We start from the raw sequence: 41,503 nt of genomic DNA on the forward strand, positions 1-41,503 counted from the left end.
AACGGGACGCGATTACTGTTCATAAAACCCAACGGAAATTAAATATCGTTTAGCTCCGTAAGCTTTTATCTTTTTCTCTAAAATTATAGCATCACTCCTATTTGGCAAACTAAATGAAGTAATTAACTCCCAAGGAATTCCATTTTTAGTTGACAAAGAATAACCAGAATTATGACGACGCAACCTATCTTCCATATTATTTGTCTGACCAATATAATATTTTCCTTTCGATAAACTGTAGAGAATATAAACGCAAAACATAAAATTAAAGAAATAAAAAAAGGAGAATTCATAAATGAATTCTCCTTTGTCGGGGTGGCAGGATTCGAACCTGCGGCCTCCTGCTCCCAAAGCAGGCGCGATAACCGGGCTACGCTACACCCCGTGAATGCGAGTGCAAATATAAATCTTTTTTCATACAATCAAAACATAATGTGAAGTTTTTTACAATTAATAATTCTATCATATTTAAACAGAAGTCTATAAATAAAAAGCAATATTATTTCTATATTTGCCAATCAGTAAACCAACACATTAATATATGTTAATTATAGGCATTGCAGGCGGAACAGGAAGTGGGAAAACTACTGTTGTACATCAAATTATGAACGAACTTCCTTCAACCGAAGTGGGTATTATTTCTCAAGATTCTTATTATAAAGAAACTACTAATTTGTCTTACGACGAACGTTCTAAAATTAATTTTGATCATCCACGTGCGATTGATTTCGAATTACTAATCCAACATTTAAAAGATTTAAAAGCTGGAAAAGTAATCAATCAACCTATTTATTCTTTCATTACACATAACCGAACTGACGACACCATTACGACTCATCCAAGAAAAGTAATGATTGTAGAAGGAATCCTAATATTTACCAATCCAGAAATTCGCGATTTATTTGACATTAAAGTCTTTGTTCACGCCGATTCAGACGAACGATTAATTCGTCGTTTAAAACGTGACATCGCAGAACGCGGAAGAGATATGGAAGAAGTTTTGTCAAGATATCAAAATACGCTTAAACCAATGCACGAGCAATTTATCGAGCCAACAAAAGCATTCGCAGATATTATCATTCCAAACGACAAATATAACACGGTGGCTATTGATGTCGTTCGTGCCGTAATTAACCAACGTATCGAAAAATAATGTTTAAAAGATTTCAAATATTAGTACAAAAAATCCCTTTCCTAAGTTTTTTAGGAAACAAGTACTATTTGATTCTTATAGCTTTCATCGTTTGGATGTTGTTTTTCGACAATTATTCGTATTTCGAACACCGTTTTCTGAACCAACAAATCGACGAATTAAACGACAATAAAAAATACTATCAATCGGAAATCACAAAAGACAGTATCAAAATAAAGCATTTAAAAAACGATAATATGATTGAAAAATATGCTCGCGAAAAATACTTTATGAAAAAAGATAGCGAAGATATTTACATCATTGAATTCGAAGAAGATAAAATTAAAGATAGTGTATTAGAAGCAGAAAATTAACGTTTCAAAATACCTGTCTTCCTGCTGTCCGCTATATCTTAACACCCTTGAAGGGTTTGAAACCCTCCAAGGGTGTTAAGGATGCCGCTACCATCAGGGCTAAATAACCACAATAAAGTTTAAAACACGTACCTAAAATGAGTGCAACAAACTTATTCTCAGATTTTGAACCTGTTTCATCTAAACAATGGAAACAGCAAATTCAATTTGAACTAAAAGGAGCCGATTATAACGAAACGCTAATTTGGGAAAGTCCAGAAGGCATCAAAGTGAAACCTTTTTACCATTCCGACGAAGAAATTACCACTTTCACATCCAATACTAAAGCGACAGAATTCACCATTTTGCAAAACATTTTCGTCCACGATATTCAAATGTCGAACCGAAAAGCAAAAGACAGTTTAAGTCGTGGTGCAGAAAGTATTCGTTTTACAATCGAATCAGATAAAATTGAAGTTACGAAACTAATGCACGATTTGCCATTAGAAAACGTAACGTACTATTTTAATTTACCTTTTCTTTCAACGGAATATGTAAAATTATTAAACGATTTCGCTTCAAGTAACAAAGCTCATTTCATCATTCAAAATGATCCAATCGGACAATTATGTAAAGAAGGAAATTGGTTTGAAAATCTAAATCCAGATTTAGAAAAACTAAACGAAATCTCAAAAAATACAACAAACGCCTTTCTAAATATTCAATCTGGAATTTACCAAAATGCCGGTGCGAATATGGTGCAACAATTGGCTTACACGTTAGCACACGTTAACGAATATTTCAATCGAATTTCAGCAATAAACCAACCCATTACAGTTGAAGTAACTGTTGGGACAAATTATTTCTTCGAAATTGCTAAACTTCGTGCTTTACGTTTGTTATTCAAAACGTTAGCTGTAGAATACAATCATAATTTCGATTGTCATATCATCGCAACACCAACAAAACGTAACAAAACCTTATACGATTACAACGTAAACATGTTACGAACTACAACCGAATGTATGTCGGCTATTTTAGGTGGCGCGAATGCCGTTTCTAACTTAGCTTACGATGCCATTTATCATAAAGACAACGAATTTGGTGATAGAATTTCACGAAATCAATTGTTAGTTTTAAAAGAAGAAAGTTATTTCGATAAAGTAAATAATCCTTCGGATGGTGCGTATTACATCGAAACCTTAACGGAACAATTAGCAGAAAAAGCCTTAGAATTATTCAAAGAAATTGAAGCAAATGGTGGTTTCATCACGCAATTGATTGAAGGAACGATTCAAAGAAAAATTTCAGAAAGCGCTCAAAAAGAACAAGATTTATTCGATTCTGGTAAAGAAATTTTACTAGGAACCAACAAATATCCAAATCCAAACGACAAAATGAAACACGATTTAGAGTTGTTTCCTTTCGTAAAATCAAAAGACAAAAAAACACTAATCGCTCCGATTATCGAAAAACGACTATCGGAAAAATTAGAACAAGAACGATTGGCATTAGAAGAATAAATTGGAAAATTTTTTCATTATTTCTTGGTTACTTTCAGGTATTGCAATAGTCTTCGGATTAATTTACTTGATAATTGGCATAACAAATAAGAATTGGAAAAAAATTTCAATAGCAATAGTAAGTTTAGCTTTAGGAATAGCATTTTATTATTTGCCTTATTTCTTTATATTAAACGATTTAGCAAAAGCATTCAAATTAAATTCATAGTGATTTAAAAAAATGAGAAAGAACATACAACATATAACATTAAAGCAATCAGCTGACAGCCAAAAACCAACAGCTAATAGCTCTTTTGAAACAGCCGAAAAAATCGATATAAAACCAACATACACTAAAGAAGATATTTCTGATTTAGAACATCTTGGTTTTGGAGCTGGTTTTGCACCGAACTTACGCGGACCATACGCTACAATGTATGTACGCCGACCTTGGACAGTTCGTCAATATGCCGGATTTTCAACTGCGGAAGAAAGTAATGCTTTCTACAGAAGAAATTTAGCTGCCGGACAAAAAGGTTTATCAGTTGCCTTCGATTTAGCCACACACCGTGGTTACGATTCAGATCATATTCGTGTACAAGGTGATGTTGGAAAAGCGGGAGTGGCCATTGATTCTGTGGAAGATATGAAAATTCTTTTCGATCAAATTCCACTAGATGAAATGTCGGTTTCAATGACGATGAACGGTGCGGTTTTACCAATTATGGCTTTCTACATTGTGGCTGCTGAAGAACAAGGTGTAGCTCCTAACCTATTATCAGGAACCATTCAAAACGATATTTTGAAGGAATTCATGGTGCGAAATACCTACATTTATCCACCAACACCTTCTATGCAAATTATTGCAGATATTTTCGAATATACGAGTAATAATATGCCAAAATTCAACTCGATTTCTATTTCGGGATATCACATGCAAGAAGCAGGTGCAACGGCCGATATTGAATTAGCCTACACACTTGCCGATGGTTTAGAATACATCAGAACTGGATTATCAACAGGTATGAAAATTGATGAATTCGCGCCTCGCCTATCTTTCTTTTGGGCGATTGGAATGAATCATTTTATGGAAATTGCCAAAATGCGTGCAGGACGTATGCTTTGGGCGAAATTACTAAAACAATTCAATCCAAAAGACGAAAAATCATTAGCGTTACGTACGCATTGTCAGACTTCTGGTTGGAGTTTAACCGAACAAGATCCATTCAATAACGTAGCTCGTACAGCAATTGAAGCGGCTGCAGCTGCATTCGGAGGAACACAATCTTTACATACAAATGCCTTGGATGAAGCGATTGCTTTACCAACAGATTTCTCAGCTCGAATTGCTCGTAATACACAGATTTTCTTGCAAGAAGAAACTAAAATCTGTAAAACGGTTGATCCTTGGGCGGGAAGTTATTATGTAGAAAGTTTAACGGCTGAAATTACTGAAAAAGCGTGGGTGTTAATTGAAGAAGTAGAATCGCTTGGTGGAATGACAAAAGCCATTGAAGCTGGAATTCCGAAATTGCGTATTGAAGAAGCTGCTGCTCGTAAGCAAGCACGTATTGATAGCACGCAAGATATTATTGTAGGTGTTAACAAATACCGTTTAGAAAAAGAAGATCCGTTACACATTTTAGATGTGGATAACGACATGGTGCGCAAGCAACAAGTGGCACGATTAGCCGACATAAAAGCAAGCAGAGACTCAGCAAAAGCTGCAAAAAGCATACAAGATTTAACAGAGTGTGCGAAAACCGGAAACGGAAATTTATTAGCTTTAGCAGTAGAAGCTGCGAGAAATAGAGTAACTTTAGGGGAAATTAGTGATGCTTTAGAGGTAGTTTTCGGACGACACAAAGCTCAAATTAAATCGATAAGTGGCGTGTATAGTAATGCAATAAAAAATGACGAAAGTTTTGAAAAAGCAAAACAATTAGCCAACGACTTCGCCAAAAAAGAAGGTAGAAGACCAAGGATTATGATTGCTAAAATGGGTCAAGACGGACACGACCGTGGTGCAAAAGTTGTAGCCACAGGTTATGCCGATGTAGGTTTTGATGTGGATATTGGTCCATTATTTCAAACTCCTGCCGAAGCGGCGAAACAAGCCGTGGAAAATGACGTACATATTTTAGGTGTTTCCTCATTAGCTGCAGGACACAAAACCTTAGTACCACAAGTAATTGAAGAACTAAAAAAATACGGCCGTGAAGACATTATGGTAATTGTAGGTGGAGTTATCCCAGCACAAGATTACCAATATCTATTTGACGCCGGAGCCGTTGCCGTTTTTGGTCCTGGAACCAAAATTAGTGAGGCGGCTATTAGTATTTTAGAGGTGCTTATTGAGGATTAACCTCAACGTCATTGCGAGAGAAACGAAGCAATCTCATAATCAAACATAAAAAAAACACCAGCAGAAATGTTGGTGTTTTTTTATGCTTAAAACTTGTTAACAACTATAGAAGTTACGCATACAATTGTAAGCGGGTCAATTGTATGCATAACAATAAATTTATAAACATGAATATTAAAGAAAAATTCGGACAAAAAGTTAAGATGCTTAGAGAAGAAAAGAACATTTCTATTGAGCATTTAGCTAATATTTCCAATGTTGACAGAAACTACATTTCTGATATTGAGAAAGGCAAAAGAAATGTTTCCATAGAGATTATGGAAAAGATTATTTGTGCTTTTGAAACTGATTTTACAACGTTTTTCAATGATAAAAATTTTAAGAAATGATGATGAAAGAGACAGTATCAATAGATGAATTTGACGGAAAAAAATTCAAAATTCGTTTTGTAGAAGAAGACGATAATAGAAAAGCTGTATTAACGCACTACTTACATAATTATCATAATGGCGTAAAAAAACATTATGAAAAAGAAGCCATTGAATATTTAGAACAAATTGTTGAGTATAAAAATGAAACTGAAGAATTAAATTTAGTATCTGATGTTGCATTACAACAATTATTATTTGAAGTTGAAGATGTACCTTTTCCAACTCCTGAAAATTATACTTTTAAATTTATTGATTTATTTGCAGGAATTGGTGGATTTAGAATAGCCTTACAAAACTTAGGAGGAAAATGTGTTTTTACAAGTGAATGGGACGAAAACGCTAAGAAAACATATAGAGCTAATTTCGGAGAAACTCCATTTGGTGATATCACAAAAGAAAGTACAAAATCATTTATTCCAAATGACTTTAATGTCCTTTGTGGAGGATTTCCATGTCAGCCTTTTTCTCATGCCGGATTAAAAAAAGGTTTTGAAGACACTAGAGGAACTTTATTTTTTGATGTTGCAGATATAATAAATAGAAGAATTGAAAATAAAAATCCAATTGATGTAATATTTCTTGAAAATGTAAAAGGCTTAAAAAATCACGATAAAGGAAATACTTTAAAAACAATAATTAAAACTTTAAATAATTTAGGATATGAAGTTAAATCCGAAATATTAAATTCTAAAAATTTTGGACTTCCTCAAAATCGTGAAAGATTATTTATTGTTGCTTGGTTGAAAAACAAAGACAAAACATTTAATTTCCCTTTAGGAATTGATAATGAAGAAAATATTTTATATAAAAAAGACGATTTAATTAAAATCAAACCAACCAAAGTTGGAGATATTCTAATTAAAAACCCAGATAATAAGTATACTATATCAGACAAATTATTTGCTGGACATTTAAGAAGAAGAAAAGAACATAAAGAAAAAGGAAATGGATTTGGATTTTCTTCATTCGATAAAAATGCTCCATATACAAGTACAATTTCTGCAAGATATTATAAGGACGGAAGCGAAATATTGATTGAACAAAAAGATAATAATCCAAGAAAATTGACACCGAGAGAAGCAGCAAATTTACAAGGCTATCCTAAAGGTTTTGTAATTCCTGTTTCAGACACACAAGCTTATAGACAATTTGGTAATAGTGTTTCTGTTCCTGTTATCCAAACAGTATTTAATGAGATTAAAAAACAACTATTATGATATTAGAAAATTTAAACGAATTAGGTAATCAAATTCAAGAAAAAATTAAAAATTATGATAACAAGGAGTTAATTTTATCAGATGAATTTAAAAATGAATTTAAAAGCTTTTTATTATTAAACTCTAAAGATAATATTGAATTTCAAAAGTACACTACTATAGTTACCACATCTAAAGAATTAAAAATAATTTTTCCAAATCAGTGGTTTTATATTGCTTCTTTTTTTTATGATTTTTTAAATTCATTATGGAAATATAAAGGAATAGCAAATGAACTAAATTTATCTGACGAAATTATTAAAGATTTAAGAAAAAACGTTATAAATGAAGAGCTTAAATCAAAGATTCAACTAAAAATCAATGATAATAACGATTTTACTTTTTTTGAATTATTCCTAACTAATTATGATTGGTGGTTTGGAAGTAAAACAATTGATAGAGGCGATTTTTTTGTATCATCAGTCTTAAATTTATCTAAAGTTGTAAATGTATCACACTCTTATCTAGCTGATTTAGCTTATTATTTTAGCAAAAATGAAAGCCTAAAAAACTTAATATCAAAAGATTACGAAAATCTAATAAATTTAAACAATTCTAACACAAAAAAAACATTGTTAGAAGAGAAAAAATTAAGAATAATTTTAAATAATACTTTTAAGTATATTTTAAAAATTTATGGTGAAGAAAAAGTTCTTAAAGGATATGAAATTAAAGATGCAAAAATTGAAAATAGGAAATATAAAGGTATAACGATTCCAAAATATTTTGGATTTGAGGTTTTGATTGGAATGTTTGATGAAGTTCAAAATAATGAAACTTTAAAATCTAGTGGGACTTTAAGATTTATCGATGATGAATTTTCAATTATTAAAAATCCACACTCATACTTTACATCTCAATGGAACGAAAGTAATGACAGAGGTTTAAGTTTAGCCAATTTCAATAATTTATTAAATGATATTTCAGAAAGTAATCTCGAAATAATAAATGACAATGATATTTTTAAATTAATTCAAAAATCTAATTTAAATTCAGTTTCTCCATTAAATAAAACAGAACAAAAAATATATTATGGTGCACCAGGTACTGGAAAATCCTATAAAGTAGATAATGAAATTAAAAATTTAAACTCTACTTTTTATGAAAGAATAACTTTTCATCCAGAATTTGATAATTCTTCATTTGTTGGTGGTTACAGACCTGTTTCATTGGAAGTAAATTATTCAAATGCTGTAGATGGAAATTTTACTGAACATGAAGTACATTATAAATATGTGCCACAAGCTTTTACTAATATTTACGTTAGAGCTTGGAATGATTTAGATAATCAATATTATTTAGCTATTGAAGAAATTAATAGAGGAAACTGCGCTGAAATTTTTGGAGATATTTTTCAACTGTTAGATAGAAATAGTAATTATACAGTCTCGCCTTCAAATGAATTAAAACAACATTTACACTCAGCTCTTACAAATAAAGACGGTATAAAAAACGGATTAAAGCTACCTCCAAATCTTTCAATTTTAGCAACAATGAACACTTCAGATCAATCACTTTTCCCAATGGATAGTGCATTTAAAAGAAGATGGGATTGGGAATATATTCCAATTTGTTATGATAATATTCCAGAAAATGAATCTTTTAATTACATTGTAAATATCGATGAATCAACTTCTTTCAAATGGATTGATTTTATCAAAAATGCAAATGCAATAATTAAAGCAAATCCTAATCTTGGAATGGATAAATGTATTGGAAATTACTTTATTAAATCAGGATCAAATGAAATTTCATTAAATGAATTTGTAAACAAAGCAATTTTCTATTTATGGAATGATGTATTTAAAGATGAGGATAGTTCAGATTCAATTTTTGAAAAAGGAACATCTTATGAAGATTTCTTTCCAATAAATAGCAATGGTAAAGATTTAATTAATAAAATTATAGAAAAACTTAAAATTGAAATTTCTCCAAAAGACAATTAATGAAAATTCTAATAGAAGGCGAAGATTATTTAATTGACCAATTAACTACTGTATTTGATGACCCAAAATTTTACAATCAAAACGCAAATAATGGTAGAATAATTTCGGTAGGGTATTATCATTCTTTTGAAAAAAAGGAATTGATATATATGTTACCAAAAGTCTTTATGAAAGATAATCAAGAAACTGTTTTCGGTATTTCAAAAGACGAATTATATAATTTTGAGAATAACGAAACCTTTAAACATAATGAAGAGTATAAATGGATTCGTCAATTATTAGTTTATTTTTATAATAGTCTTACAGAATACAAAAGAAGAATTAAAAACACTTCAATAGTCGAGTCCTCTTTGGCATTTGAACTAAATACAAATCTTGGAAATGAAGAATATTCTTATTTAGATTTACTTTTGACTTTTGTGAATTTTTATAAAAAAAACAAAACCACAATTCTTTACAAACACATAGAATATAAATCAAATCAAGCTAAAAAACCAAAATGGGAAAAAACAATTAGAAAATCGTTACCCATTTTAGATTCTAAAAGCATGCCTATTTATATTGAAATTAAAAACAAAAAGAAAGTTATTAATTCTGAAGAAGAATTATTAATTTACTTTTTTTCAATACTAAATAAATTCAACATAGAACATCAATTACATCTAAAAATTGACACTAGCTATACATTAATAAAAGGAAATAAATTTGAACAATTAGAAAAAAACGGGCTTTCAAAATTAAGAAAAATAAAACATCGTTACTTTTCTGATACTCTTAGAAGAATGTATGTTTTATGTGAAATGTATTTTTCAAAAACTGATACAAGTAGTAGTAAAAAGAAAAAAGAAGAATTTATTTCTGTTAGAAATTACAATATCGTTTTTGAAGATATGGTTGACAAATTATTTTCTGACAAATTAGATGAAAACAAAGAAGTTAATAGTGTTTCATTAGATGAACTAAAATATAATGATGATGGTAAAATTATTGACCATATTTTCGATTATCAATCATTAATTGATACATCAGATATATTTTATATTGGAGATTCTAAATATTATAAATCTGGAAATGAAGCAAATAAATTATCAAAGTATAAACAATTTACATATGCTAAAAATATAATTCAATTCAATATTGATTTATTAAATGATAATCAAGTCTATAAAGACAATATAAAATATCGGGATGAAATCACAGAAGGATACAATATCTCTCCTAATTTTTTCATTTATGGCTATATAAAAGATTATAAAAATTTTGATGACAATAAACTTAAACCTAAAAATGAAGAACCTGTTAAGTCTTATCATTATCAAAATAGATTATTTGACAGAGATACTTTATTTGTACATCAATATGAAATAAATTTTCTTTACGTTTTAAAATCATATTCAACTTTTAATGATTCAAAAATCATTGAATTTAGAGATACTACAAAAAAAGAATTTAGAAATAAGTTTATTAATTTTTTTAATAATCCGGAATCTTCAAAATTTAAATTATTTTCAAAAGAAGTTGATAGTCAAGAGGCAAAAAATTTGGTCGAAAACAATTTTAAATTATTAAATGGAAAATGTTATTATTCTTCTGAAAACAAACTTATTATTGCAAAATATGAAAATGATGATTCTTTAGATAATTTAATAAATTCTAATCAGTTTGAAATTGAAAAATTAATTGTTTCAAAATAAAAAAATTCAATCATACAAAACCAAACCTCATAAGTTCATACAAAAAAACCAGCCCTAAAGCTGGTTTTCTTATTTCTTCTTGCCTTTTTTCTCCGATTTCTTTTTCTTCGATTTTTTCTTTGGCTTTAGTAAGTCCTTTTTGGCTTTTAATCGGTTGGCTAATTCGTCAATTTCGTACGTGTCATTAGCGAAAGAAGCTAGCTTTACTTCTTTCATTAATTTTATCGCGCCTTTAATATCTTGTTGGCGTTCTAACAATTGTACTTTCTTTAATAAAATCGCCATTTTGTTAATGCCTTTAATCGTTAAGGCGAAATCAATTAACTTAGAAGCATCTTCGTAATCTTCATTCAAAAGCAAGGTTTCCAAATAATACGGATAAACCGCTACGGCATCTATATTAATCGCCAATGCTTCTTGAAAATACGTTTTTGCAGCTTCATAATTTTGCAATTGCTCTGCTTCTATTCGGGCATACAAACACAAAGCGGTAGTGTTTTTCCCATCGTAAGACAAGGCATAATCCAAAGCTTCTGATGTTCCTTCCAACCAATACGGATAATTATCCAAGGCTTGAAATAAGTATTTATCTATGTTTTTCATGATATTTGTTTTTTAAATTTAATTACACAAAGTTTTTAATCCGTGTAAATCAGAATATGCGAAGCATATCAACCTATTCAAAATCAGCAAAATCCGTTAAATCTGCGTTCCTATTTTTTGATAGCTTTAAGATTTAAACCTATGTGACTATGTGTTTTTAATAAAATAACACACAGTTTTTAATCCGTGTAAATCAAAATATGCAAAGCATATCAACCCATCCAAAATCAGCAAAACCCGTAAAATCTGCGTTCCTATTTTCAGATAATTCTAAGATTTAAATCTATGTGACTATGTGTTTTTAAATTTATTTAATTCGTTTTTTAATTGCTGTCGTACAGCTTTAAATTTCTTTTCTACTTTGAGTTTCTTAAAATCGGAACCTTCAAAAGTTCGAATTGGATTCCCACGTTCCACCGCTAATTGATTGGTCCACTGACTTTGAAATTGTTCTTTCAAAAGGTTTAATTGCGCTTCGTTTAGTTTGACTAACAAACGCTCGGTGGCCAATTTCTTATTCTGATGTTGCGAACGTGAATCCATACTCACCACACTAATTCCTGTTGGCAAATGTGTCGCCCGAATGGCTGAACTCACTTTGTTCACATGTTGTCCGCCAGCTCCTGAACTTCGCATAGCCTGATACTGAATGTCTTTTTCAGAAAAGGCACGAGATTCAATCGCATCTACTTCGAAAATTCCAATAAACCAATTACTGCGTTTGTGAAATTTTCTAAACGTACTTTTTCCAATCCATTGAATGGTTCCAACCCATGAATCCGTAAATTCAGCAGCATCTTTTCCAATAATTTGCACCATTGCCGAAGCCACAGTTCCATTTTCCGAACCTGCTTCGTGTTGCAAAACAGTCGCTTTTAATTGTAAAGCTTCTGCTTCTTGCAACACTTTTTTCAATACTTGAGCCACAACCCAAGTACATTCTGCAGGTCCTCTTCCAGCCGTAATTTGAATTATCTTTTCCATCTTATCGGTCCATTCTAACAATTTTCGGTGTGAAAGTTCCTAACACATCCACCAATTCTGTTTGTAAATTCATCACCGTATTGATGTTTTTATACGCCATCGGTGCTTCGTCAATATTGCCACCAATTAAAGTTACATCATTATATTTCAACACTTTATTAATCTGACTTTGAGTGAAAGTGGTTTTGCATTTCGCTCTCGAAAACAAACGTCCAGCTCCATGAGAAGCTGATTGCAAACTGTCTTCGTTTCCTTTACCCATCACAATAAATCCTGGCGCCGTCATCGAACCTGGAATAATTCCCAATTGTCCTTTAGCCGCTGGCGTTGCTCCTTTTCGGTGCACAATACATTCTTTGCCATCAACCATTTCTTTCCAAGCAAAATTGTGATGGTTTTCAATAGTTACCGCAATACGTTTTCCTAAAGCTTTAGCCAATCTTCTGTGAATATCTTCGTGACAAGCCTTGGCATAATCTCCAGCTAAATTCATAGCCATCCAATATTCTTGACCGTCATGCGTATTCAAATCCAACCAAGCTAAATGCTGTACATTTTTTGGTAACGGACATTGCTTGCTTGCCAAATACGTGTAATGTTTGGCGATATTGGCACCAAATCCGCGAGAACCACTGTGTGATAAAACCGCCACGTATTCTTTAGCTTCCAATTTCCATTCAGGCAACGGATTATCTAATTTCACAATTCCGAATTCCACAAAATGATTTCCTCCACCAGATGAACCTAATTGCTTGTAAGCTTTGTCTAACAACTGTTTTACAAGTGGAATGGTTTTGAATTCGTCTCTGTAAAACACTTCGTGATCGGCTTTTATTTTGTGCGTTTCACTCATTCCAAATTTGGTGTTGTCTTTCAAAATCGCTTGCAATTGATGGTCTTTTCCTTTAAAAAAAGACGCTGGCAAATCGAAAATAGATAAGCTCATTCTGCAACCAATATCTACTCCAACTCCATACGGAATTACCGCATTGTCTGTGGCTAAAACACCGCCAATTGGCAATCCATAACCGTAATGTGCATCGGGCATTAAAGCGCCTTTTACTGAAATTGGTAATTTTAAAGCATCGTACAATTGAAACTTAGCTTGTTCGTCAATTTCGTTTTCTCCAAAGATGGAAAAAGGAGCTCGAGTTGTTCTCAATTCGTTGAACTTCACTTGAACTGGATTGACTAAACCTTCCGCGACTTTTCCCCAAGTGCCGTCTCCTTTGAATTTTTCTGGATGCAGCAATACTTGTTTCGCTTCGGTTAAAATACTTTCCTTTTTTTCTCTTTTTCGATATCTGTTAATTTGCCCTAAAGCAATATTTATGGCATTATTTTTTGGGAAGCCTAATTTAATTAAGTCTTTCCCAGAGAGTTTATTTCCCATGATTATTTTAAAAATGATTCATAACAACGAGCTAAGACATACCAAAAAGGCACAGCAATAGCACATTGCGATATTTTGAATACGTTCCGGGAAAGTTTTTTGAAGGTTCTAGAATAAACAAAAAAAAGCCCGAAACTAAATGTCTTCGGGCTTTTTCATATATGTTGTTTTATCTATGATTGCGTTAAGCCACGAAGAAGAGCCGCACCAGTTCCAACTGACGCAAAGCTTTGAGGTAATGATTTAAATACAAACATTTTTCTTCGTTTAAAAGGTTATTAATTTTCTGACACAAAGATTTATCTTATTTTTTTAATTTTCCAAATAAAATTTAATATTTTTTCAAAAACATCTATTTTACTACCTTTGCCAGATGTCAAAACTACCCAATATACCTACAAGTATTTTCTCTGTGATGTCGCAATTAGCGAACGAACACGGTGCTATAAATTTATCGCAAGGTTTTCCGAATTTTCCTGAAGACGAACGTTTATTGCAAATTTCTGAAAGCATCATTAGAGAAAACATTCATCAATATACACCAATGGCAGGTTTGCCTTCGTTATTGGAAAAAATTGCGAATCAAACTTTAAAACAATACGATAGAAAAGTCATTACTTCAACTGAAATATTGATTACAGCTGGCGCAACTCAAGGTGTTTTTACAGCTATAAATACCTTTGTGAATCAGGGTGATGAAGTACTTATTTTAGACCCAAGTTACAATAGTTATGAACCTTCTGTTTTGGTGGCGGGTGGAAAATCGGTTCGTGTTTCTTTAAACGAAGATTATACACCGAACTTTAACCGAATTGAAAGTGCTATTACTTCTAAAACCAAAATGATTGTCATCAATAATCCGCACAATCCTACTGGTAGAATTTGGACCGAACAAGACTTTGAAGCTTTAGAAACCATTTTAGAAAAACATCCTAAAATCCTTATTTTAGCTGATGAAGTTTACGAATATATAACGTTTTCGCAACCACATATTTCGTTTAATACACGGCCAAAATTAGTAGAACGAACTATTATTGCCTCTTCTTTTGGAAAATCGTTGCATGTTACAGGCTGGAAAGTTGGCTATTTAATTGCTCCTGAAAAATTAATGCATGAAATGAAAAAAGTACATCAATTTTTGGTTTTCAGTGTGAACAGCTTTTCACAACATGTTATTAGTCGATACTTAGACGTGGTAGATTTCAATGAAATTTCAAAAATGTACCAACGTAAAAGAGATTTGTTTCAAAACTTAATTAAAGATAGTCGTTTTGAATTGATGCCTTGTGATGGAACATATTTTCAGGTAGTGAATTATAATGCTATTTCAAACACAAATGATGTGGATTTTGCTAAGGAATTAATTCAAAAACATGGTGTAGCTTCCATACCAATTTCGGTATTTTATGCCGACCAAACAGACAAACATATGTTGCGTTTTTGTTTTGCAAAAACAGACGAAACATTAATTGCTGCAGCAGAGAAATTATGTAAGCTATAAAAATAATTCTGCCACGAATTTTCGAATTATTCGTATTAACTATTCGAATTAATTCGAATATTCATCAGAGATGAACAAATTTTTACGTTCAGTTTTTTAAAAAATTCGAGAATTCGTGGCAAAAGTCAAAAACATTACATTTTTATAAATTACACCCAAGCAGTTAAATTTATATTTTCTACTTACTAGAATCTTTAACCATTCTTTTTAAAATAGCCCATTGTTTTAAAGCATCTCTGGCTTCTACCGCTGGATAACCAAGCATGACTTTTCCTGCAGGAATATCGGCAGCAACACCAGAACCTGCACCAACAATAGCGCCATCACCAATCACGATGTGGTCTTTTACAGAAACGCTACCGCCAATAATTACGCCATTTCCTAAAGTTACAGAACCGGCTAAACCAGAATTTCCGGCCATAATACAAAATTTACCCAATTTACTATTGTGTCCAATTTGTACTAAATTATCTATTTTACAACCATCGCCTAAAATGGTAGAACTAAATTTACCTCTATCTACACACGAATTCGCACCTATTTCTACACCATTTCCGATGATTACATTTCCAATTTGTGGAATTTTCACCAAGCCTTTTTCAGGATCAGGACGAAATCCGAAACCATCTGCACCGATTGTTGCGTTTGGATGGATAATACAATGACTTCCAATATGACAACGCTCCCGAATAACAGTTCCCGACCAAATTGTGGTATTGTTACCGATAGTACATTCATCTAAAATAGTGACGTTGTGATAAATAATTACATTTTCACCAAGTTTTACATTAGGACCGATATACGTTCCTGCTCCAATTTTTACATTATTCCCAACACTTACCGAAGCATCAATAACTGCTGTTGGATGAATATTTACAGCAAAAACGGGTGCTGGTGGTGCAAACATTTCCAATACTTGCGACATCGCTAAATCGGCATTATTTACTTTGATAAACGCTCTGTTTTCACCTGGTTCAATAGCAATATCATTATTAACTACCGCGACACACGCACTTGAAGTTGACCAAAATTTTTCGTATTTTTTATTTCCGATAAAGGAAATCTCTGTGGTTGTTGCTGCATCCAATTGTTCAGGAGCAGTAATTGAAGTGGTAGTATTTCCTACGATTTCTCCTTTAAGGATATGATTTATTTCTTGAATAGAATACGTTTTCATGGAACAGTAAATTAATTTGTAATGTTAATTAGGGTTGATAATAAAACATTAAAAATCAATTAAACTTAAAATATTTTGTTACAATTTACACTAAAACTAGCTAATATGAAATTATTTAACGTTTTGAAACAAAAAAAGTGAATTCTAGCCGTGGGTGAAGCGGTATCTTTTTATTTTTTGTCTTTCGACAAGCTAAGTATGACAAAAAATAAAAAATTTAGCGGAACACGCGACGATTGGTGATTTGAAAAACTAGTTGTGTGCTACTTAAAAAACTACTTCCCGCGTGGATGATACGTATTCATCACATCAGCTAAGAATTTTCTATCTAAATGCATATATACTTCTGTAGTCGTAATAGATTCATGACCTAACATCAATTGAATAGAACGTAAATCGGCACCATTTTCCAATAAATGTGTCGCAAATGAATGGCGAAATGTGTGTGGCGAAATCGTCTTTTTTAAATCGATTTTAACCGCTAAATCTTTGATAATCGTAAAAATCATAGCGCGAGTCAACTGTTTTCCTCTTCGATTGAGAAATAACGTGTCTTCATGGCCTTTTTGAATTGGCAAATGCGAACGAATAAAACCTTTGTAATTCAGAATGATTTTCTGCGTAGGCAAACCAATTGGTACGAAACGTTGTTTGTTTCCTTTTCCAGTAATTTTGATAAAACCTTCTTCGAAGAATAAATCGGAAATCTTTAAAGTTACTAATTCCGAAACACGTAAACCACAGCTATACAAAGTTTCCAGCATCGCCTTGTTGCGTTCGCCTTCTGCCGATGTTAGATTTATCGCATTTATCAGTAAATCAATTTCTTGAGTGGAAAGTGTATCGGGTAATTTTCTACCTGTTTTTGGTACTTCAATTAATTCTAAAGGTGTATCTTTCCTATAATCTTCGAAAATCAAATAATTGAAAAAACTCTTTAATCCAGAAATGATTCTTGATTGACTTCGTGCGTTGACTTGTGAAGATATCTTGTAAATGAACTGCTGCACTTGTTCATCCGTAATTTTTATCGGAGAAACTTCAATGTTATTTTCTGTCAAAAAACCTACTAACTTTTCAATATCGAAACTATAATTTTGAATCGTATTCGGAGACAATCCACGTTCCAATCGCAAATAATTTTGATATTCTTTTATGTACGTATTCCAGTTTGGCATTTAGTATTCTGATAATTAAGATAGAAACAAAAATAAGTATTTTTTTCACGATAAAGTTTCTTTAATTTCCATTGATGCACTATTTTTGCATAAAATTTCAATTCTGAAAAAAGCAATTTCCATATTCATCTGTTTTTTACTCTTTTTGCCAGCAATTAGTAATCTTTTTGTAGTGATTAGTTTCAAAATCAATCAAGATTATATTGCAAAAACGCTTTGTGAGAAAAAAGAAGAAAAGGAAAATACCTGTAACGGACATTGTCACCTGAAAAAAGAATTGAAAAAAGTTTCGGAAACGGAAAACGATTCAAACATTCCGAATACCTATAAAGAAAAAATGGAATTGGTATTTATTCAACCTGAATTTACTTTTTCTATCTACAATTTTCAAACTCCAAAAACATCGTTTTCATTTTATACAGAAAGCGAAATTCCAATCCTAACAAATCGTATTTTTCATCCACCACTCGCTTAAAATTTAATTTTAGAACGTTTAATTTCTACAAACGTATTTATCGAAATTTAATTTTAATCCTTTCAATAGAAAATCCTGTTGAAACATAATCTTGTGCTATAATCGTCTCAAAAAAGATGATTATAGTCTAAACTTGCTATGAAAAATATTTATATTCTCTTACTATTTTTAGTAGGAAACCTCGTTGTTGCGCAACAATCAAAAAGCAACGACACCACAACTAATACAATTGAAGAAGTATTTGTAACCGCGAATAAAACCGAAACAAAAAAGGCGGAAATGCCCGTTGCCATTCATAAATTATCTAAAAAAACAATTGAAGAAACCAAAGCGACTTCTATGTACGAATTGGTCAATAAAGTACCTGGTGCGATAATGGTCAACTTAGGAAATGAGCAACATTCGATGGCGATTAGACAACCGATGACAACCAATTCTTACTTTTTATATCTGGAAGATGGTTTGCCAATTCGACCTTTAGGGATTTTTAATCATAATGCTTTGTTGGAAATCAATCAGTTCAATTTACAGAATATTGAAGTTGTAAAAGGACCAACTTCGTCTATTTACGGACCAGATGCGATTGGTGGTTCGATTAATTTAATTTCGGTTAATCCGAATTTGCATCCGAGTTTCAAAATTGGTTTGCAAGCGGATCAATTTGGGTATCGAAACATTGCTGCTTCTGGAAGTAGTACATTTGGGAAATTTGGCGTTCATATTGCTGGTTTATACGCCGATCAGAAAGATTCTTGGATGACGTATTCCGATTATAAAAAGGCGAATATTAATGCGAAATTAGTTTATCAATTCAACAACAAAACGAAGTTAATTGGAACTATTTTTAACGGAAATTACTATTCTGACATGTTCGGAACCGTGAATGAAAAAGCTTTTTTAGATAGAAATTACACGAGTCAGACTGATTTCACCTATAGAAAATCGGAAGCTTTACGAACCAAATTAACCTTTGAAAAAGATTGGAATAGCACTTCAAAAACGTCTATAACAACTTATTTTAGAGATAATAAATTAGGACAAAATCCGGCTTACGGAATCAAATGGGCGACTGGTCAAACAACTGCAAAAGGTGAAATTAATTCGAATAATTTTAAAAGTTATGGCGCATTAATTCAACAAATTCAAAACATAAACATCATTAAAACGGAAGCTGTTGCTGGATTTTTATACGATTATTCTCCAATCACCTATTTTTCGAATCAAATTAATTTAAAAGCCAATTTAGATGCTGGTGGACAAACCGTTTCAAATTATGAAAATTTAGGCGAAAATGGTGTAAAATTAGCTGATTACGATTCGGAAGTAAAAAATGTTGCGGCGTATATTCAAACGAAAACGAAATTGAATCACGATTTAATTTTGACTTTTGGAATGCGACATGATATTATGGATTTGAGTTATAACAACTACATAAACAACAGCAACGGAAATCAAAAATATGAAAGCACCACATTTAAAGGCGGATTGAACTTTATCATCAATAAAAATGTGGGTTATTATATCAATTATTCAGAAGGATTTACGCCACCAGGCGTAACATCCATTTTCAGATTAAAACCTGGAACTGGCGGAAATACAGGAATTCCTGCTGATTTTTATTATAATTTAAAACCAGCTTTATTCAGAAATTATGAAATTGGTGGATATGCGAATTTAATCACTAACAAACTGACGATAGATTATGCGTTTTACTTATTAAATGGTAAAAATGAGTTGTTAAACATTCGTCAAGCGGATAATTCTTTCGACTATCAATCGGCAGGGCAAACACGACATAAAGGTGTCGAATTTTCTTTGAATTACTATCATTCTAAGCAATTTCAATTCAGAATTGGTGGTACAGCAGCTCAACATACTTTTGTGAAATTCGATGTTTCAGCCAAACCAACGGATGCGCTTAAAAACTTAGATGGATTTGAAATGCCTTCTGCTCCAAAATGGTCGGGAAACAGTGAAATTACCTATAGACCAAATTGGTTTCCCAACTTCAGAATTGCTGTGGAATGTCAATATGTTTCGAGCTTTTTCCAAAATCAAGTTAACACAGTAAAATATGAAGGTTACACTATTTTTAATTCGAGATTGGGTTATAAATGGAAAAATATTGAAGTATTTACGAATGTTTTAAACACAACTGATAAATTATATGCCTATAATGTAACTCGAGCGAACGCTGCAAATGCTAAAGCAACTTACACTGTAGCCGCACCAAGAACATTTATGTTTGGATTCCAATATTGTTTTGATTTGAAGAAATAATTATGAAGGCAAAAGATTCAAAACTAAAAAAACGATTAAAGCAAAACATTTATAAATATCATAAATACTTGGCTTTTTTCACCATAGTTCCTGTTATATTTTGGAGTTTATCTGGAATTATGCATCCAATGATGTCTCATTTTTTTAAACCAGAAATAGCAAAGGAATATTTAGAAAATCAGAAAATTGACACTTCTAAAATTAATTTTACATTAAAAGAAGTTCTAATTAAAAACAAAGAGAAATCAATAAAAAATTTTAGAATTGTTAGCTTCAAAAACCAACAATTTTATCAAGTAATAAACAGTAAAAATGAAGCGTTATATTTCAATACTTCGACTGCCAATTTGTTGAAAAATGGAGATAATTTATATGCCGAATGGTTGTCTAAATATTTTTTAAATGATAGCATTAGTAACGTTTCAAGCAATATTGTTTTAACTGAATTTGACAATCAATACAAATACATTAATAGATATTTGCCAGTTCATAAAATTTCTTTTAATCGTAATGATGCTATGGAAATTTATATAGAAACCTCATCAAGTAAATTGGCGACTTTTAATCCAAAATCACGTCAAGTTTTTATTTGGTTTTTTGATACGTTTCATAATTTTTCATTTATAGAGAAAATTTCAAACGAGTACGTAAGAATAATAGTAGTTGGAATTTCTTTGTTTACCATTTTGTGTAGTGCAATAAGTGGATTGATAATTTATGGCTTATTTTGGAAACAATTCAAAAAAATAAATGCTACAACAAGCGAATTAAAAACTAGAAAAAATCATAGAAAATTAGGCCTTTTATTCTCGTTTTTTACTTTCGCTTTCGTTTTAAGTGGCTTATTTCATATTATTAAGAAATGGGAACCGAATACTATTACAAAATTAGTTTACGAACCCATTTTTGAAACCAAAAGTATCGACTTTGATATTAAAGAACTTCCTTTAAATTGGAATGAAGAAATTAATTTTGGGTTGGTCAATTTTAACAACGAAACTTATTTAAGAAATAGTATTAAAAAAAATGAAAAAGTAGAAAAATCAGACAGTAAGGATTTTAAAAGTAAACCAAAACCAAATTATATTATTTCATTTTACAAAATCAATCAACTTAATAAATCAGAAGATTTAGATTTAAAATATGCACAATTTTTAGTGGAAGAATTGAACAAAAAACACCAATTCTTAGATAAAAACCTACTAGTTGAAAGTAATCAAAAAGAAGTTGCTGTTTTAAATGATTTTGATAAAAAAGAATATGGATTTGTAAACAAAAGGCTTCCAGTTATCAAAATCGCCTACAATACTCCTGAAAACAACACGTTTTTTATTGAAACAAATACATCTAGAATTGCCGCAAAAGTAAATAATTATGACAGAGCCGAAGGCTATACTTTTGCTTTACTGCATAAATTTTTATATTTAGAATGGGCTGGAAAACCAATACGAGATTTTGTTACCGTATTAACAGCTTTGTCGATTCTAGTAATTAGTGTTTTTGGATTACTGATATTGAAAAAAAAAGTAACTACTAATAGAAAAGCATAAAACAAAAAAATCGCTAAATCAACTTTAGCGATTTTTTTTATGTATAAAAAAAGCCTTACATTTCTGTAAGGCTTTGGGTGGAAGACCGGGTTCGAACCGGCGACCCTCGGTACCACAAACCGATGCTCTAACCAGCTGAGCTACAACCACCATGTATGAATACGGGTGCAAATATAATACTAAACTTGATACTTGCAAAGAAAAAAATAAAAATTTTACATTAAATTTGTTAAACTATTGACTGTCAAATATCTTTCCACTGTAAATCCTTCGGCGTGTTCCACTCCTACTAAACGTCCTAAATCCATTGCGCGATATTCTATACTGTTTAAGAAATTTTTTGAGGTAATTGGTGTCTTAGGTTCGTTAGAATTTGGATCGTAAAATTGTGTTTTATAAGCTTTTACCGATTCCATTTTCACATCCATAAACCCAGAAACATCTACCACGAAATCTGGTTCAATGTTTTGCCATTGTATGTAATGATACACTAATTTTGGTCGGAAATGCGCTTGTTTCTCGCCATTTAACTCCGTTTCAATTTTTGATAAACCTGATAAAAAACACGCATCGCTAACCAATTTACTACCTTTTCCATGATCGATATGTCTATCAGTAATTGCATTACATAAGACAATTTCTGGTTGGTATTTGCGAATCATTTTTATGATTTCCAATTGATGCGCTTCATCATTGATAAAAAATCCATCTCTGAAATTTAAATTTTCTCGAACATGAACTCCTAAAATTCTCGCAGCTTCGGCAGCTTCTTCATCTCTTGTTTGAGCTGTTCCACGTGTACCTAATTCACCACGTGTTAAATCGATAATTCCGACTTTCTTACCTAAAGAAATTTCTTTGGCAATTGTTCCTGAACAACCTAATTCTACATCGTCTGGATGCGCACCGAATGCTAATATGTCTAATTTCATGTTTTTATTTTTGAGTTACTTAGCAACTAAGATACTTAATACTGTTTTTGCTTTATTTTCTGTTTCTATAAATTCCTTATTGGCTTGACTATCTTTTGTAATTCCGCAACCAACGTAAATAGTTGTGATAGTATTTTCAATTTCACAACATCTCAAATTTACGAATAAATTGGTTTGTTCTTGCATTTGAAATTCGCCTAAAAAACCAGCATAATATTTTCTGTTATACTTTTCATTTTCTAAAAGGAAGTTTCTAGCTACTTTTAAAGGCATTCCACACACTGCAGATGTTGGATGCAAAGCGTTTATCACCTCTAATTCTGAAACATTTTGTTTTAATTTTCCAGAAATATCCGATTTTAAATGCACTAAATTCCCTGCTTTTTGTGTGTACGATTCAGAAATTTGTAAACTTTCAACTAAATTTTCTGTTCTGCTTTTGATGTAATCTGTTACCAATTGTTGTTCTACAATTTCTTTTTCTTGCCAAGAAACTGTTTCCGAATAAACTTGCGTTCCAGCTAAAGCAACAGTTTCAAACGTATTGTTTTCAATTTTCGCTAATTGTTCTGGTGTTGCGCCCATCCACATTCCTACTTTCGGATGAAACCATAAATATCGGAAAGCTGTTGGATATTTTTTTAGTAAATTTTGATACGATTTGATAAAATCTATCGGTTGAGAGATGTCTATTTTTCGAGATAAAACAACTTTTTCAAATATTCCTTTTTCAATTTCTGAAACGCCATTTCTCACTAAATTTTCGAATGAAACTCGAGCATTTTCATCAGATTTACTTTCAATTTGAATTGGATTCTCCTCAATTTCTAGATTTATTTCTTCTTGAAAAACTTCAGAATCAGAAATCGGAAAAACTACATTGGTTTCGTTATAAAAACTCGCAAACACAAAACCTTTTTGATTTTCAAACACATTTAAAGTCGCATTATTTTGAAAAATACCATGCAAAATTTCTTCATTTGGCTTGGCATAGACTACAAACGGCAATTGATTTTGAAAATGGGAAAGGACTTTGTCTAATAGTTTCATTATCTTTCTCTTCTAGATAAAACCATGTTTGACAATTTGCATAAAGAGATTAGTTTGTCGTTTTCATCTACAATTCTAATTTCCCACAAATGAATACTTGCGCCTTTATGAACAATTTTAGCCGTACAAAAAACGGTTCCTTCTCGTTTGCTTCGTAAATGATTCGCACTAATTTCAATACCGCGAACTTCTTGTTTTTCTGGGTTAATAAACATTAATGAAGCGGCACTTCCCACGCTTTCAGCTAAAGCGACTGTTGCGCCACCGTGAAGTAAACCCATTGGTTGATGTACTCTTGAATTCACTGGCATTTTTGCTGTTAAAAAATCTTCACCAGCGTCAATATACTCAATTTCAAGAGTTTCCATTAAGGTGTTTTTAGACCAATGCTTACAAAGTGCTAAAAACTTTTCTTTATTAAACATAAATAGTTATTTTTACAAAGTTACAAATTTATATTTCGAATAAAAATATACCAAAACGAAGATTTTTTCGTTTTAAATAAAATTTAACATACTATGCGTCAGTTTAAACTTTTACTTGGCTTAATAACAATATTTTCTTTCACTTCATGTAGAAACGAACTTGATTTTGAATCGAGTATTGGAGATTTATCATTCTCTAAAGAAACTGTGTATTTAGATACTGTTTTTACAAATATTGGTTCGAGTACTTACACCTTAAAAGTATATAACAATAGTAATAAAAACATTTCAATACCTAGTGTTAGATTAGGAAAAGGACAAGCTTCTAACTACCAATTAATGGTCGATGGTGTAGCTGGAAAAGAGTTTGAAAATGTAGAACTTTTGGCAAAAGACAGTATGTTCGTTTTTATATCTGTAAACTCAGACGTAGCTGATGCTAATCCAACTGATTTTCTATATACCGATGAAATTCAGTTTGGAAATGGTGGAAATTTTCAAAAAGTTAATTTAGTAACTTTAATTCAAGATGCGGTTTTCATTTATCCTGAAAGAACTGGAAGTCCGAATAATTTCACTTACGAACAAATACAATTAGGCGTAGATGGAAATGGTGATCCAATTAAAATTACAGGAACGAATTTAAGTCATACTGATGTTGTTAATGGTGATGAATTACATTGGACCAACACAAAACCTTATGTTGTTTATGGCTATGCGAAAATTCCAGAAAATGAAGATTTAATAATTGACCAAGGTACAAAAGTACATTTCCATGCGAATTCAGGATTAATTGTAGCAGACGATGCTAGTTTAGTTGTTAATGGCGACTTAAGCACTTATGATACAGATGGAAATGTTTTAGTAGATAATGAAGTAGTTTTTGAAGGTGATCGTTTGGAACCAAATTATGCAGAAGTACCTGGACAATGGGGAACTGTTTGGTTTTTACCAGGAAGTAACGGAAATAACATTAAAAATTTAACAATTAAAAATGCCACTGTTGGTATGCTAGTTTCTGGAAATGATGGAACTCCTACTCCAACTATCGACATGACAAATACACAAATTTATAATTGCACCAATGTGGGAATTTTAGCCCGAACTGGAAATTTGACTGGTAAAAACGTAGTCATTAACAATTGTGGACAAGCAAGTTTAGCTTGTACTGAAGGCGGAAGCTACGATTTTACACATTGTACATTTGCAAATTATTGGAGCTCACCAAATCAAACGTGTTTGGTATTAAATGATTTTTATAAAGATGGTTCCTTGGTTGTTCCAGTTAGCTTAACAAAAGCAGATTTTAAAAACTGTATTTTTTATGGTTCCTCAAATATTAGTATTGATTTAGAAAAAAAAGGTACAACCTTTGAATATCAATTTAATAATTGCTTAATAAAATTTGTTGATTTTAACAATCAGTTTATTAATGGCGAATTATATAGTTTTACAAGCAATCCAAATTATTCGAATTGTATTTTATCTTTAAGTAGTAATACTAACTCACCAAAATTTAAAAATTCAAGTAAAAATAAACTGAACATATTACTAGGTTCTGCCGCAATTGGAATGGGAATTTTTGATCCTTTAGTTCCAGATGATATTCTTGGAAATTCAAGAGCAACCTCGTGTGATATTGGTGCTTATCAGTATTTACCATAAATTTCAAATTTAGAGCGGTTTTTACCGCTCTTTTTTTTTATACTTTAATAAGAAAGTTTACCTTTGCACCACGTACAACTAACAACACAACATAATGATTTTTTTCTTTGGAAACCAAAGCAATACAGTATTTGCAGTTCAAACTCAATCTGAAATTTCTTCCGAAAACATCCAAAAACTAAACTGGCTATTTGGAGAAACACAACAAATTGATAGTAAAACCATCTCTCAAAATTTTGTAGGACCACGTGCAGCTATGGTTACACCTTGGAGTACGAATGCGGTTGAAATCACTCAGAATATGGGGATTTCTGGAATTATCAGAATCGAAGAATTCGAAAAAGTAACTGCTGATTTTACTGATTTTGATCCAATGTTACTTCAAAAATATACGGAATTACATCAAGACATTTTCACGATAAATATTCAACCAGAAGCTATTTTAGAAATTGATGATATTGATGCTTACAACAAACAAGAAGGTTTAGCTTTGAGTTTAGAAGAAGTAGAATATTTAGATAATTTAGCGACTAAATTAGGTAGAAAATTAACGGATTCTGAAATTTTTGCTTTCTCACAAGCCAATTCAGAACACTGTCGTCATAAAATTTTCAACGGAACTTTTGTGGTTGATGGAGAAGAAAAACCTACATCATTATTCAAATTAATCAAGAAAACTTCTCAAGAAAACCCTAACGATATCGTTTCGGCATATAAAGATAATGTCGCTTTTGTAAAAGGTCCGAAAGTAACTCAATTCGCACCAAAAAGCGCTGACAAACCTGATTTTTACGAAGAAAAAGAATTCGATTCTGTACTTTCATTAAAAGCAGAAACACACAATTTCCCAACAACTGTTGAGCCTTTCAACGGAGCTGCAACTGGTTCTGGAGGAGAAATTCGTGACCGTTTAGCTGGTGGACAAGGTTCGTTACCATTAGCAGGAACTGCAGTTTACATGACTTCTTACTCAAGATTGAATAACAATCGTAAATATGAAGAAGCGATGGCAGAACGTCCTTGGTTGTACCAAACGCCAATGGATATTTTGATTAAAGCATCAAACGGAGCATCTGATTTCGGTAATAAATTCGGGCAACCATTAATTACTGGTTCAGTTTTAACTTTCGAACATAATGAAGAAAATCGTAAATTAGGTTACGATAAAGTAATTATGCAAGCGGGTGGAATTGGTTACGGAAAATTAGATCAAGCCATTAAAAAGAAACCACAAGAAGGTGATAAAATTGTCATTCTTGGTGGAGAAAATTATAGAATTGGAATGGGTGGAGCTGCGGTATCATCTGCAGACACAGGTGCTTTTGGTTCAGGAATTGAATTAAATGCGATCCAACGTTCTAATCCAGAAATGCAAAAACGTGCGGCTAATGCTATTCGTGGTTTAGTGGAAAGTGATAACAATCCAATTGTTTCTATTCACGATCATGGTGCAGGTGGACATTTAAATTGTTTATCTGAATTAGTTGAAGAAACAGGTGGATTAATCGATTTAGATAAATTACCAGTTGGAGATCCAACACTTTCTGCAAAAGAAATCATCGGAAACGAATCTCAAGAAAGAATGGGATTAGTAATTGGTGGTAAAGATATGGACATCTTACAAAAAATTGCTGATAGAGAACGTTCTCCAATGTATGAAGTTGGTGAAGTAACAAGTGATCACCGATTTACATTCGAATCAAAATCTACAGGTTTAAAACCAATGGATTACGCTTTGGAAGACTTTTTCGGAAGTTCGCCAAAAACAATCATGACAGACTCAACAATTGCTAGAAATTACAGCAATTCAGAATATAATTCAAAAGAAATTCCAACTTATTTAGAGCAAGTTTTACAACTAGAAGCTGTGGCTTGTAAAGACTGGTTAACGAACAAAGTTGACCGTTGTGTAGGCGGAAAAGTTGCCAAACAACAATGTGCTGGACCGTTACAATTACCTTTAAACAATGTAGGTGTAATGGCTTTAGACTTCAAAGGAAAAGAAGGAATTGCCACTTCAATTGGCCACGCTCCTATTTCTGCATTAATTGACCCAGTTGCTGGAAGTAGAAATGCAATTGCAGAATCGCTTTCAAACTTAGTTTGGGCGCCGTTAAAAGATGGTTTAGACTCCGTTTCATTATCTGCTAACTGGATGTGGGCTTGTAAAAATGAAGGTGAAGATGCTCGTTTGTACGAAGCCGTTCAAGGTTGTTCAGATTTTGCTATCGAATTAGGAATCAATATTCCAACAGGAAAAGATTCTCTTTCAATGAAGCAAAAATATCCAAATGATGAAGTAATTGCGCCAGGAACTGTTATTATTTCAGCTGCTGGAAATTGTTCAAATATCACGAAAGTTGTAGAACCAGTTTTACAACATAATGGCGGAAACATTTACTATATTAATTTATCGCAAGATACCTTCAAATTAGGTGGTTCGTCATTTAATCAAACACAAAATAAAGTTGGAAATGGAACGCCAACTATTACAAATGCTGCCTTTTTCAAGAAAGCATTTAATACCTTACAAGATTTAATTAAAGAAAGAAAAATCAAAGCTGGACATGATATTGGAAGTGGTGGTTTAATCACAACTTTATTAGAAATGTGTTTTGCAGATGTGAATTTAGGTGCGAATTTCAATTTGACTGCTATTAACGAACACGATTCAACAAAATTATTATTCTCTGAAAATATTGCCGTTGTTTTCCAAGCTGATGCTGAAGTGGAAGCTACATTTAAAGCAAATGGTGTTGAAATTTTCAACATTGGAACAGTTACGAATTCAGATACCGTTTCAATTACGAATTATGATGATACTTTCAATTTAAGTGTTTCAAAATATAGAAAAGCTTGGTTTGAAACTTCTTATTTATTAGATCAAAAACAATCTAAAAACGGAAAAGCGTTAGAGCGTTTTGAAAATTTCGCGAATCAACCTTTAGATTTTACTTTCCCATCTCATTTTGATGGAAAATTAGCTCCAACTTCTGCTACAAACAGACCAAAAGCAGCGATTATTCGTGAAAAAGGAAGTAATTCTGAAAGAGAAATGGCAAATGCGATGTATTTAGCAGGTTTTGATGTAAAAGACGTTCACATGACGGATTTAATTTCTGGTCGTGAAACTTTAGAAGATATTCAATTTATTGGTGCTGTTGGTGGATTCTCAAATTCAGATGTTTTAGGTTCGGCAAAAGGTTGGGCTGGAGCATTTTTATACAACGAAAAAGCAAATACAGCATTGAAAAACTTCTTCAAAAGAGAAGATACACTTTCTGTTGGAATTTGTAATGGTTGTCAGTTAATGATGGAATTAGAACTGGTAAATCCAGAACACGAAGTTCACGGAAAAATGAAACATAACGATTCTCATAAACACGAAAGTGGCTTTACTTCTGTAAAAGTTCAGAAGAATAATTCGGTGATGTTATCAAGTTTAGAAGGTGCAACTTTAGGAGTTTGGATTTCGCATGGTGAAGGAAAATTCAACTTACCATTATCGGAAGAAAACTATAACATTGTTGCGAAATATGGTTACGAAGGTTATCCAGCAAATCCAAATGGTTCTGATTATAACACCGCAATGATGTGTGATGCAACTGGAAGACATTTAGTAACAATGCCGCATATTGAGCGTTCAACTTTCCCTTGGAACTGGGCAAACTATCCAGAAAGAGGTCAGAAAGACGAAGTTACTCCGTGGCTAGAAGCATTTGTTAACGCAAGAAAATGGATAGAAAATAAATAATACTATTTTAAGAATAAAAAAAAATCAGCTTGTAAAAAGCTGATTTTTTTTGTGCTATTTTTAGAAAAAACTAGACGTGTTTTTCAATAATGACTTGTAAATCTTTAATTTCAAAAGGTTTAACTAAAACGTCATTGATTCCATTTATCGCCATTTCGTTAATAATTTCATTTTTATCAGAAGCCGTTAAGGCAATAATTGGTGTCAAAATTCCTAATTCTCTAATCTTTTGGGAAGCTTCAAATCCATTTAAAATAGGCATATGAATGTCCATTAGAATCAAATCGAATTGATGTTTTTCAACTAAAGCAATCGCTTCTAAACCATTTTCTGCAATCTTACAAGTATGATCGCTTTTATCCAATAATTTCTTAGTGACCATTTGATTGATCTTGTTATCTTCTACTACAAGAATTTTCAAATGTGTTTTATTTCCTTTTGATGCCAACATAGGATTATGTTTAAAAATCGGTTCGTTATCTGCTTCAATATAAGGGATTTTCACAGTAAAAACTGTTCCTTTATTCATTTCGCTTTTGACTGAAATTTCTCCTTTAAACAAATCTACTAATCTTTTTACAATTGACAATCCGAGTCCAGTTCCTTTGTATTGTTCATTTAAATTGACATCGACTTGCACAAATTTTTCGAAAATTTTATCTAAATATTCTTCTGGAATTCCGATTCCGTTATCTTCAATTTGAATCTGAATTTTTTGAACAGCATCTTCTTCCAAAAGGTTTAATTTAATAGAAACGATTCCGCCTTTAGTAAACTTTAGTGAGTTACTAATTAAGTTAATTAAGATTTGAGAAAATCGTGTTAAATCAGTTTTAATAACCTGTGGAACGACGTCAGAAATTTCAATATTCAGTTTATTTTTATTCGATTTGGCAATAATTTCTAAAGATTCTCTAATTACAGAAATTTCTTTTCTAATTTCTACATTCTCGTAAATTAATTCGAATTTAGTATCTTCAATTTTATATACATTTAGAACATCGTTTATCAATGATAATAAATAATTTGAAGAGAATTTTAGTGCATTAAAATACTTGTTTTTCTTCAGTTCTGTATGTTCCGATTCGATAATATCTGCCATTCCAATTACACCGTACAAAGGCGTTCTAAGTTCGTGGCTCACATTCGATAAAAATTGAGATTTTAATAAAGAGGCTTCTTCCGATTTTATATTGGCAATTTTTAATTGTTCATTTGAATCGAAAAGTTTTTTATTTAATTTTCTATAATCTAAATAGTTTTTAAACATATAAATCAAAAAGAACAACAAAATACCTGCAAAAAACAAACTCATTTTCACAAGTTTTGAGGAAGCTAATATTTTTTGATCTTGCACTTTTTTTTCAGATTCACTTTTCTGAATTTTATTATTCATTTCTAACATATCGATAGAAGCTCCGGCAAATTTTATGTCTTGACTTCTTTCTTTTAGATACAATTCATCTTGAAGCTTATCGTGTTTTTCAAGAAAAAATAATGCTTTTTTAACGTTATTGTTTTTTTTATAGAACTTATAAATCTCATCGTAAATTTCTAATTCATTTGGCTTAAAAAAGGCAACATTGTTTTCCTTTAACTTCTCTAAAACAAGATCAAAACAATTTTCAGCTTCAACATTTTCATTTCTGTTTGAATGATAATTCCCTAATAATGTATAATAAGTCACGTACATTTCGAAATCTTTTTCAGTTTTCAAAACAGGTACAATCTTGTCTAAATATTTTTTACCCATTTCGAAGTTTTCCAGTTTAAAATAAGCATCAGCAATATTTAATTCTGTAAAGGCGATATCGAGTTTATCTCCAAATTCTATGGAAAATCTGTAACATTTAAAATAATATTCTAAACCTTTTTTAGGATTATTTAATCGGAAGAAATAAAGATTTCCTGTGTTGTTATATAAATACTCTAATTGCTGAATATCGTTTGCTTTTAAAGCAAATCTGATTCCTTCATTGTAATAATATAGCGTTTTTTTTAAATCGGAAAACTCTTCATAATTTAAACCAATAACATTATAGGCTTTTGCAGTAAAGCTATAATCATCATTTTTTAATCCATATTGCAATACTTTTTGTGCATTTTCTAAAGATGATTTACAATTTAATTTATTTAAATCGTCAATGGCTTTTTCGAGAGTTTTTTTTGCTTCAACCTTATTGTTTACAACAACTTGAGCAAAAAATAGTTTAGGAGTTAGCAGAAAAAAAAACAGGATATAATATAATTTCACTTTCATATTATCTATTGAGAGTTGTAAAAATAAAAAAATCCTGATATAAATCAGGATTTTTAGTATTATTATTTGTGAATTATCGAATTAACTTTTTGTATTTGATTCGAGTTGGTGTCACATCTTTACCTAGACGTTTGCGTTTGTTTTCTTCGTATTCTGTGAAACTTCCTTCAAAACTATACACTTGAGAATCCCCTTCAAAAGCTAAGATATGCGTACAAACTCTATCTAAAAACCATCTGTCGTGAGAAATAATTACAGCACAACCGGCAAAGTTTTCTAAACCTTCTTCTAAAGCACGAAGCGTATTAATATCTAAATCATTTGTTGGCTCATCTAATAAAAGTACGTTTCCTTCTTCTTTAAGCGTCATCGCTAAGTGCAAACGGTTACGCTCACCACCAGAAAGTGTAGCAACTTTTTTGTTTTGATCACTTCCTCCAAAATTGAAACGAGACAAATAGGCTCTTGAATTCACTTGACGTCCGCCCATCATAATCAATTCCTGACCATCACAGAAGTTTTCCCAAAGTGTTTTATTTACATCAATATTTGAGTGCGATTGATCTACATAAGCGATTTTCACCGTATCTCCAACTTCAAAAGATCCTGAATCTGCTTGTTGTTCACCCATAATCATTTTGAAAATAGTAGATTTACCAGCACCATTTGGTCCTATAATTCCAACAATTCCCGCTTGTGGTAAAACGAAATTTAAATCGTCATATAATAATTTATCACCAAATGCTTTCGATACATGTTTAGCTTCAATTACATTCGTTCCTAAACGTGGTCCATTAGGAATGTAAATTTCTAATTTCTCGTCTAGTTCTTTTTGGTCTTCGTTTAATAACTTATCGTAGTTCTGTAAACGCGCTTTTTGCTTTGTTTGACGACCTTTTGCTCCTTGACGAACCCAGTCTAACTCACGCTCTAAGTTTTTTCTACGTTTAGAAGCTACTTTTTCTTCTTGCGCCATACGAGTTGATTTTTGGTCTAACCAAGAAGAATAGTTTCCTTTCCATGGAATACCTTCTCCTCTATCTAACTCTAAAATCCAACCAGCCACGTTATCTAAGAAATATCTATCGTGCGTTACGGCAATTACAGTTCCTGAATATTGTGCTAAATGTTGTTCTAACCAAAGTACAGATTCTGCATCTAAGTGGTTGGTAGGCTCATCTAATAATAATACGTCTGGTTGTTGTAAAAGTAAACGACATAAAGCGACACGACGTTTTTCCCCACCTGATAACACGCTAATTGGCGTATCTGGATCTGGAGTACGAAGTGCGTCCATGGCAATTTCTAATTTATTGTCAATTTCCCAAGCTCCTGAAGCGTCAATTCTGTCTTGTAATTCTGCTTGACGATCCATTAACTTTTCCATTTTTTCTGGGTTTTCATACACCTCAGGCAAACCGAAATCGTCATTAATTTTATTGAATTCTGCTAATAATTCGAAAGTTTCAGCGGCACCTTCACGAACAATATCAATAACTGTTTTTGTTTCGTCTAAATGCGGTTCTTGCTCTAAATACCCAACAGTATAACCTGGTTGAAAAACCACATCACCTTGGTAATTTTTATCGATACCAGCAATAATTTTTAATAAAGATGATTTTCCTGAACCATTCAATCCAAGAATTCCAATTTTTGCTCCGTAAAAGAAGCTTAAATATATATTTTTAAGTACTTGTTTATCTGCTCCTGGATAACTTTTACTCAATTTTTGCATTGAGAAAATTACTTTCTTATCGTCTGCTGACATAATTTATATTTATTGTTAATAATTTATTTTTAAATCTTCGTAAATCGTACTTCTAAATCGTACTTTAATTTACATTCTCCCTTTTAAGGCATTAAAAACCCATGCGTTTGCAAAAAAACCAACGCCAACTGCGGCAAAACCCCAACCAGCTACATCATCGTATCTGTAAACAGCTAAACCCATTATAATTAATCCCATTATAACCATGATACCTGTAGCCCAAGCTAAAACTGTATTTTTGTTCATTATTTCAATTTTATAAATTTAGGAATGCAAATATCGGAAATTTTATGATTGATTACTATTTTAAAAATGACATTCTTTAAATAGTAATTCGTTATAAAATTATGCTACACAATAAAAATTTACTGTGTTAGATAAATCGTCAACATTTATAGGCTTATTTAACACTTTTCGAATATGAACTTTTTCGAATTTTTCTTTATTTAATTCTTCTGAAACGGCTGTTAATGCAACGATTGGCAAATCTGGTTTTAGTTTACCAATTTCTTCAGATGCTTCAAAACCATCCATAATCGGCATCATAATATCCATTAAAACCAAGCAGTAATCGTTTAATTTTACTTTTTCTATTGCTTGTAATCCATTTTCTGCGATGTCTACATTAAATCCTTTTGAAACTAGAATTTTTTGCACCAAAATTTGATTTATTTTATTGTCTTCTACTACCAAAATATTATACTTATCACATAGAATATCTTTCTTTACAAAATTCCTAATTACTTTAGTGCTTTCAACAACTTTTAGTTTTAAATCGAAATATAAAATTGTTCCAACGGGTTTTGACTCAATATGCAATTTCGATTTTAATAAATCTAAAGTTTTTTTAACTAAAGAAAGTCCAATTCCGCTACCGCCATATTTAATACTTATTTCATCAGAGCCTTGAAAAAACAGTTCAAATATTTCCTCTTTTATTTTATCATCAATTCCAATTCCCTCGTCTTCAATATGAAATCGTATCGTTTGAAAATCATTTTCAGAATTTGAATCTAATAAAATTATTTTAATCGTAATTCTTCCGTTTTCCGTAAATTTAATAGCATTATCAATCAGATTATTTAAAACTTGAGTTAATCTCGATTTATCAAACCATAATACATTTTCTATTCTTTTATCATAGTCGAAGTAAATCTCGTTATTATTTGAAATATCCTTTTTAAAAGAAGTAACAATATTTGTTATCAATTCGATTAAATTATTTTTAGTCGGCTTTAAGGCTAAGTCTTTATTGTTACTCAGCACATTATATTCAATAATATTATTGGAAAGATTAATTAGTTGATCTGTCGAATGTTCTAAAATGGTTAAATTTTCCTTTTCAATTTTATTATATTTTTCTTTAAACAGATATAATATACTAGTAATAGCATTTAAAGGCGTTCTTAAATCGTGTGCGATTGTATTTAAAAACTTATTTTTAATTGCTAACAATTCATTTAATTGTTCGTTTTTTTTATTTAACAATTCATTCGTTTTTGTCTTATCTTTTGTATAGCGGAATTGTAAAAATACCAACAAAATAAGTAAGCCAAGAGAAATTAATAAATAAATTAAAATAGAGTTTTTGAACTGACTGTTAGCTTTTTCTCTCTCTAATTGAAAATTTGACTGAAGTGCTTGATTTTCCAATTGTGTGGAATTCTTGAATTTATCAAAAATTTCTCGATTAAAATCATCTCTATATTTTAAAGCTTTTTTATAATATTTTCCTGCTTCTTCATGTTTTTTTTCAGCAGTGGCAACATCTGCAAGTAATTCATAATAATTGAATAATGCCTTATTTTCATTTTTTTTAAATTGACTTAAATTTTCAACTCGTCTAAGTATTTTTTTTGCTTCATCAATTTTGTTCAAATTCAAATAGGCTTTACCAATTACTAAAAAAAGGTTAGGATGGCTAGGCACATTAAAATATTTTTCATTTAATGAAACATGTAAATTCCCATATTTAATAATATTTTCCCAATCTTTTTCTCTACTACTTGTCATGCATAGATTATAATACAAATCTAGTCTCGATCCAACAGGAACATACTTTTCAAGAAAATATTTTGATTTTAAAAGATACTCTTTTGCTTTTTTATGATTTCCTATTAAAGAATAAGAAACTCCATAATTTTCACAATAAAAACCCATTATTTCGTTGTTAGGATGTTTCTTTAAAACAAGCATTCCTTTATCCAAGTACTTAAATGTCGAAACTAAATCACTGCTGGTGTAGTAAATTGAAGAAATATTGAGATATAAGACACCTAAATCTTTAAAATCTTTTTGATTAATAAGCGTCTTTTCTAATGTATTTAATTTCTCTAATCCTAACTCATATTCATCTAATTTCTTTGTTTTTATTAATGAGTCGCATTCATGCAAAACATTATCATATTCAGGATGATTGTAAAATTTAAAAAAATTTTCTTTAGAATATAAAAATTGAACACAAAAAAAGAACACGACAAAAAGAGTCGCTTTTTGGAATGCAGTATTTTTGCGAAAAAATATCATCATAAAAAATTTTATGTAGCATAAATTTAATCAAAAAAACCAAATTTAACTATTAATTTAAAAAATATGTTAAAGGATTTTCTTAATAAATCATTAATATACAACATATTAAGACAAATAAATACACCTTGTTTTATATTTAATAATTTTGGGAAAGTATACTGATATTTTAACTATTGTGAAACAATAATTCTTAATTGAAGATTTTGTAAACCATTTCTTTTAGCATGTCATCTTCTTTCATAGAACCTGCGCCAACACCTTTTGATTTCACATCGATGTCTCGGATAACTTCAATAATTTGGCTCACTTTTCGCATTGGGAAATTTCGAGCTGCGGTAACATATTCGTCCACAAAAAACGGATTGACGCCTAATGCTTTTGCAACATTGAACTTCGATTTATCTTTTAAACCGTGATATTGTAGTAATTGTGAGAAAAACGAAAACATTTGCCCCGTAATTACAACAATTGGGTTGTCTTTCGGATTTAAAGCAAAATGATGAATAATAGTATACGCTTTTTCTTGATTTCTAACTGCTAATGCCGATTTCAATTCGAAAACATTATAATCTTTACTAAAACCAATGTTTTCTTCAATATTTTTTGGGGTAAAAACGTGTCCAACCGGAAAAACGATTTTAAGTTTCTCTAATTCGTTATTAATTTTAGATAAATCTGTTCCTAAAAACTCGGCTAACATCGCAGCAGCTTTGGGTTCAATTCCGTAATTCTGACCTTTTAAAACTTTTACAATCCAATCTGGAACTTGGTTTTCGTATAATTTTTTACTTTCAAACCAAACGGCTTTATCTTTAAGCGTTTTAAAAATTCCTTTTCTACCATCCGGTTTGTCTCGGTAAGCAAAAACTAAAATGGTTGTGGGTTGTGGATTTAAAACATAAGCTTTGAAATTTTCAAATGTTTTCGATAAATTTTGCGCTTCTTTTACCACAACTACCTGATAATCTGACATCATTGGAAAACGTTTTGCTGTAGAAACTACTTCTTCCACAGTCGTATCTCTTCCATATAAAACCACTTGATTGAATGATTTTTCATCTTCCGTAAGTACTGAATCCTCTATTAAATCGGAAATTCTATCTATATAATAGGTTTCTTCGCCACATAAAAAATATATGGGCTTAAAATTTTTAGATTTAATATCGTTAACTATTTTAATAACGTCAGTCAAAATATGTTGATTTGTTTATTTGGTTATTCGTTGATTTGATTATAAATTCGCATCATGCAAAAGTTGAATTTCCCATCCTACTCGTTTCGGTTCAAAAATAGTGAAAATAAAATTGCTATTTTTGATGAAATAAGAAAAAAATTTGTGGTGCTAACTCCAGAAGAATGGGTCAGGCAACACACAGTTCAGTATTTAATTCAAGAATGCAACTATCCGAAATCGTTACTAAACGTTGAAAAACAAGTGAAAATTAACGGAATGAGCAAACGATACGATATTGTGATTTTTAATTCTGATGGCAGTATTTTTTTGGTGGTGGAATGCAAACAGCCTGATGTAGCGATTTCTCAAAACACTTTCGATCAAATTGCACGTTATAATTTTACTTTGAAAGCCGAATATTTAATGGTTAGCAACGGATTAAATCATTATTTTTGCCAAATGGATTTTGAAAAGGAAAAATATACTTTTTTGAAAGAATTGCCTAATTACAGCGAGAAACAATCTAAAAATCCAAAAATCTAAGAAGTCCGAATGAAAACAGCCGTAGTTATCTTAAATTGGAATGGTGCAAAATTATTGCAACAATTCTTGCCATCTGTCATTCAGTTTTCTGGAAATGCTACCATTTATGTGGCTGATAATGCTTCAACGGATACTTCTATTGAAGTTTTGAAAAGCGAATTTCCAACGGTAAAAATCATTGAAAATACAGGTAATTTTGGTTTTGCTAAAGGTTATAATGAAGCCTTGAAATTTGTGGAAGAACCTTATTATGCTTTAGTCAATTCGGATATTGAAGTTACCGAAAATTGGTTACAACCGATTGAAGCAATTTTTGATAACCAGCCAAAAACGGCTATCATTCAACCTAAATTATTAGATTTTAAAAAGAAAACACACTTTGAATATGCTGGTGCTGCTGGTGGATTTATAGATAAATACGGTTATCCATTTTGTAAAGGTCGAATTTTTGATACGTTAGAAGAAGATTTAGGTCAATATAATCAAGAAACAGAGGTTTTTTGGGCGACTGGCGCTTGTTTTTTTATTAGAAAAGAAGTGTACAGAACTTTACATGGTTTTGATGATGATTTTTTCGCACATCAAGAAGAAATTGATTTGTGTTGGCGTGCGAATAACTTAGGATTTACGGCAAAATATTGTCCGAATTCGGTTGTTTATCACGTTGGTGGTGCAACTTTAAACGAAGCGAATCCAATGAAAACCTTTTTAAATTTTAGAAATTCGTTGTTGATGTTAACCAAAAATCTTCCGAAAGGAAAATTGTTTCCCATTATTTTTACTCGATTGTGTTTAGATGGCATTGCAGGAATTCAATTTATATTTCAAGGAAAATTTAAACATACTTGGGCAATTATAAAAGCACATTTTCATTTTTATCATTTACTTTCTAGAAATTTAAAAAAGAGAAGTACTTCTCAAAAATCGAATTATTTTTATTCAAAATCAATCGTTTGGAGCTATTTTGTTGAGAAAAAGAAACTTTTTTCTGAAATAAATTAACTAAATTTTCACTATTCGGAACACTTTGGTATGGTTTTTTCTGTATAACTTTGTAAAAAATCCTATTAAAATGAGAAAAGTACTAGTTTTAGCCGCAATCCTTCCGTTTGTGCTTACGTCGTGTGTTTCTAAAAAGAAATTCGCAGCTTTAGAGGCGCAACAAAAAGAAACACAAGATTTATTGAATTCAGCAACAATTAAACTGAATGCATGTTTAACTGAAAAAGATGCTCTACTTAGTCAAGTAGATTACTTAAAAAAGAACAATTCTGACTTAATAAACAGTTCTAAAGAAATGACTGTTTTAACTACAAAAGGTGCTCAAAACCTTGAAAAATCATTAGAAAGCTTACGCGAAAAAGATTTAAAAATCACCCGTTTACAAGATGCTTTAACTAAAAAAGACAGTGTAACATTAGCTTTAGTTACGAGTTTAAAACGTGAAGTAGGTATTGACGATCCGGATATTAATATCAATGTAGAAAAAGGTGTGGTAATGATTTCTATTGCAGATAATTTATTATTCAAATCAGGAAGTTATGATGTAAATTTAAAAGCAAAATCAGTTTTAGCGAAAGTTGCTAAAGTTGTGAACAGCAAACCAGATTTCGAATGTATGGTAGAAGGTCACACTGATAATGTGCCGATTAAAAACGCAGTATTATTAGACAACTGGGATTTATCTGTAAAACGTGCGACTTCAATTGTACGTGTATTACAAAACGATTTAGGTGTGAACCCAAAACAATTAATTCCAGCTGGAAGAAGTTCATTTATTCCGTTAGCGGATAATGATACTGCTGAAAACAGAGCAAAAAACCGTAGAACACGCATTATCATTATGCCAAAAATTGACCAGTTTTACGATATGTTAGAAAAAGAAATGAAAACACTTTCTAAGTAATTTTCAAAACCATAAAATTATAAAGCGACTAAGAAATTAGTCGCTTTTTTTGTGGGAATAATTCTAAATTCTTATTTTTGTTTTATATAAGCCATTAAAAATGAATTGGAAAGCCAAAACAATTCTCTATAAAAACACGCCAAGAATTGCTGTGTATTTTGAGAAAAACGAAAGACTAATTGCTAGAATTAAAACCTTTACAGATGCTCGTTGGAGTGTTGATAAAATGTTTTGGCATTTACCCGACACAGAAACAAATCGACTCCATTTTAAACTTCCATTAGCACATACTTTAGTTCCAAATTCTGAGGGAATTGAAAGTATTTCTACTTTTAAAAACTATTTATTATCAAAGCGTTATAGTCAAAATACGATTACAACTTATTGTGAAGCTTTGAAATCATTTCTTACTTTTTTCAATACTAAATCTGTAAAATCTATCACAAATGAAGATGTGATTTTATACAATACCGATTATATTTTAAAGAATAATTTGTCTTCTTCGTATCAGAATCAGATTGTAAATGCCATTAAATTATATTTTAGAATTGTAAGAGAAACTTCCATTGAAATTGATAAAGTGCATCGTCCGAAAAGAGAAAAAGTGCTTCCAAATGTTTTGAGTAAAGAAGAAGTAAAAAGTATCCTTTTGGCACATAATAATATCAAACACAAAACCATGTTAAGTCTAATTTATTCTTGTGGATTACGTTGTGGCGAATTATTAGCCTTACAACCTATTCATATCGATTCGAAAAGAAATATAGTACTTTTAAAAAACTCAAAAGGCAAAAAAGACAGAATAGTTCCATTAAGTCCGAAAATATTAGAAATGCTAAGAGATTATTATAAACTTTACAAGCCAAAAGTATATTTATTTGAAGGACAAACGGCAGGAAAACCGTATGACGAAAGAAGTTTACAGCAAGTTTTAAAACAAGCCTTAAAAAAAGCCAATATTTCAAAACCAGCAACATTACATTGGTTACGGCATAGTTATGCCACACATTTATTAGAAAGTGGTACAGATTTAAGATATATTCAGGAATTACTTGGACATAATAGTAGTAAAACCACTGAAATTTACACACACGTTAGTACTAAAAACATCCAACAAATTAAAAGTCCATTTGACGATTTATAAAAAATATTTAATATATTTGAAAAGCGCTACTTTGTAGCGAGTATACAACCAAAACAAGGCGTATAGGCGCTATAAAATAGCGGGTATATACAAGTTGTACGCAATTGGAAGTATGGAACTTGATAAATAGTCGAAAAATTTTGTGGAAAAGCTTGAGTTAAGAAACGGAAAAATGGATTTGTTTTTCGTCAAGCCTTGCAAAAGAAATTTGCTGAAAATGTATTTTCAAAGCGAAGTCGCTAAAAGGCTTGCCAAAGTTATAAGAAAAAAATGACAAAGTCAAATGTTTTTTATTGTAACTGTTTTAACTCTAGTGTTTAGCGAAATTTTTAAGACTGAGATTTAAAAAAACTGCGCCTATCATTACGGTCTGATAGGAGTCAATATTTTAAAATCATTTATCTAACTTTCTTAACATTCCAACTGTAACTGTTATTTCTTATCTTAGCCGACAAGAAACAACAGCGCACAACAGCGGTTAACCGCAATCCTGCCCAAAAAGGCAGCACTGCGGTTAGCCGCAAAACGTTGTA

General features: G+C 31.2%; 32 protein-coding genes and 2 tRNA genes. 18 read left to right on the forward strand and 16 right to left on the reverse strand.

Annotation, left to right across the window (positions count from 1 at the left end):
- Window positions 1-12 precede the first annotated feature (12 nt).
- Both BMX42_RS13835 and BMX42_RS13840 read right to left on the reverse strand, forming a co-directional pair.
- On the reverse strand, window positions 13-261 hold the full coding sequence (locus BMX42_RS13835) for a GIY-YIG nuclease family protein (protein ID WP_091315821.1): 249 nt from the start codon (window positions 259-261) through the stop codon (window positions 13-15).
- 49 nt (window positions 262-310) lie between these two features.
- A tRNA-Pro gene (locus BMX42_RS13840) sits at window positions 311-385 on the reverse strand.
- Window positions 386-541: 156 nt separating this feature from the next.
- On the opposite strand from BMX42_RS13840, the gene udk reads away from it, so the two are divergent.
- From udk to BMX42_RS13885, 8 genes are all read left to right on the forward strand, one after another.
- Window positions 542-1,153, forward strand: a complete 612-nt coding sequence (gene udk / locus BMX42_RS13845) for a uridine kinase (protein ID WP_091315824.1) — start codon at window positions 542-544, stop codon at window positions 1,151-1,153.
- Window positions 1,153-1,506 (forward strand): FtsB family cell division protein, encoded by a 354-nt coding sequence (locus tag BMX42_RS13850; RefSeq protein ID WP_091315828.1) that lies wholly within the window; start codon window positions 1,153-1,155, stop codon window positions 1,504-1,506. Before udk ends, BMX42_RS13850 begins: the two co-directional genes overlap by 1 nt.
- Before the next feature lie 137 nt (window positions 1,507-1,643).
- Window positions 1,644-3,008, forward strand: coding sequence for a methylmalonyl-CoA mutase subunit beta (locus tag BMX42_RS13855; protein ID WP_091315831.1), 1,365 nt, complete (start codon window positions 1,644-1,646; stop codon window positions 3,006-3,008).
- 220 nt (window positions 3,009-3,228) lie between these two features.
- Window positions 3,229-5,352, forward strand: coding sequence for a methylmalonyl-CoA mutase (gene scpA / locus BMX42_RS13865; RefSeq protein WP_091315838.1), 2,124 nt, complete (start codon window positions 3,229-3,231; stop codon window positions 5,350-5,352).
- 167 nt (window positions 5,353-5,519) lie between these two features.
- On the forward strand, window positions 5,520-5,741 hold the full coding sequence (locus tag BMX42_RS13870; RefSeq protein WP_091315841.1) for a helix-turn-helix domain-containing protein: 222 nt from the start codon (window positions 5,520-5,522) through the stop codon (window positions 5,739-5,741).
- Window positions 5,738-7,000 (forward strand): DNA cytosine methyltransferase, encoded by a 1,263-nt coding sequence (locus BMX42_RS13875; RefSeq protein WP_091315845.1) that lies wholly within the window; start codon window positions 5,738-5,740, stop codon window positions 6,998-7,000. Before BMX42_RS13870 ends, BMX42_RS13875 begins: the two co-directional genes overlap by 4 nt.
- Complete coding sequence (locus BMX42_RS13880) at window positions 6,997-8,985, forward strand: AAA family ATPase (protein WP_091315849.1); 1,989 nt, start codon at window positions 6,997-6,999, stop codon at window positions 8,983-8,985. Before BMX42_RS13875 ends, BMX42_RS13880 begins: the two co-directional genes overlap by 4 nt.
- Window positions 8,985-10,679, forward strand: coding sequence for a hypothetical protein (locus BMX42_RS13885; protein ID WP_091315853.1), 1,695 nt, complete (start codon window positions 8,985-8,987; stop codon window positions 10,677-10,679). The genes BMX42_RS13880 and BMX42_RS13885 overlap by 1 nt, the downstream gene beginning before the upstream one ends.
- 69 nt (window positions 10,680-10,748) lie before the next feature.
- On the opposite strand, the gene BMX42_RS13890 is transcribed toward BMX42_RS13885, so the two are convergent.
- The 3 genes from BMX42_RS13890 to BMX42_RS13900 form a co-directional block, all read right to left on the reverse strand.
- Complete coding sequence (locus tag BMX42_RS13890; protein ID WP_091315856.1) at window positions 10,749-11,282, reverse strand: tetratricopeptide repeat protein; 534 nt, start codon at window positions 11,280-11,282, stop codon at window positions 10,749-10,751.
- Between the two features lie 291 nt (window positions 11,283-11,573).
- The gene (gene prfH, locus BMX42_RS13895; RefSeq protein WP_091315859.1) at window positions 11,574-12,266 is read right to left on the reverse strand and encodes a peptide chain release factor H; all 693 of its coding nucleotides are present in this window, start codon (window positions 12,264-12,266) and stop codon (window positions 11,574-11,576) included.
- A gap of 1 nt (window position 12,267) precedes the next feature.
- The gene (locus BMX42_RS13900) at window positions 12,268-13,659 is read right to left on the reverse strand and encodes an RtcB family protein (RefSeq protein ID WP_091315863.1); all 1,392 of its coding nucleotides are present in this window, start codon (window positions 13,657-13,659) and stop codon (window positions 12,268-12,270) included.
- Window positions 13,660-14,032: 373 nt separating this feature from the next.
- On the opposite strand from BMX42_RS13900, the gene BMX42_RS13905 reads away from it, so the two are divergent.
- Complete coding sequence (locus BMX42_RS13905) at window positions 14,033-15,160, forward strand: methionine aminotransferase (RefSeq protein ID WP_091315866.1); 1,128 nt, start codon at window positions 14,033-14,035, stop codon at window positions 15,158-15,160.
- A gap of 178 nt (window positions 15,161-15,338) precedes the next feature.
- On the opposite strand, the gene lpxD is transcribed toward BMX42_RS13905, so the two are convergent.
- Both lpxD and xerA read right to left on the reverse strand, forming a co-directional pair.
- Window positions 15,339-16,337 (reverse strand): UDP-3-O-(3-hydroxymyristoyl)glucosamine N-acyltransferase, encoded by a 999-nt coding sequence (gene lpxD / locus BMX42_RS13910; protein ID WP_091315868.1) that lies wholly within the window; start codon window positions 16,335-16,337, stop codon window positions 15,339-15,341.
- A gap of 275 nt (window positions 16,338-16,612) precedes the next feature.
- Window positions 16,613-17,515 carry a site-specific tyrosine recombinase/integron integrase gene (xerA, locus tag BMX42_RS13915; protein WP_091315872.1) on the reverse strand — a complete coding sequence of 301 codons (903 nt, stop codon included), beginning with the start codon at window positions 17,513-17,515 and terminating at the stop codon, window positions 16,613-16,615.
- Between the two features lie 172 nt (window positions 17,516-17,687).
- Between xerA and BMX42_RS13920 the strand changes: the two genes are divergently transcribed.
- The 3 genes from BMX42_RS13920 (at window position 17,688) to BMX42_RS13930 (ending at window position 21,820) form a co-directional block, all read left to right on the forward strand.
- Window positions 17,688-17,990, forward strand: coding sequence for a hypothetical protein (locus BMX42_RS13920; RefSeq protein WP_091315875.1), 303 nt, complete (start codon window positions 17,688-17,690; stop codon window positions 17,988-17,990).
- 138 nt (window positions 17,991-18,128) lie between these two features.
- Entirely contained in the window at window positions 18,129-20,270 is a 2,142-nt protein-coding gene (locus BMX42_RS13925) for a TonB-dependent receptor (RefSeq protein WP_091315878.1), read from the forward strand.
- 2 nt (window positions 20,271-20,272) lie between these two features.
- Window positions 20,273-21,820 (forward strand): PepSY domain-containing protein, encoded by a 1,548-nt coding sequence (locus tag BMX42_RS13930; RefSeq protein WP_091315880.1) that lies wholly within the window; start codon window positions 20,273-20,275, stop codon window positions 21,818-21,820.
- A 75-nt stretch (window positions 21,821-21,895) separates the two neighbouring features.
- Here the strand turns inward: BMX42_RS13930 and BMX42_RS13935 are convergent.
- From BMX42_RS13935 to BMX42_RS13950, 4 genes are all read right to left on the reverse strand, one after another.
- Window positions 21,896-21,971 (reverse strand) — tRNA-His (locus BMX42_RS13935).
- A 64-nt stretch (window positions 21,972-22,035) separates the two neighbouring features.
- Window positions 22,036-22,752 carry a bacillithiol biosynthesis deacetylase BshB1 gene (gene bshB1, locus BMX42_RS13940; RefSeq protein ID WP_091315883.1) on the reverse strand — a complete coding sequence of 239 codons (717 nt, stop codon included), beginning with the start codon at window positions 22,750-22,752 and terminating at the stop codon, window positions 22,036-22,038.
- A 15-nt stretch (window positions 22,753-22,767) separates the two neighbouring features.
- On the reverse strand, window positions 22,768-23,802 hold the full coding sequence (locus BMX42_RS13945; RefSeq protein ID WP_091315886.1) for an isochorismate synthase: 1,035 nt from the start codon (window positions 23,800-23,802) through the stop codon (window positions 22,768-22,770).
- The gene (locus BMX42_RS13950; RefSeq protein WP_091315892.1) at window positions 23,802-24,227 is read right to left on the reverse strand and encodes a PaaI family thioesterase; all 426 of its coding nucleotides are present in this window, start codon (window positions 24,225-24,227) and stop codon (window positions 23,802-23,804) included. Before BMX42_RS13950 ends, BMX42_RS13945 begins: the two co-directional genes overlap by 1 nt.
- 93 nt (window positions 24,228-24,320) lie before the next feature.
- On the opposite strand from BMX42_RS13950, the gene BMX42_RS13955 reads away from it, so the two are divergent.
- Both BMX42_RS13955 and purL read left to right on the forward strand, forming a co-directional pair.
- Window positions 24,321-25,892: a hypothetical protein gene (locus BMX42_RS13955; RefSeq protein WP_091315898.1), complete on the forward strand. Its 1,572-nt coding sequence runs from the start codon at window positions 24,321-24,323 to the stop codon at window positions 25,890-25,892.
- A gap of 94 nt (window positions 25,893-25,986) precedes the next feature.
- Window positions 25,987-29,646: a phosphoribosylformylglycinamidine synthase gene (gene purL / locus BMX42_RS13960; RefSeq protein WP_091315903.1), complete on the forward strand. Its 3,660-nt coding sequence runs from the start codon at window positions 25,987-25,989 to the stop codon at window positions 29,644-29,646.
- A gap of 70 nt (window positions 29,647-29,716) precedes the next feature.
- Here purL and BMX42_RS13965 read toward each other — a convergent pair whose 3' ends face one another.
- The 5 genes from BMX42_RS13965 to holA all read right to left on the reverse strand — a co-directional run bounded on the left by BMX42_RS13965 (window position 29,717) and on the right by holA (window position 37,395).
- A complete protein-coding gene (locus BMX42_RS13965; RefSeq protein WP_091315906.1) occupies window positions 29,717-31,906 on the reverse strand; it encodes an ATP-binding protein in 2,190 nt (729 codons plus the stop codon).
- 73 nt (window positions 31,907-31,979) lie between these two features.
- Window positions 31,980-33,674, reverse strand: coding sequence for an energy-dependent translational throttle protein EttA (gene ettA, locus BMX42_RS13970; RefSeq protein ID WP_091315910.1), 1,695 nt, complete (start codon window positions 33,672-33,674; stop codon window positions 31,980-31,982).
- Between the two features lie 69 nt (window positions 33,675-33,743).
- On the reverse strand, window positions 33,744-33,920 hold the full coding sequence (locus BMX42_RS13975) for a CAL67264 family membrane protein (RefSeq protein ID WP_091315913.1): 177 nt from the start codon (window positions 33,918-33,920) through the stop codon (window positions 33,744-33,746).
- Window positions 33,921-34,019: 99 nt separating this feature from the next.
- Window positions 34,020-36,200, reverse strand: coding sequence for a response regulator (locus tag BMX42_RS13980; protein ID WP_218141448.1), 2,181 nt, complete (start codon window positions 36,198-36,200; stop codon window positions 34,020-34,022).
- A 193-nt stretch (window positions 36,201-36,393) separates the two neighbouring features.
- On the reverse strand, window positions 36,394-37,395 hold the full coding sequence (holA, locus tag BMX42_RS13985; RefSeq protein WP_091315918.1) for a DNA polymerase III subunit delta: 1,002 nt from the start codon (window positions 37,393-37,395) through the stop codon (window positions 36,394-36,396).
- A gap of 54 nt (window positions 37,396-37,449) precedes the next feature.
- Between holA and BMX42_RS13990 the strand changes: the two genes are divergently transcribed.
- From BMX42_RS13990 to BMX42_RS14005, 4 genes are all read left to right on the forward strand, one after another.
- Window positions 37,450-37,920, forward strand: a complete 471-nt coding sequence (locus BMX42_RS13990) for a type I restriction enzyme HsdR N-terminal domain-containing protein (RefSeq protein ID WP_091315921.1) — start codon at window positions 37,450-37,452, stop codon at window positions 37,918-37,920.
- A 9-nt stretch (window positions 37,921-37,929) separates the two neighbouring features.
- Complete coding sequence (locus BMX42_RS13995; protein WP_091315924.1) at window positions 37,930-38,922, forward strand: glycosyltransferase family 2 protein; 993 nt, start codon at window positions 37,930-37,932, stop codon at window positions 38,920-38,922.
- A gap of 70 nt (window positions 38,923-38,992) precedes the next feature.
- Complete coding sequence (locus BMX42_RS14000; RefSeq protein ID WP_091315928.1) at window positions 38,993-39,826, forward strand: OmpA/MotB family protein; 834 nt, start codon at window positions 38,993-38,995, stop codon at window positions 39,824-39,826.
- Between the two features lie 100 nt (window positions 39,827-39,926).
- Entirely contained in the window at window positions 39,927-40,970 is a 1,044-nt protein-coding gene (locus BMX42_RS14005) for a tyrosine-type recombinase/integrase (RefSeq protein ID WP_091315931.1), read from the forward strand.
- Window positions 40,971-41,503: the final 533 nt, after the last annotated feature.

It is taken from the genome of Flavobacterium terrigena (genome assembly GCF_900108955.1).
GTDB lineage: Bacteria > Bacteroidota > Bacteroidia > Flavobacteriales > Flavobacteriaceae > Flavobacterium > Flavobacterium terrigena.

What these genes read in the sequence shown, in the direction of transcription:
- BMX42_RS13995 (WP_091315924.1), top strand. Translation starts at nt 37,930, where the DNA reads ATGAAAACAGCCGTAGTTATCTTAAATTGGAATGGTGCAAAATTATTG.
- BMX42_RS13885 (WP_091315853.1), top strand. Translation starts at nt 8,985, where the DNA reads ATGAAAATTCTAATAGAAGGCGAAGATTATTTAATTGACCAATTAACT.
- BMX42_RS13905 (WP_091315866.1), top strand. Translation starts at nt 14,033, where the DNA reads ATGTCAAAACTACCCAATATACCTACAAGTATTTTCTCTGTGATGTCG.
- BMX42_RS13930 (WP_091315880.1), top strand. Translation starts at nt 20,273, where the DNA reads ATGAAGGCAAAAGATTCAAAACTAAAAAAACGATTAAAGCAAAACATT.
- BMX42_RS13855 (WP_091315831.1), top strand. Translation starts at nt 1,644, where the DNA reads ATGAGTGCAACAAACTTATTCTCAGATTTTGAACCTGTTTCATCTAAA.
- BMX42_RS13890 (WP_091315856.1), bottom strand. Translation starts at nt 11,282, where the DNA reads ATGAAAAACATAGATAAATACTTATTTCAAGCCTTGGATAATTATCCG.
- BMX42_RS13990 (WP_091315921.1), top strand. Translation starts at nt 37,450, where the DNA reads ATGCAAAAGTTGAATTTCCCATCCTACTCGTTTCGGTTCAAAAATAGT.
- xerA (WP_091315872.1), bottom strand. Translation starts at nt 17,515, where the DNA reads ATGCCAAACTGGAATACGTACATAAAAGAATATCAAAATTATTTGCGA.
- BMX42_RS13850 (WP_091315828.1), top strand. Translation starts at nt 1,153, where the DNA reads ATGTTTAAAAGATTTCAAATATTAGTACAAAAAATCCCTTTCCTAAGT.
- bshB1 (WP_091315883.1), bottom strand. Translation starts at nt 22,752, where the DNA reads ATGAAATTAGACATATTAGCATTCGGTGCGCATCCAGACGATGTAGAA.
- ettA (WP_091315910.1), bottom strand. Translation starts at nt 33,674, where the DNA reads ATGTCAGCAGACGATAAGAAAGTAATTTTCTCAATGCAAAAATTGAGT.
- udk (WP_091315824.1), top strand. Translation starts at nt 542, where the DNA reads ATGTTAATTATAGGCATTGCAGGCGGAACAGGAAGTGGGAAAACTACT.
- BMX42_RS13925 (WP_091315878.1), top strand. Translation starts at nt 18,129, where the DNA reads ATGAAAAATATTTATATTCTCTTACTATTTTTAGTAGGAAACCTCGTT.
- BMX42_RS13950 (WP_091315892.1), bottom strand. Translation starts at nt 24,227, where the DNA reads ATGTTTAATAAAGAAAAGTTTTTAGCACTTTGTAAGCATTGGTCTAAA.
- BMX42_RS13965 (WP_091315906.1), bottom strand. Translation starts at nt 31,906, where the DNA reads ATGAAAGTGAAATTATATTATATCCTGTTTTTTTTTCTGCTAACTCCT.
- BMX42_RS14000 (WP_091315928.1), top strand. Translation starts at nt 38,993, where the DNA reads ATGAGAAAAGTACTAGTTTTAGCCGCAATCCTTCCGTTTGTGCTTACG.
- BMX42_RS13945 (WP_091315886.1), bottom strand. Translation starts at nt 23,802, where the DNA reads ATGAAACTATTAGACAAAGTCCTTTCCCATTTTCAAAATCAATTGCCG.
- purL (WP_091315903.1), top strand. Translation starts at nt 25,987, where the DNA reads ATGATTTTTTTCTTTGGAAACCAAAGCAATACAGTATTTGCAGTTCAA.
- BMX42_RS14005 (WP_091315931.1), top strand. Translation starts at nt 39,927, where the DNA reads ATGAATTGGAAAGCCAAAACAATTCTCTATAAAAACACGCCAAGAATT.
- BMX42_RS13955 (WP_091315898.1), top strand. Translation starts at nt 24,321, where the DNA reads ATGCGTCAGTTTAAACTTTTACTTGGCTTAATAACAATATTTTCTTTC.
- lpxD (WP_091315868.1), bottom strand. Translation starts at nt 16,337, where the DNA reads ATGAAAACGTATTCTATTCAAGAAATAAATCATATCCTTAAAGGAGAA.
- BMX42_RS13900 (WP_091315863.1), bottom strand. Translation starts at nt 13,659, where the DNA reads ATGGGAAATAAACTCTCTGGGAAAGACTTAATTAAATTAGGCTTCCCA.
- BMX42_RS13875 (WP_091315845.1), top strand. Translation starts at nt 5,738, where the DNA reads ATGATGATGAAAGAGACAGTATCAATAGATGAATTTGACGGAAAAAAA.
- BMX42_RS13975 (WP_091315913.1), bottom strand. Translation starts at nt 33,920, where the DNA reads ATGAACAAAAATACAGTTTTAGCTTGGGCTACAGGTATCATGGTTATA.
- prfH (WP_091315859.1), bottom strand. Translation starts at nt 12,266, where the DNA reads ATGGAAAAGATAATTCAAATTACGGCTGGAAGAGGACCTGCAGAATGT.
- BMX42_RS13835 (WP_091315821.1), bottom strand. Translation starts at nt 261, where the DNA reads ATGTTTTGCGTTTATATTCTCTACAGTTTATCGAAAGGAAAATATTAT.
- BMX42_RS13880 (WP_091315849.1), top strand. Translation starts at nt 6,997, where the DNA reads ATGATATTAGAAAATTTAAACGAATTAGGTAATCAAATTCAAGAAAAA.
- BMX42_RS13980 (WP_218141448.1), bottom strand. Translation starts at nt 36,200, where the DNA reads ATGATATTTTTTCGCAAAAATACTGCATTCCAAAAAGCGACTCTTTTT.
- scpA (WP_091315838.1), top strand. Translation starts at nt 3,229, where the DNA reads ATGAGAAAGAACATACAACATATAACATTAAAGCAATCAGCTGACAGC.
- BMX42_RS13870 (WP_091315841.1), top strand. Translation starts at nt 5,520, where the DNA reads ATGAATATTAAAGAAAAATTCGGACAAAAAGTTAAGATGCTTAGAGAA.